The sequence below is a fragment of the Streptomyces sp. NPDC001717 genome (genome assembly GCF_042892775.1).
Lineage (GTDB): Bacteria > Actinomycetota > Actinomycetes > Streptomycetales > Streptomycetaceae > Streptomyces.
The window spans coordinates 1-57671 of record NZ_JBIAUK010000013.1 but is presented as its reverse complement, the minus strand read 5'-3'; the positions used below and the strand labels follow the sequence as shown (position 1 = coordinate 57671).

The window sequence follows — 57671 nt, the reverse complement described above, 5'->3', positions numbered from 1 at the left end:
GGTCAGGAACGTGGCGATGCTCGGCACCCCCTGCGCGTCCAGGGCGAACAGCATGTAGTTCCCCGGCAGCACCACGCCGGTGTCGGAGGGAACGGACACCGAGTACGTGCCGGATCCGGTGGCCGTGGACTGGAGCGGGACCCGGCGCTGGTCGTTGTCGGTGGAGTGGGTCGCCGCGGCGGCCCGCATCAGCACGAAGGACGCCACCGGGCCCGACGTCCCGACCGTGAGCGTCGATCCGGGCGCGACGCGCGGGGGCACGCCGCCGGTGATGACGGGACGCGGCTTGGGCGAACCGTCCGCGTTCAGCAGGTACGGCGGGGTGAACACGGCTCCGTCGGCGTGGTTGGTCGCGCAGTCACCGCACAGGCCGCCGCCGCCCGAGAAGATCCGTCCGTCCGGCAGCAGGTTCGCCACGCTGTGGTAGTTGCGCGGGATGGCCATGGTGGCCAGCGGGGTGAAGACGCCCGTCGCCGGGTCCCACAGTTCGGGGGTCAGCACGGACGTCGCGTCGCTGAAGGGCACCGGGTAGGCCTGGCCGCCGAAGACGGCCACCTTGCCGTCCGGGAGGACGACGCTGTTGCTGAAGGCGCGGGCGTTCTCCATGTCGCCCGTACGGGCGGCCCGGACCTGGCTCCCGGAGATGTTCACGGTGTAGGCGCGGCGGGTGGCGGGGGTGTCCTGGTAGGCGGGCGAGCCGCCCAGCGTGAGCAGCTTGCCGATGTCGTAGGCGACGGCGTTGCCGGTCATCGCGTCCTGGCTGTCGGCGCGCGGGCCGGCGGCCGTGATGCTGCCGTTGCCGGTCGTCGAGATCCAGTTCATCTGCTTGCTCGGCCCGAGCTGCAGCACCTTGCCGCCCGAGGTGGCGTGCAGCCACATGTGGTTGTCGGCGCGGTAGGGACCGGCCGGGTCGGCCGTCAGCGCCGGGGAGGCGGGTACGCCCGAGAGCTTGCGCCAGGTGCCGGTGGCGGGCGACCAGATCTCGCCGGCCTTGTCGGTGTCGGCGTTTCCGCTCCAGGAACCGCCGAGGACGAAGGCCTCACCCGTGGAGATCAGCGTCATGGCCTGGTAGCCGCGGGCGATGTTCATGTTCGTGGTGGCGGACCAGGCGTCGGTCGCCGGGTCGTAGATGCTCGCCCGATCCGCGTTGCTGCCCCCGGTGACGAGGACCCGGCCGTCGGCGAGCATGGCTATGCCCGGGCAGAACATGTCGTGCCCGGTGTTGTCGATCCGGCGCTGGGTGACCTTGCCGGTCTTCAGGTCGAGGATCGCCGTCTGGGTGTAGCCGTTGCTGCCGCCGAACCGGTCCGTCGCGTACGCCGACCAGGCCAGCAGCTTGTCACCCGGCAGCACGGCGGTGGCCACCGGAACCAGGGGGAAGCCGGTGATGCGGTCCCAGGAGCCGTGGACGGCGGCGCTCGCCGGTCCGCTCAGGCGGATTTCGGCGGCCGAGGTCCACGGTCCGCGGGCGCCGGCCTCGCCGGTCACCGTCAGGCGTACGAAGCGGGCGTTCACCGCGCGGGTGAAGGTGGCGGTCTTGACGGTGTCGTCGTCCCGCCAGGTGCCCGCGGCCACCGGTGCGCCGTAGGAGGTTCCGTCGGTGCTGGTGGCGATGGAATACGCGCCCGCCCTGCCGTTGGGCCCGTCGCGGCGCGGCTGGTAGGTGAGGGCCGCGACCGTCTGCGTGCGGTGCATGTCGATGGTGAGGGTGTGCGGCAGCGGGGCCGGTGTGCCGCTCCACTTGCTGTGCCACAGGGTCGCGGCGTCGCCGTCGAGCACGTTCGCCGCGCGGCCGTTCTCGCTCGCGGTCTCCTCGTCGCTCGCGGTGGCCGTCCAGCCGGTGCGGGGCAGGTCGACGGTGGCGGCGGGGGTTCCCGGGTCGCCCAGCAGGTTGAGCTCGGCGGCGGAGGTCCAGGGGCCGCGGCCGCCGGCCTCGGTGAGCGCGGTGAGCCGTACGAACCGGGCTCCTTGGGGAGCGAACCCGAGGGTCTTGGTGCCGGCGTCGTCCGCGAGGGTGCCGGTGGCGACCGGGCTCGCCCAGTTCTGGCCGTCCGTGCTGAGACTGATGGCGTACTCGCCGATCCGCCCGTTGGGCCCGTCGGCGCGGGGGCGGTAGACGAGCGAGGACACCACCGCGGTGCGGTGCATGTCGATGGTGAGGGTGTGCGGGAGCGGGGTCGGGGTGCCGGTCCACTTGCTGTGCCAGAGGGTCGCGGGGTCGCCGTCGAGCACGTTCGCCGCGCGGCCGTTCTCGCCGGTGGTCTCCTCGTCGCTCGCGGTGGCCGTCCATCCGGTCCGGTCGAGGACGGGAGCCGAGGGTTCCATCGCGTTCGCCGGGACGATGCCGTGGTGCGGAGACTGCTTCGCCACCTGCTGGTCGAAGGCGGTGGCCCCCGGGGGCGGCGTACGGGCGGCCGGCGCCTGGCTCGCGACCCCGAGCCAGGGCGTCATCCCGATCAGGAGCGACCCGAGGCCCGCGGCCACCAGCAGGTGGGAGCGGCGTATGAGAGGGGGACGGGTCGGGCGTCGTCGGAACTGCAATCTGACCTCCTGGGGCGATTCGGATCGGCGCCCTCGAACATAGGTCAGACACAGGTGAACTTGCCCGGGAATCAGGGGAGTTGGCTGAGCCGGGACGGTGCGGTCCCATACGGAGCCGCACCGTCCCGCCGGGCCCCGGATCAGCCGGAGACGGAGTCCTCGCCCGGGAACACCGTGAGGCCGATGCTCTCGGCCGCCACGGCGACGGCGTAGTCGAAGAAGGCGGCCTCGTCCCGGACGCTGTCGTGGGTACGGCTGAACACCTGGAAGACCAGGAGCCCGATGAGGTTGCTCCACAGGACGATGCCGCGCTCGATGATGTCCGAGAACGGAGCCTCGGGCGCGCCGCCGAACAGCTCCACGGCCGCCGGCAGGAGCAGCGGCGGACCGGGCACCGCCCGCCGGGGCGGGGCCAGTTCACCGCCTTCGAGTGCCGACCGTACGATCCCGGCCAGCACCGCGGGCGTGCGCGACGCGGACGGGACCGTGTCCTGCGGGGCGTGGTAGTCCGGCACCGGCGAGCCGTATATCAACGTGAACTCGCCGGAGTTGTCGAAGGACCACTGCCGCAGGGCGCGCGTGACCGCGAGGAGTCGCGCGCCCGCCGGGGCGCCGGCCTTCGTCGCGGCGAGGTCGGCCTGCTCCATCGCGGAGGCCGAGGCGTCGTAGGCGTCGATGACCAGGGCGGTCAGCAGGTCGTCCCGGTGCGGGAAGACGGCTTCCACCTCGGCCGTGCCGAGCCCCAGGTCCTGGGCCACGCCCTCCAGGGACAGCCCCGCGGCCCCCACCTTCACCAGCTGCCGGCGCGCACCGGCCTTGACGGCCTCCCGCGGAGTCGGATTCTCGTCGGTCGGAATTGCTGAGGAAAGATCCATAACGGCACCGTACCGGCCGACCGGGCCTACGCTGCCTGCCGGCGTCGCACGATGACGCGCACCAGCGCCCACAGGAGGCCGGCATTGACCAGGGCGCCGAACAGGAGCACCCCGTAGAACCCGAACCCCGCCCACGGATCGAGCCCCACGGGCTGATCCGCCTGCCAGTCGGTCGGAGGCAGGGGCGGGGCCGCCGGGTCCACGGGCAGCGGCTCGGGCGGCCGAGAGCCCATGGGGACGGGCACGGGGGTCTGCTCCAAGGGATCTCCCGCGCCCGGCATCGAGACGAACAGGGGCAGGAGGCTGAACGGGGCGGTCGCCAGGAGCGGCCACATCCCGGCGAACCCCGCGTCCCCGGTCCGGCTCAGCACCTCCACCCACACCTGGAGCCCGAGCACCACGGCCAAGTAGCCCCCGGGCACCCACAGTTCGAGCTTCGACCTGCGTCGTTCCACGTTCTCCCCCTGATCGTCCGGCAGCCAGTATCCGGACGGGCGGAGCCCCCACGCCTGAGTACGCCTACTCAGTGCGGGCCGCGTTTTTACCCGGTGTCTTCGGGTGTGTCAAGTCCCGACTTTCCGGAACATGACCCGGATGTGCCGATCGCGGCTTACTTGTGGTGCGGGCCTCACCGGAACGGAAATCCGGAAACGAAATGAGTCACCGCACCGAACAAGTAGGAGAAAGTCATGAACCGCAAGATTCAGACCAACAACGTTGTCCGCCCCCACCGCAAGGGATTCCGGCTCGCGACGCTGATCGCCTCGGCCACGATGGCCACGGGAGCGATCCTGGTCCCGGCCTCCATGGCCAGTGCGGCTCCCCTGCCGACCCATACGGTCACTGCCCTCCCGAACGGCGGAGGCGCCGGAGGGGACGGCGGCGCCGGCGGCGGCGGCCTGGTCGGCGGCGGTGGTGGCTCCGGTGGCTCCGGTGGCGGCAGCGTCTTCGGCGTCGGCGGCGCCGGCGGCAACGGTGGCAAGGGCGGCGACGGCATCCTCTCCGGTGGCGGCGGCGGTGGCGGCGGTGGCGGCGGCGACGGCGTGATCGGCGGCAAGGGCGGCAACGGCGGTGACGGTGGTACCGGCATCTTCGGCGGCAACGCCGGCAACGGCGGTGGCGGTGGCAGCGGCCTCCTCAAGGGCGGCGACGGCGGCAACGGCGGCAAGGGTGGCTTCGGCATCCTCCAGGGCGGCAACGGCGGCAAGGGCGGCAAGGGCGGCTTCGGCGGCATCTTCGGTGGCCTCGGCGGAGCCGGTGGGGCCGGCGGCGGCAGCCTCTTCTGACCCCGGTGCACGACCTGATCACCTGAGCACCTGATTCACGGGGTGGAGGCCCTCGGGCCTCCACCCCCTCACCCCCCCCACAGACAGACACGCAGCGAAATCCGTGTTCACGGAAGAGGAGAACCCTCATGTTCACGAGTCCCTGGCAGCGCCCGCTCATCCTGGCGGCGGCCTCTCTGGCTCTGGTCACCGGTACGGCGTGCGCCGCGCAAGCGTCGCAGTCCCACACCACCGCAGGCATCAGCTCCTCGCCCTCCCACTGCGTTCTGGGCGGAGCGGGCGGAGAAGGCGGCAAGGGCGGAGAAGGCGGCAGCGGCGGTCAGCCCGGTCAGCCGGGTGAGCCCGGCAAGCCCGGTGGCGTGGGTTGCTTCCGGTTCGAGGACCTTCCCGACAAGTCGAAGTCGGAGCTGAACGCGGTCGACAAGGTGCGCATCGTGATGCTCATGGTCGCCGACGACTCGGACGGGATGAAGGAGAAGATCGCCAAGAAGTACAAGATCTCCGAGCAGCAGCTCGACGACTGGAAGAAGGACTACCTCGCCGGTGACTGGTGCTCCCTGATGGCAGGCGGACTCCCCTTCTGCCTGTGACCCGGCCCCATTCGTCAATCGGCGCGGAAAGCGAACCAGCGGAACCGCGTCACGGAATTCGATCTCTGGCCTAGGAGAATGTCATGCGTGTGCGCACTTCCAAGTTCCGTATCGGTCTCGTCGTCTCTGCGGCTCTCGTCGGAGCCGGTGCGATGGTTCCCGCGGCCACGGCGGCGCCGGTCCCCACGGCCGTGGTCCAGCACCACGGCACCTCGTCCGGCAGCGGAGACGGCCGGATCGGCGGGAACCGGCTCGGCAGCGGCGCGGCAGCGCTCGGCGGGGTCAAGGTGGGCAACGGCAGCGTCCGCGTCGGTGACAAGGTGTGCGCCGGCAGCTGCAACGGAACGGTCAACGGCACCAGCGGCCACAGCGGCGGCGTCTGCGCCGGGCTCTGCAACGGCAGCGCCAACGGAGGCAACGGCACCACCGGCGGAATCGGCTCCGACGGCACGAACGGCGGCAAGGGCGGCGTCTGCGTCGGACTGTGCAGCGGCAGCGTCAACGGGGGCAACGGCGGCAACGGCGGGGCCGCGCCCGCCGGGGGCGACGGCGGCAAGGGCGGCTGGGGCGGCGACGGCGGCCTCTGCGTCGGCGTCGGCTGCGAGACCAGCGGCTTCGGCGGCCGCGGCGGCGACGGGGGCGAAGGCTGACACCGCCCGTACCTCCACCATCAGGCCGGCGCGACCGGCGGCACACGGCTCCAGGGGTCCCGACCTCCTCCACATCGGGACCCCTGGAGCCCTCTCGTAAAGGCACTCGCATGCATCGCTCGATAGAATTCACGGTATGGCAGTGCGGCCCGCGGCGTCCGTCGTCGGGCCGGCCCGGTGAAGGGGGCGGCCCCCGATGGGCACGGCAGCGAACCTGAGCGCGTACTCGGGCCGGGCCTCCGGCCTGATCGGCCGGCAGATCGCGGGCTACCGGATCGAGCGCATGATCGGCCGCGGCGGCATGGCCGTCGTCTACCGCGCCAAGGACCTGCGCCTGGACCGGATGGTCGCGCTCAAGCTGATCGCCCCGGAGCGGGCCCGCGACGAAACCTTCCGACGCCGCTTCACCCACGAATCACGGGTGGCAGCGAAGATCGACCACCCGCACATCGTGCCGATCTTCGAGGCCGGTGAGACCGAAGGCGTCCTGTACATCGCCATGCGGTACGTCTCCGGGCTGGACCTGCGGGGCCTGCTGGACCGGGAGGGCCCGCTCCCCGTGACGACCGCCCTGCGCATCGCCGCCCAGGTGGCGTCCGCCCTGGACGCGGCCCACGAACACGACCTGGTCCACCGGGACGTCAAGCCCGCGAACATCCTGGTCGCCGCGGGGACCGACAGCGACCACCCCGAGCACATCTACCTCACGGACTTCGGGCTGACGAAGAAGGCGCTCTCGCTCACGGGGTTCACCACCGCCGGCGAGTTCGTCGGGACCCTCGACTACATGGCCCCGGAACAGATCACCGGCCGTCCCGTGGACGGCCGGTGCGATCTGTACAGCCTCGCCTGCGTGGTCTACGAATCCCTCGCCGGAGGGCCCCCCTTCGAGCGCGACGAGGACGTCGCCCTGCTCTGGGCGCACCAATACGACCAGCCGCCTCCCGTGACCGAGAGGCGGCCGGACATCGCTCCCGCTGCCGACGCAGTGCTGGGGAAGGCCCTCGCGAAGATCCCCGAGGACCGGTACGGCTCCTGCCTGGAATTCGTGGCGGCCCTGCGCGCGGCCACCGGGACCGCGAACGGGGCCGTCAAGCGCACCGTCGCGGCGAGTTCGGCGCCGCCTCCGGAGCCTCCCGCCTGGGCCCGGCCGGTCTTCCCCGACCCGTACGCCCGGCGCTGGTAGGCCCTGCCGCCCTTCCCGCCCTTTCCCCCGGTCCCGCGCCCTTTCCCCCGGTTCCGCCCTTCCCCCTGTTCCCACCCCGCCCCCCCTTCCCGCCGTACTGCGGGGATGCGTGTCGCCCGGGAGTCACAGCCCCAGTGCGATGGCCAGACGGGTCATCTCCGCCGTGGTGTTGATGCCCAGCTTGGCCCGGATGCGGCGCAGGTAGGCGTCGACCGTGTGCTTGGAGAGTCCCATGAGGCGGGCCGTCTGCAGGTAGGTGCACCCGGCGGCGATGTGACGCAGTGCCTCCTGCTCACGCGGGGCCAGCGCGGTGGCGGTGGCTTCGACCTGGGGAGCGGCGAGTGTGAGGCTCATGGGATTTCCTCCGACGAATCGGTTCGGTCATCACTGCTCACACCCTTGTCAGCAGGGGACATATCCCGAATGTCGTTGTATGTCCCTGTTAAAGAGCTTGTTCGTCGGAGTTCATGGCGGTGTCCGCCGACTGTCACAGCGGTGTCACAGGGACCCGAAGTCGACGAGGGACTGCTCCGCCCAGATGGTCTTGCCGACGGGCGTGTGCCGCGTCCCCCAGCGCTGGGCGAGCTGCGCGACCAGCAGCAGGCCCCGGCCGCCCTCGTCGAAGATCCGCGCCCGCCGCATGTGCGGGGCGGTACTGCTCGTGTCGGAGACTTCGCAGATCAGCGTGGACTTGTCGTGGATCAACCGCAGCTGGACCGGCGGCGCGCCGTACCGGATGGCATTGGTGACCAGTTCGCTCACCACGAGCTCGGTGACGAACGAGGCCTCCTCCAGCCCCCAGGCCGTCAACTGCTCCGTGGTCTTGCGACGGGCCTCGGCGACGACGGACGGGTCGGAGGACAGGTCCCACACGACGACCTGGTCGGCGTGCAGGGCCCGGGTCCGGGCGACGAGCAGGGCCACGTCGTCATCGGGCCGGTGGGTCAGCAGAGCCGTCAGCACCCGGTCGCACACCGTGTCCAGGGTGGACGCCGGTCGGACGAGCGCCGCCAGCATGGTGTTCAGGGCCTCGTCGATGTCGTGGTCGCGGGCCTGGAGCAGGCCGTCGGTGTACAGGGCGAGCACACTGCCCTCGGGCAGCTCGACCTCGACGGTCTCGAAGGGCAGGCCGCCCAGACCCAGCGGCGGCCCCGCCGGTACGTCGAGCAGGTGCGCGGAGCCGTCCGGGTAGACCACGGCGGGCGGCGGGTGACCGGCCCGGGCGACGGTGCAGCCGCGGGTGACCGGGTCGTAGACCACGTACAGGCAGGTGGTGCCGATGCCCCCCGCGGCCTCCCCGTCGCCCTCCTGGTCGGCCTCGTCGGCGGACAGGTGGATGATCAGGTCGTCGAGGTGCGTGAGCAGCTCGTCGGGCGGCAGGTCGACATCGGCCAGCGTGCGCACCGCCGTACGCACCCGGCCCATCGTGGCGGAGGCGCGGATGCCGTGGCCGACGACGTCGCCGACCACCAGGGCCACCCGCGCGCCGGACAGCGGGATCACGTCGAACCAGTCGCCGCCCACCCCCGCCTCGGCGCCCGCGGGCAGATAGCGGGAGGCGATCTCCAGCGCCGCCTGATCGGGCAGCGTGTGCGGCAGCAGACTGCGCTGGAGGGTCATGGTGCTGGTGTGCTCACGGGTGTACCGGCGGGCCTTGTGGATGCTGATCGCCGCCTTGGCCGTGAGCTCCTCGGCCAGCAGCAGGTCCGCCGGCTGGAACGGCTCCTGACGCTCGTGACGGCTGAAGACGGCCAGACCGATCGTGACGCCGTCGGCCCGCAGCGGCACCAGCATCAGCGCGTGGGCACCGTACTCGCCGATCCAGGAGGCCGAAGAGTCCTGGGCCAGCCACCGGGCCACGGCCGGGTCCGTGCCCGCGTACACGGCGCCGCGACCCGCGGCCAGACACTCGGCGGGCGGCGACAGCGGCGGATAGACGGCCTGCGCCCCGACCCCGATCCGAGCCTCCGGGCTCCCCGCGAGCACCGACCGTACGGCGGTGCGCGACACGGTGACGGGACCCGTCGAACGGCCCCGGGACGCGTCGTCGCCGCGCGGCGGCGGCTCCAGCAGGTCGACGACGGCCAGGTCCGCGAGCCTGGGCACCGCCACGTCCGCCAGTTCCTGAGCGGTACGGGTGCTGTCCAGGGTCGTGCCGATGGGGGCGCCGGCCACGTCGGGCATCAGCAGGTGCTGCCGGTGATCGTCCTCCATGGAGGTCTTGTCGTGCGCGGACAGGCCCACGGCGCGCACCCGGCCGTCAGGGTCCCGCACCGGGGACAGAGAGGTCGTCCAGCCGTGCTCCGGGCTCGCCCCCGGAGGACGGACGAAGGCGTCCAGGTGCTGCGGCTCACCCGTCTCCAGCACCAGGCGCATCCTCCGCTCGGTCTCGTCGCTCACCGGGTCCGGCGCGATCTCCGGCAGCCTCCGCCCGCGCATCTCGGCCTCCGTGAGCGACAGGGTGCGCTCCATCCCGCGGTTCGCGCGCAGCAGCCTCAGATCGGCATCGAAGATCGCGAGGAAGCAGGGGGACTGGTCGAAGGCCCATGCGTCCAGCGCGACCTGCGGCCGCTCACCGGGGGAGGTGGGAGTTTGCTCCATCGCCGCTCATCTCGCCCTCGCTAGTTCCCTTGCCGATGTCCGACGGCACCCCGCACGGCGAGGGGCTCCACTGACAAGCATGATCCAGCCGGGCAGGGAGCACCAACGCAGTGCCGGCACGGTCGCGCGAGGACGAGGGCGAGCAGCGCGCCGCCCGCCCGCCACACCATCGCGCGGCGCCGTCCGCCCAGCCGGGGCGGCGCCAGGCCGAGGAGCGCGACCGCGCGCGGAGCCGAGCCGAAGACGCCGCTCCGGTCGGCCTTGACCGCGGCCTCCTTCAGCGCCCAGGCGCCTGCCAGGGCCTCGGCCCGGTCCGCACCGATGAGGGTGAGCTCCCCGGGTGAGAACGCGTGGTCCGCGACACGGCGTACGGCCGCGGCCGAGCCCGTCTCGCACAGGTCCACCCCGACCGGCTCCGGAGCGAGCGCGGCGGCCACGTGACGGCCGGTGTGGCTGATGGAGACGTTCAGCGCGGGCACCGGGGCGCCGCCGACGACCGCGTACGGGCTGCCGTCGTCCCGCGGGAGGATCTCCACCTCGTGCTCCGGCGCGGCGAGGGCCTCGCCGACCAGGCGCTTGGCGAGCACCCGACCGGCCAGCCATTCGGCCCGCCGCCAGGCCGGGAGCGCTCCGACCACCCGCCGTTCGGCCGGTGAGAGGCCGGGTGAGAGGCCGGGGGAGGGCGCCGGGGTCTCGTGCGGGCCGGTGCGCCGGGCCACGATCAGGGCGGCTCCGCCCCATCGGTGGACGCTGCCCGGCACGATCGGCGGGAAGGCTCCCGCTGCCCCGTCGACGGGGCTCATGCCGCTGCCGCCGCCGCAGCCGTGTCCAGGTGCCGCAGCTCCCGCGCCAGCGCGGTGACCGTACGGCGGATCTGGTCGGGCGTGTGCTCACAGGTGACGAAGAAGCGCAGCCGGGCCTTCTCCTCCGGTACGGCCGGATACAGGATCGGGTTGACGCTGACACCCTGCCGGAACATGGCGTCCGCGAGCCGCAGGGTCTTCACCGAGTCACCGACGATGCACGGGACGATCGCCGTGCCGTGGCTCTCCCCGGTGTCGACGCCCTCGGCGCGTGCCAGGCCGACGAACAGCGCGGCGTTCTCCGCCAGCCGCGCCACCCGCTCCGGCTCGGCCCGCAGCACCCGCAGGGCGGTCAGCGAGGCGGCGGTGTCGGCCGGGGTCGTCCCCGCGCTGAAGACGAATCCCGGAACGGTGTAGCGCAGGTACTCGACGACCGCCCTGCTCCCGGCGACGTAGCCGCCGCAGCTCGCGAAGGCCTTCGAGAGGGTGCCCGACCAGAGTTCCACGGCCCCGCGGTCGATGCCGAAGTGCTCGCCGACGCCGCGCCCGGTCGCACCGGTCGTTCCGATGCTGTGCGCCTCGTCGATCATCAGCAGCGCCCCGTGCCGGCGCTTGACCTCGACGATCGCGGGCAGGTCGGCGATGTCGCCGTCCATGCTGTACACGCCCTCGACGACGACGAGGACCCGCCGGTACTGGTCGCGGACCTGCGTGAGGATGGCGTCGAGGGCCGCCGCGTCGTTGTGCGGGAACGGCCGCCGGGTCGCACCGGAGAGCCGGCAGCCCTGAAGGATGCTGTCGTGGGCGAGGGAGTCGTGGACGACCAGGTCGCCCGGTCCGACGAGATGCCCGATCACGGTGACGTTGGTGGCGTGCCCGTTGGCCAGCGAGAGCGCGTCCTCGCATCCGAGCAGGTCGGCGAGTTCCGCGTCGAGTTCGAGGTGGAGGGGACGGGTGCCGGACAGCAGCCGGCTGGCCGACGCCGAGGTGCCGTAGCGCTCGATCGCCTCCTTGGCGGCCTCCGTCACCCGGGGGTGCGTGGCCATGCCGAGGTAGTTGTAGCCGGCGAAGGAGAGGAGCTCGCGGCCGTCGACGACGGTGGTGTCGGTCAGGCCTCCCTCGTGGACGAGGAAGTACGGATTGGCCGGCCCGAGCCCGCCGAGCGCGGCGACCCGCAGGCCGTGTTCGGTGACCTCCGGGAAGCACTCGATCCGGGTGTGCTCCTCGGGCAGTGGGGGTGGGGCCTCGCCCGCGCCCTCGTACTCGGCACGCTGTCCCGGCACGGGGACGGGGGCGGGCGCGGGGACCGGTTCGGCGGCCGGTGCGGTGTCGGCGGAGCCGGTGGCGATCAGTGCGGAGATCCGGCCGGCGGTCGGCCGGTCGGCCACCCGCTCGTCGAACCGCCAGCGGGGCCACTGCCGTTTGAGGGAGGTGAACAGGTCGGTCAGCATCAGCGAGTCGAAGCCGAGGTCGTCGATCAGCAGCTGGTCGGCGCGCAGACGGCTCACCGGGTACGCGCTGATCCGGGCCACGTGACCAAGCACGGTCTCGGTGACCTCGTCGAGCCCCCCGACCGGCGGTTCGGCCTGCGGCCACGCCGGTTCCGGTGCCGGGGGAGAAGCGGGAGCCAGAGCCGGGTCCGGAGCCGGAGCCGCGGCCGGAGCCGGGGGCTGGACCTGCGCCTCGGCGCGGGCTTGGGCCGCAGCCTGGGCAGGGGCAGGGGCAGGGGCAGGGGCCTGGGGCTGGGCCTCGGCCTGGGCGTGGGCATGGGACGGAGCCTGGGCTTCGGGAGGCTGTTGCAGGTGGCGCGGGGTCGTGGTCGGTTCCTCGGGGGTGGTCGGTTCCGCCGGGCGGCGGTCCGTCACCCAGTACGACCGTGCGTCGAGCTTCGCCACCGGCAGGTCCAGCAGACGGCGGTCCTCCCGCGGAACCAGCGCGCGCGGGTCGACCGGGGCGCCCAGGACCGCGAGCCGGGCCAGGGCCAGGACGAAGGCGCGGCCGGCGTCCGGCTCCGCCGCCGTGACGGGCACGAGGTGGACGTCCCCGTGGCCGGCGAGGTTGCGGCGGACCGAGGTGAGCAGCGAGCCGCCGCCGGTCACCTGGACGAAGACCCGGGCCCCCTGCTCGTACGCCGTGCCCACCGCGTCGGAGAAGTGCACCGGCGTGGACGCGTGTCGGACCCACAGCTCGCGCAGCCGGCCGGGGTCGGTGCAGACCGCGGCGTTCACCGACGAGACGAACGGCAGCACGGGGCTGTTGACGCGGCGGCCGGCGAGGTCCGCGCGCATGCTCTCCTCGGCGGACGCCAGCCGCGGCGAGTGGAAGGCGTTGGACACTTCGAGCATCGCCGTGACGACCCCGGCGGCCGCGCAGGCCTCCCGCAGCGCGGCGAGCCCCCGGGGCGTGCCGCTGACCACGACCTGCCGGGGCTGGTTGAAGCAGGCGAGCCACACGTCGTCGATGCCGTCGATCAATCGACGGCAGGTCTCCTTGTCGCTCTGCACGGCGAGCATCCCGCCCCGTAGACCCGTCTCGACCGGCCGCAGAGCGGCCCCGCGGTGCACCAGCAGCCGTACGGCGTCCTCGTCGGTGAGCGCTCCGGCGGCCGCGGCCGCGGCGAACTCCCCGACGCTGTGCCCCAGGGTGAGGTCCGGAGCGACCCCGCAGTCGGCGAGCAGCCGGGTGGTGGCGATCTGGACGGTGCCGAGCAGTGGCTGGCACACCTCGGTGGCGGTGATCCGCCGCCGGAGCTCCTCGGGGTCGCGGCCGGCCGCGGCACCGCCGTACAGCAGATCCGCGATGTCGACGCCGGTGTCCCGGCGCGCCACGGCGCTCAGGACGCCGACGGTCGTCCGGAAGCCGGCGAACCGCTCGTGGAGGTCCGCCATCATCCCCGGCTCCTGGCTGCCCTGCCCGGGGAAGAGGAAGGCGATCCGGCGCTGCTCGGCCGGCAGCGGGGCGTCGGCGGCGAAGGCGCCGTCCCCGAGGTCGCCCCTCACGCCTTCGACGAGCTGTTCGCGTGCCTCGCGCAGCCGCTCGGTGAACCCCTCCGTGTCGGCGGCCACGATCGCGAGCCGTGACTTCAGCGGCCGGCGCGAGCCCAGCGTGTACGCCAGTGCCGCGAGCGGTGGGCGGTCCGCCGGGTCGAGCGCGTCCAGGTGGTCCAGCACCTCGCCGATGTGCCGGTCCAGCTGCCGGGGACTGCCGGCCGAGAGCAGTACGAGTCGGGGTGCGGGGCCCTCGCTCCGTACCGGGGGAGCGGCCGGGGCCGACGGAGCCTCCTCCAACACCACGTGGACGTTGGTGCCGCCGAAGCCGAAGGAGCTGACGGCGGCCCGCCGCGGGGCGAGCCGGTCCGGCCAGGGCCGGGCGGTGTCGGCGATGCGCAGGCCCGCGGCGGAGACGGCCAGGTCCGGGTGGGGCTCGGTGTGCGGCTGGGGCACGATCGTGCGGTGGTGGACGACCAGGGCCGTCTTGATCAGCCCGGCGACGCCCGCGGCGGACAGGGAGTGCCCGATGAGGGCCTTGCCCGCGCCGAGGTAGCACAGCGAGGGGTCGTCGTCCGGCCACTCGGTGCGGAGCCGGCGCAGCGCCTCCGTCTCGGCGCGGTCGCCCGCGGCGGTGCCGGTGCCGTGGGCCTCCAGGAAGCCCACGGAGGAGGGGGCGACACCGGCGTCGTCGTAGGCACGGCGCATGGCGCGCAGCTGGCCCTCGGCGGTGGGAACCAGAGGCCCGGGGGAGGCGCCGTCGTTGGCCGAGCCGATGCCCTTGATCACCGCGTACACGCGGTCGCCGTCGGCGAGCGCGTCGGCCAGCGGCCGGATGACGACGACCCCGGCCCCCTCGCCGAGGACGAAGCCGTCGGCGCCCTCGTCGAACGGGCGGCACACCCCGGCCGCGGACAGGGCGCGGAGCTTGGAGAAGCCGATCAGACCGTCGGGGGTCAGGTTGAGGTACACCCCGCCGACGACGGCGATCGTGCAGGTGCCCTGCCGCAGGTGGGCGATGGCCTGGTCGAGGGCGACCAGCGAGCCGGAACAGGCGGCGTCGACCGCGAAGCTGGGGCCGCCCAGGTCGAAGTGGCGGCTGACGGCGCCGGACGCCATGTTGAGGAGGCTGCCGGGGAGGGTGAAGCTCTGGACGGAGCCGAGCCGTGCGGCCCGCTCCTTGACGGCGTCGATGCCGTCCGGGTCGTCCGGGTCGTCCGCGCGGCGGGATTCCTCGGCCAGGGCGATGGCCCGTACCGGTGCCGTCATCAGGTCCTTGTAGTCGGACACCGACAGCCCGAAGAAGACCCCGGTGTTCTCCCGGTCGAAGTCCCCGCGGCCCAGCCCCGCGTCGTCGAGGGCCTCGCGGGTGACGTCGAGCATCAGCCGGTGCTGCGGGTCCATGGCCCGGGCGCGCGCGGGAGGCACTCCGTAGTGCTCGGCGTCGAAGCGGTCCACGCCGTCCAGGAAGGCGACCCGGTCGGTGTAGGCGGCGTTGGGCGCCGAAGGGTTGCCGGGTTCGTGGAAGGTCCCGTGGTTCCAGCGGTCCGCCGGGACCGCGGAGAACTGCCGCTCCCCGCTCATCAGGAGCTTCCAGTAGCCGTTGACGTCGGGGGCTCCGGGGAAGCGGCAGCCGAGTCCGGTGATGGCGATCTCGTTCATGACGGTTCTTCCTTCGCTGTGCGGGGTGCCTTCGGGGACGGGGTGGGGACTTCTTCGCGGGTGCGGGCCGGCGGTCAGCGGCGCGCGGGGGTCCGGGTGCAGAGCGGGGTGCGGACCGGGGCCCGGTTCCGGGCCGGCGGGCACCTCCCGGAGGTGCCGGGGGGAGGTCGTGGGGCGGGCTTGGGGAGGCTCCGCCGCAGCGGCCTCGGCGCCCACCAGTTCAGGCCGCCCGCCAGGCGCATCAGCGCCGGTACGAGGACGCCCCGTACGAGCGTGGCGTCGAGCAGGACGCCCAGGGCCGCACCGATCCCGAAGAACTGGAGGAGGGAGACCCGGGAGGTGCCGAAGCCCAGCAGGGTGAAGGCGAGCAGGGCGCCGGCGGTGGTGACGATGCCGCCCGTGCGGGCGATGCCCGTGACGATCGCGTGGGTGTCGTCCTGACCGGCGTCGTGGGCCTCCTTGATGCGGGCGAGGACGAAGACCTCGTAGTCCACCGACAGTCCGAAGACGATGCAGAACAGCAGCACCGGCATGGTCGTGCTGAGGGGGCCGGGCGTGAATCCGAGCAGCCCGCTCAGATGGCCCGTCTGGAAGACCCACACCATGGCGCCGAGGACGGCCGTGAGGCTCAGGGCGTTCAACGCGATCGCCTTCAGGGGCAGCAGCAGACTGCGGGTGAATCCGAGCAGCAGTGCGAAGGTGGTCAACGTGATCACGGAGAGCGCCAGCGGCAGCCGGTGCCCCACCGTGGCCTTGGCGTCGACCAGTACGGCACTCGGTCCGCCGACCAGCACCTCGGTGCCCGCCGGGACCGCGGTCCCCCGGACCTCGCGCACGAGCCGCTGGGCGGCGTGCGACTGCGGATCGACCCGCGGTACCACGGAGAAGCGGGCCGGGCCCTCGCCGACGGGCCCCGTGACCTGCGCGACCTGCGGGAGGGCGGCCAGCCGGTGGGCGTACTCCGCCCGCGCCCGCGGGGACGCCGTGCCCGTCATGACGATGGTCAGCGCGCCGGGACCCTTCAGGTCGAACTCCTCCCGCACCAGGTCCCCCGTCCGACGGCCCGCCGCGCTCGGCGGCAGCGCCCGGTCGTCCGGGGTGGCGAAACCGGCGTGCGCGAACGGGCCGGCCAGCAGCGCGAGCAGTCCGATCACCGGCAGCGCCGCGGCCATCGGGCGACGTACGACGATCCGTGCCAGTCCCTCCCAGAAGCGGGAGCGGGAACCCGTGTGCGTCCGGCGGCGCCACGGCACGGGCCAGGCGTTCACCCGCTTCCCGAGCAGCGTGAGCAGAGCGGGCAGGACGGTCACGGCGCTCACGGCCGCGATCGCCACCACGGCGATGCCCGCGTACGCGAAGGAGCGCAGGAAGTAGGGAGGGAACACCAGAAGGGTCGCGAGCGCCGCCGAGACGGTCGCCGCGCTGAAGAGGATCGTGTGGCCCGCGGTGCGCACGGTGCGTACGGCGGCATTGCGCGGGCGGTATCCGGCTGCGAGCTCCTCTCGGAACCGCGAGACGATCAGCAGTCCGTAGTCGATGCCGAGCCCCAGACCGAGCGCGGTCGTGAGGTTCAGCGCGAACACCGAGACGTCGGTGACGGCGGCGAGGGCGCTCAGCACGAGCAGCGTCCCGGCGATGGCCAGGAGACCGATCAGCAGCGGCAGCGCCGCGGCCACGACACTGCCGAACACCAGGACCAGCAGGACCAGGGTGCCCGGCAGGACCACGGACTCGGCCCGCTTCAGGTCGGACTCCGCGATGTCCTGGAGTTCGGCGTCGACCAGCGCGGAACCGCCCACGTGCACCGCCAGACCCGTCGCGGACCCCTCCGGGGCGCCGGCCGGGGCGTCCGCGGGGGTGCTCAGCTCCTCGCTCAGGTTCCGGGCCCGCTCCGCGAGCCGCTGCCCGTCGCCGTCCACGTGCGCGACGATCATGGCCGAGTGGCCGTCCCGGCCGCGCAGCGTCGCCGCGTCGCCGTTCGTCCAGTACGAGCTCACCGCGCTCACGTGCGGCAGGCCGGCCAGGCGCCGGGTCAGGGCCTCGCCCGCGCGCCGCGTCGCCGGATCGTCCACGTAGCCGCCGCGCGTCCGCGCGACGACGACCAGGTTGGGCGAGGCTCCCGGGTGCTCGGCCGCCACCCGGGCGGCCCGGCTGGACTCGGAGCGCGGATCGTCGTACCCCTGCGTCTTCAGCCGGCCCGCCGACGAGGCGCCGAACACGACGGACAGCACAAGGAAGACGAGCGCGGCGAGGAGGACGAGCCGGGGGCGGCGGGTCACGAAGACCCCTGCACGGGGGTACATGCTGCCTCCGATCCGGTCCCGGTCTCGTTGCCGATCGCTCCTCCCGCGGTGCGCGGAAGGCCGGTTTCCACCGTGCCCGGGGGAGGGGCCGAGTCGTAGCCCCGGCAATTCGTCACTTGACAGGCACCGAAGGCCGGTGTCCGCGTCGTCCACAGGACGAGGCGGACGGGACGGGTGTGTCGGCCGGTGCCGCTAGGCTTCTCGAATGGCCCTTCCGGACGCGTCCCCCGAGATCTCCGATGCTCTGCGTGTGCTCCACCGCGTCTTCGGATACGACTCCTTCCGCGGCGAGCAGCAGGAGATCATCGAGCAGGTGATCGGTGGCGGCGACGCCCTCGTGCTCATGCCGACCGGCGGTGGCAAGTCGCTGTGCTACCAGATCCCGGCGCTCGTCAGAGAGGGCACGGGCGTCGTGGTCTCGCCGCTCATCGCGCTGATGCAGGACCAGGTGGACGCGCTCACCGCCCTCGGCGTGCGGGCCGGATTCCTCAACTCGACGCAGGACCAGTACGAGCGGCAGGCCGTCGAGCAGGCCTTCCTCGCCGACGAACTGGACCTGCTCTACCTGGCGCCCGAGCGGCTGCGCATGGAGGGCACCCAGCGGCTGCTCGACCGCGGCAAGGTGGCGCTCTTCGCCATCGACGAGGCGCACTGCGTCGCCCAGTGGGGCCACGACTTCCGGCCCGACTACCTCGCGCTGTCCATGCTGCACGAGCGTTGGCCGAAGGTGCCGAGGATCGCGCTGACCGCGACGGCCACCGAGGCCACGCACGCGGAGATCGCGTCGCGGCTCGGCCTGGAGGACGCCCGGCACTTCGTCGCCAGCTTCGACCGGCCGAACATCCAGTACCGCATCGTCGCCAAGAACAACCCGCTCAAGCAGTTGCTGGAGCTGATCCGGACCGAGCACGACGGGGACGCCGGAGTCGTCTACTGCCTCTCGCGGGCCTCGGTGGAGAAGACGGCGGCCTTCCTGGCCGAGCAGGGCATCGACGCCGTGCCGTACCACGCCGGGATGGACGGCCGGGCCCGCGCCGCGAACCAGTCGCGCTTCCTGCGCGAGGACGGGGTCGTGGTCGTGGCCACGATCGCCTTCGGCATGGGCATCGACAAGCCGGACGTGCGCTTCGTGGCCCACCTGGACCTGCCGAAGTCGGTCGAGGGCTACTACCAGGAGACCGGCCGCGCGGGCCGCGACGGCGAGCCGGCCACGGCATGGCTGGCGTACGGCCTCCAGGACGTGGTCCAGCAGCGCAAGATGATCGACGGCTCCGAGGGCAACGAGGCGCACCGCCGGTCGCTGGCCATGCACCTGGACGCCATGCTCGCGCTGTGCGAGACGGTCGACTGCCGTCGGGAACGACTCCTGGAGTACTTCGGGCAGCTGGGCGGCCCCTGCGGGAACTGCGACACCTGCCTGACGCCGGCCGAGTCCTGGGACGGCACGGTCGCCGCGCAGAAGCTGCTGTCGACGGTGTGGCGGCTGGCGAAGGAGCGGCGCCAGAAGTTCGGCGCGGGCCAGATCATCGACATCCTCCAGGGCAAGAAGACGGCCAAGGTCATCCAGTTCGACCACGACGCGCTGTCCGTGTTCGGAGTCGGGGCGGACCTCGGCACCGCGGAGTGGCGCGGGGTCGTGCGGCAGTTGCTGGCGCTGCGGCTGCTGGCGGTGGAGGGCGACTACGGCACGCTCGTCCTCACGGACGACAGCGGCGAAGTGCTGGGCGGGCGGCGCAAGGTCACCATGCGCAAGGAGACGGCGGCGGCCGCCGCTTCCTCCCGGAAGGAAGCCGGGTCGCGCAAGGCGAAGGGCTCCCGCGTACCGGTCGACCTGCCGACCGCGGCGGTCCCGGTCTTCGAGGCGCTGCGCGCCTGGCGGGCCGCGACGGCGAAGGAACAGGGCGTGCCGGCGTACGTCGTCTTCCACGACGCGACGCTGCGGGAGATCGCGACGCGGGTGCCCGGCACGGTGGAGGAGCTGGGCACGATCGGCGGGGTCGGCGAGGCGAAGCTCGCGAAGTACGCCGAGGGCGTGCTGGACACTCTGGCCGGGGCGAACGCCGCGGTCCCGGCGCCGGGCGGGCCGCCGGAGGCGGAGTCCGTGGCGCGCTCTCGGCCTGCGGCCCCGCACGATGAGGAGGAGGAGCCGCCGCCGTTCGACGACGAGATGGACCCCCCGTGGGACGACTGGGAGTAGCCGCTGCGCGGGGCCGTTCCCGCCCCGCCCTTCCACCGTTCCCCCGGGGCTCCGCCCCGGACCCCGCGCCTCAAACGCCGGCGGGGTTGGAGGCCCGGGGACGTTCACCCGTCTCCTACCGCTACGACAAGCCGTCCACCCCGCCCGGCACCCCGGGCAACGCCCTCGACATCGGCCTGTTCGACCGGCGCGGCACCGCCCTCGGAGGCCGCGGTTTCCGGGGCTGGTCCGGGGGCGCCCGCAGCGAGTTCTTCCTCCGCGCCGACGAAGCGACCCCCGGCTACCTGCCCGGCCCGCTGGAGCCCGGCCGCTGGTACGTCGCGCTCGGCCCCTACACCGTGGCCCCGCAGGGCCTGTCGTACGAGATCACCGCCGAGTTCGTCCACGGTGAGCCGGCCGTCCCGCGTCGACTGGCGCCACCGCTCCCGCGACGGCCGCTTCGAGCGGTTCGCCCGTGCCGTCCGGCAGGCCGGCGGACTCGTCGTCCCCGCCCACCCGCACGCCACCTGCATCGGTTGCGCCTGGAAGTTCGGCTTCGGTGAGGCGGACGCCGTGGAGGTGTGGAACGGCGCCTGGACCCCCGACGACGAGGTGTCCCTGGCCTCCTGGGACGCCACCTTGCGCGGAGCACGCGGGGAGCGCCGGCTCCCGGCCCTCGCGCACAGCGACTACCACCGCGACCCGGACCGCGTCGGCGGACCGCAGACGGTCGTCCTGGCCGACGACCTGTCGCGCACGGCGATCCTGGCGGGCCTGCGGGCCGGTCGCGCCTACGCCGCGGAGTCCTCGGCCGTCTCCGTCGACTTCACCGCCGTCACCGCGCGCGGTGCCCATGCGGGCATCGGAGAGCGGCTGCGGCCGTCCGATCCGGCCGCGGAGGTCCTCGTACGGCTGTCCGTGACCGGGGCCGAGGGGTGTGACCTGCGGCTGGTCACCGACCAGGGCCCGGCCTTCACGGCGCCCGGCGCCACCTCCCTGGAGTGGCGTACGACGCCCGCCCGGGCCGCGTACGTCCTAGCGGAGGTACGCCACCCGGCGCAGGCGCCCCCGCTGCCGGGGCCGCCGGCCGCCTTCACCAACCCGATCTGGCTCGATGCCTGACCGGAAGGATCCGAAAGGGACGGCTTAGGCCAGCAGCCGGGTGCGGACGAGGTCGAGCACCTGGTCCAGCGCCTCCCGGGTCGGTTCCCCGGGGGCGTCGATCAGGTGCTCGGTCAGCACCGAGTGCGGGGGCAGCAGGGCCTCCGGGTTGGCCGCCCCGTCCTCCAGTTCCACCGCTACGAAGGCCTCGCCGAGCTCGCGCCGCAGGAACGCGAACCGGTCCCCGGGGACGAACCTGTCGCTCTTGAACCGCAGCCCCATCACCTGCAACCCCTCGCGCTCGCACCGACCCCGTACGACGGCCAGGTCCGCCGGGCTGATGTCGATCGTCCGCGACCGGCCCGCCGAGACGGCCAGCGGCAGCGACGGCTGCGACAGCACCGGGGCGACCAGCCGGGGATCGGTGGCCATGGCCAGGGCGAAGCCCCCGGTCAGGCACATGCCCACGGCTCCGACGCCCGGGCCGCCGCACCGCTCGTGCTCGTGCGCGGCCAGGGCCCGCAGCCAGTCCACGACCCGGGAGCCACGCCCCGTGGCCAGCAGGGTGAACTCCCGACTGACGCACACCTTGAGCATCGACGAGACCCCGTACCGGGCGGCGGCCGTCCGGCCGTGCGCATCGGGGTGGGGATCGCGGCCGGGCTCGCCGAACAGCACCGGGAGCACGACCGTGCAGCCGATCGCGGCGACCCGGTCCGCGAACTCCAGCACCTTCGGCGTGATGCCCGGTATCTCGGCCATCACGATCACGGCGGGCCCGGTGCCGCGCCGCAGGATCCGACGTTCGGTGCCCCCGTGGGTGAACGTGCCCTTCTCGTAGCCGGACAGATCGTGGTCCGTCATGAATCCCCTCGTCCCCTGCGCGCTCCGGATCGTGCCGGGAGATCTTCGCCGGCCCCGGGGGAGTCTGGCACGCGCGGGGGCGTGCCCGGGGGCGCGGGCGGAGACTGGGGGTATGCGGGTGGATTCGCGTGCCATCGAGCTCGGCGGTCTGACCAAGACGTACGGGCCGGTCGTCGGGATCGAGGCGCTGAGCCTGACCGTGGACGAGGGCGAGGTGTTCGGGTTCCTCGGCCCCAACGGAGCGGGCAAGACGACCACCCTGCGCTGCCTGACGGGGCTGCTGCGGCCCACGGCCGGGCAGGCACGGGTGCTCGGCCTCGACCCCGTACGCGACCACCGCCGGCTCGCCGGGGCGCTCGGCTACCTCCCGGGCGAGCTGCGGTTCTACCCGGAACTCACGGGCGCGCAGACCCTGGACCTGCTGTGCGCCCTCCAGGGCGTGCCCGCCCCGAGCCGCGGCGAGCTGTGCGAGCGGCTGGGGCTGACCGAACCGGTGCTGCGGCGCACGGTGGGCGGGTACTCGCGCGGCATGAAGCAGAAGCTGGGGCTCGTACAGGCGCTCCAGCACGATCCCCGGCTGGTCGTGCTCGACGAGCCGACGGAAGGGCTGGACCCGCTGGTCCAGGAGACGTTCTTCGAGCTGATGGCGGAGGCGGCGGCCGGCGGGCGGACGGTGCTCCTGTCGAGCCACGTGCTGCCCGAGGTCCAGCGGGCCTGTGGGCGGGTGGCCATCGTCAGGGAGGGGCGGCTGGTGACGGTGGAGAGCGTCGCGGCCCTCCGGGAGGCGCGGGCCAGGCGGATCCGCCTGGACTTCGGCGACGCGAAGGGACCGCGGCCCCTGGGGCGGGCGGACCGGTGGGAGCCGCGGTGGGAGGGGGACCGGGTGGAGCTGCTCGTACCGCCGGTCGAGGTGGTGAGGGCCCTGCGGAGCCTGCTCGCCATGGGCGTGGCCGACGTGACGGTCGAGGAGGCGGGGCTGGACGAGGCCTTCCTGGACCTCTACCGGGGCGGCGCCGGCACCGTGCGGGAGGAGCCGTGAGCACGCGGTGGCCGCTGCTGTGGCTCGCGCTGCACCGGCGGCGGAGGATGCTGATCGCCCTCGTGGTCGGCATGGTCGTCTTCGAGACGCTCATCGTCGTGGTGGCCGACACCATCGCACCGGGGCAGCTGTTCGCCGCGGGCGGCAGGCGACCTCCGTCGGCGTTCCGGGCGTTCAGCGGATCCGGCGGGGACGTGTCGATCGCGAGCTACCCCGGACTGCTCGGGGCGGGGCTGATACACCCGTTCTGGATCGCCATGCAGCTGACCGCGATCGGCTCGCTGGCCGCGGCCGCGGTGGCCGCGGACGTGGAGTCCGGGACCGTCGAACTGGTCATGGTGCGCCCGGTGAGCCGCAACCGGCTGCTGACCGAACGGGCGGCGGCGCTCGGCGTCGCCGTCCTCGCCCTGAACGCGGCGGCCACGGCCGCGGTGGCGGTCGGAGTCGCGCTGTCGCCCGGAATCCACCGGGCCGTGCCGCTGAGCGGTGTGATCGCCGCCGGGGTGATGGGGTGCGGTTTCGCGTTCAGCGTGGCGGGTCCGGCGCTGGCCGTCTCGGCCGCGAGCAGCCGGCGGGCCCAGGTGGTCGGCGTGACGATCGCGATCGGAGCCGTCGGCTTCGCCGTGAACTTCATCGCCCTGGCCTGGTCGAGGGCGGCGCCGCTGAGGTACGTCAGCCCGTTCCACTACTACACGCCGGGCGACGCACTGGCCCGGGGCCAGGTGCTCTGGCCGCAGTTGGGCGTCCTCGTCGGCGTCGGAGCGCTCGGGCTCGCGTGCGCGTACGCGCTGCTCGGCAGGCGGGACCTCGCGCCCTAGTGCCATGAGCAGTCGACGCGGCCCGGGCGGACACCGGGGTGCACGGCGTCCGCCCGGCGGCCCGCGTCAGCCCTGCCGTCAGCCCTCGTCGCCCGGCGCGTACGAGTCGAACGGGGCCCAGCCCTTGATGGCGAAGCGGTTGCCGTCCCGGGCCACCTCGGCGGCGCCGTGACCGCCGAAGTGCGCCGGGATCAACAGCCCTCCCCGGTCGGCTGCCCAGCCGAGCAGCCGGCGCCGGGAGGCCCGCGCCCGCCCGGCGTCCTCGCAGAAGCAGCTGTTCGCGTCCGGTTCGAGGATCTGCACCGGGCTGTGCAGCAGGTCCCCGACGAACACCGCCCGGTCCGTGCCGGAGGCGAGGGTGACCACGGACGAACCGGGGGTGTGGCCGGCAGCCAGGTCCAGCCGCAGGTTCGCGTCGATCCGGTGGCTGTCGCCCTCCCACAGCAGGGTCCGGCCCGCCGCGTGGACGGGGGCGACGCTGTCCTCGAACGCTTCGACGTTGCCGTCGCCGAGGACGGACGTGTGGCCGTTGGCAGGGTTCCAGAAGTCGAAGTCGTCGCGGTGGATCAGATAGGTGGCGTTCGGGAAGGTCGGCACCCATGCGTCGCCGTCGAGGCGGGTGTTCCACCCCACGTGGTCCGCGTGCAGATGGGTGTTGACGACGAGGTCGACGTCCTCGGGCCGTACCCCGGCCCGGGCGAGGTTGCCCAGGAAGTCGGTCTCCTGCCGGTCCCAGGGCATGCCGGGGCGCGGCTTGTGGTTGCCGCCTCCGGTGTCGACCAGGATGGTGCGGCCCTCGCTGCGCAGCACCCAGGTCTGCAGCGCCGCGTTCGCGACGGGCGGGTCGCCGTCGACGAACTCCGGTTCCAGCCAGGCGGATTCCGCCTTCCAGACGTCCGTGCTGCTGTCGGGGATGAAGCCGTGGGGGGTGAGGCCGAGGGGTCCGTGGTACTCGCGGACCCGGCTGACGGTGACGTCGCCCAGTTCGATGGTGTCCATGGCCACCACACTCGGCGGCCCCGCCGGAAGCAGCCACACCCTCCGCTGCCTATCCCCGGCAGGGAGAGGCCGGCGGGCGGTCGCCCCCGGATACTGGGCGCATGGACGGACAGAGCTCTCTCGGCGCGTTCCTGCAGGCCCGCCGCGCCCGGCTGCGACCGCAGGACATCGGCCTCGACACGTACGGGGAAAGGCGCCGCGTACAGGGCCTGCGCCGGGAGGAACTGGCCCTGCTCGCCGGGGTCAGCGCCTCGTACTACGCACGCCTGGAGCAGGGCCACGCGCACAACGCCTCCCCCGAGGTACTGGACGCGCTCGCCCGCGCGCTGAGGCTGGAGGACGTCGAGCGCCGGCACCTGCACGACCTGGCGGGCGCCGCCGTCCGCCGCCGTCCGCCCCGCCGGCCCCCGGTGGAGCGGATCGCCCCGGCGACGCGCGCCCTGCTGGACTCCATGCCCGACGTGCCGGCCGTCGTCACGGGCCGGCGGACCGACATCCTGGCCTGGAACCCCCTGGGCCACGCCCTGTTCGCCGGCCACCTGGACCCCCTCGCACCGGACCGGCCCGCGGACCGCCCCAACAACGCCTCGCTCATGTTCCTCGACGCCCACACCCGGGAGCTGTACGCCACCTGGGAGGACAAGGCCCGGGCCGTCGTGGCCGGTTTGCGCTACGCGGCGGGCCGGCACCCCGACGACGCGGCCCTCGTCGCCCTCGTCGGGGAACTCAGCATGCGCAGCCCCGAGTTCGCGACGATGTGGGCCGACCACCGGGTGCGTCCCTGCACCATCGCCGAACACCGGCTGCGGCACCCGCTGGTGGGCGCGCTCACGGTCACCCAGCAGGCGCTGACGATCTCCGAGGACCAGATCCTGGTCGTGGCGACCGCCCCGGCCGGCTCGCCGTCACACACGGCCCTGCGCCTGCTGGCGCAGGCCACGAGGACCGGGCCGACGGCGGCCCCGGCGCCCATGGAGGAGCGCGTCGGCGGCACTTGACCCCCACCGCCCCCGGGGGAGGATGGGGCACGTCACGCCCTGCCGGGCGCCCGGCTTTTCGAGCACGGTCCCGTCTCACCGAGGAAACGCCCATGAACCACTCGCCCGAGCCCGAACCCTTCCGACTGCTCGCCGGCGCCGACACCTCGCCGGTGATCCTGCACGTGCCGCACTCCTCACGCGTCATACCGCAGGTCGTACGTACCGACATCGTGTTGGACGACCGGGCGCTCGATCTGGAGCTCGACCACATCACGGACTCCCACACCGCCGACATCGCCGCCGAGGCCGCCACCCGTGCGTCGGTCGCGCCGTGGCGGTTCGTCAACGGGCTGTCCCGGCTGGTCGTCGACCCCGAGCGGTTCCCCGACGAGCGCGAGGAGATGCTGGCCGCGGGCATGGGGGCGGTGTACACGCGCACCACCCACCGGGAGCGCCTGCGCCCGGACGACTTCGACGGCCGGCCGCTGATCGAGCGCTGGTTCCACCCGTACGCGGACGCCATGACGCGGGCCGTGCAGGAGCGGCTGGAAGCCGCCGGGCGGGCCGTGATCATCGACGTGCACTCCTACCCCACGCGGGCGCTCCCGTACGAACTCCACGGCGACGGCAGCCGCCCGCCGATCTGCCTGGGCACGGACCCCTTCCACACCCCGGCCGGGCTCCTCGCGGCGGCGGAGAAGGCGTTCGCGGGCTTCGGCGGCACGGGGCTCGACAGCCCCTTCGCCGGCACCTACGTGCCGCTGGAACACTACGGCCGGGACGCCCGGGTCGGTGCGCTGATGATCGAGATCCGCCGCGACGTCTACATGACCGAACCGGGCGGCCCCGCCGGCCCCGGCCTGGGCGCACTGGCGGCCGCGCTGGCGGAACTCGTCGACGCAGTCGGCCGGGAGGGCTGAGGGCGCCGCCGGGACGACCCGGCCGGCCGGTGGGGACCGGCCGGCCGGGCCCGCGGGCTCAGGCGAGGTCGAACCGGTCCAGGTTCATGACCTTGACCCACGCCGCCACGAAGTCACGCACGAACCTCGCTCCGGCGTCGGCGGACGCGTACACCTCCGCCAGCGCCCGGAGCTCGGAGTGCGCACCGAAGACGAGGTCGACCGCGGTGGCGGTCCACTTGACCTTGCCCGTGGAGCGGTCCCGGCCCTCGAAGACGTTCTCGTCCGCGGCCGACGCCTTCCACTCCGTACCCATGTCCAACAGGTTGACGAAGAAGTCGTTGGTCAGCGTCTCCGGCCGGTCGGTGAACACTCCGTGCGGGGACTTCCCGAAGCCGGCGTTCAGGGCCCGCATGCCGCCGATGAGGACCGTCATCTCGGGCGCCGTCAGCGTCAACAGATTCGCCCGGTCCAGCAGGAGCGTCTCCGGCGACAGCTTCTCGCCCGCCGGGAGGTAGTTGCGGAACCCGTCCGCACGGGGCTCCAGAACGGCGAACGACTCCACGTCGGTCTGCTCCTGCGAGGCGTCCGTGCGCCCCGGGGCGAACGGGACCGTCAGCTCGTGCCCGGCGTTCTTCGCCGCCTGCTCGACGGCCACGGACCCGGCCAGGACGATCAGGTCGGCGAGCGAGACCCTCGCCCCGCCGTTCTGCGCGGCGGCGAAGTCCTGCCGGATCCCGTCGAGGACCCGCACCGTCTCGGCCACCTCGGGCCGGGCGTTGACCTCCCAGTCCTTCTGCGGCGCGAGCCGGAGCCGCGCCCCGTTCGCCCCGCCCCGGTTGTCGGTGCCGCGGAAGCTCGCCGCCGACGCCCAGGCGGTCGCGACCAGTTGGGAGACGGACAGCCCCGAGTCCAGGATCCGGGCCTTGAGGTCGGCGACCTCCCGCTCCCCTACCAGCGGGTGATCGACCGCGGGGACCGGGTCCTGCCACAGCTGGGCTTCGGGGATCCACGGGCCGAGGTAGCGCGAGAGCGGGCCCATGTCGCGGTGCAGCAGCTTGTACCAGGCCTTGGCGAACGCGTCCGCGAGCCGGTCGGGGTTCTCGTGGAAGCCCTTCGCGATCGGCCCGTAGACCGGATCCAGCTTCAGCGAGAGGTCCGTCGTCAGCATCATGGGAGCGTGCCGCTTCGACGCGTCGTGGGCGTCGGGCACCGTGCCCTGGGCCGAGGCGTCGGTGGGGGTCCACTGGTGCGCACCGGCCGGGCTCCTCGTCAGCTCCCAGTCGTACCTGAACAGGTTGTCCAGGTAGCCGTTGTCCCACTTGGTCGGCTCGGTGGTCCAGGCGCCCTCCAGCCCGCTGGTGATCGTGTCGACGCCCACGCCGCTGCCCTGGCTGTTCCTCCAACCGAGGCCCTGCTGCTCGACGGGGCAGGCCTCGGGCTCCGGACCGACGTACTCGGGGGAGACCGCTCCGTGGCACTTGCCGAAGGTGTGGCCCCCGACGATGAGCGCCACCGTCTCCTCGTCGTTCATCGCCATGCGCCCGAACGTCTCCCGGATGTCCCGGGCGGCCGCGATCGGATCCGGGTTCCCGTTGGGGCCTTCCGGGTTGACGTAGATCAGGCCCATCTGCACGGCGCCGAACGGGCCGGTGAGCTCCCGGTCGCCGGTGTAGCGCTCGTCTCCGAGCCAGGTGTCCTCCGGCCCCCAGAAGATCTCCTCGGCCTCCCAGATGTCCGGGCGTCCGAAGCCGAACCCGAAGGTCTTGAACCCCATCGACTCCATGGCGCAGTTGCCCGCGAAGACCAGAAGATCCGCCCATGAGATCTTCTGCCCGTACTTCTGCTTGACGGGCCACAGCAGACGGCGCGCCTTGTCGAGGCTCGCATTGTCCGGCCAGCTGTTCAGGGGTGCGAAACGCTGCGCGCCCGAGCCGCCACCGCCCCGGCCGTCGGCGATCCGGTACGTTCCCGCGGCGTGCCAGCTCATCCGGATGAAGAGCGGCCCGTAGTGACCGTAATCGGCGGGCCACCAATCCTGTGAATCCGTCATCACCGCGATGACGTCCCGCTTCAGGGAATCGACGTCCAGGGTCGCGAATTCCTTGGCGTAGTCGAAGTCCTCGCCCAACGGATTGGACTGGGGTGACTGCTGGTGGAGGACCTGGAGGTCCAGCTGGTTCGGCCACCAGTCCCGGTTCGTCCTCGGGGGAGTCGGGGTGGGGGTCGGGGAGGAAATTGCGGGGTTCTCGCTTTCGCTGCCGGACACGTCCGTCCTTCTTCCTGTCGCGCTGTTCCATCTGTCGGTTCGGCGTCCGTATGGTCGCGCACCGCAGACCTCACCGCCACGAGAACACGCAGGGCGTCGCGTCCGGCAATCAGCCGAAGTCCGTTCGGGTGATGCGGGGAAAATCGGATGGTCTGTTCATCGGAATGCGGGCCGCTTTCCGTGAGCCCGAAAAGGTGAAAAGGAACGGGGAATCCGGCCCGGACGGCTCAGAGCCCGGCGACCTTCGAGCTCGCCGACAGCTCGTACACGAGGGTGACCGTGCGACGTCCGCCGGGAGGCAGGGAGACGTCCCAGCGGGCGATGCCCTCGGCGTCCACCGCCTCGGGCGCCGGGGAACAGGCGTCCTTCCTCAGGCGCACCTCCACCGCCGAGACCTCGGACACCGGGATCCGCTCCCGGAGCACGACGACCCGGTTCCCGCGCTCCCCGGGGGCGGAGAACCGGGACAGGTGCAGCCGCACCGTGCGGGTGACCACGGTCCGCTGCATGATCCCCGCGGTGTCGCGGGACTCCTCGGTCTGCCGGACCACGCCGTGGTCGTCGCAGCTGCCGAACGCGAGCTCCACGGGCGCGCCCGGCGCGGTGAAGTCCAGCGTGCCCCGGCCGCTGAACCCGCTGCCGCGGACCAGGTCCACGGGCCCGGCGAGCAGCGCGTGCCCGGACAGGTTGTCGAACCGCACCACCTGCGTGACCAGCGGCGACAGCTCGGGTGAGCAGGCGTACTCGCTGCTCGCGGGCGCGGTGAAGACGGAGAGCGGCACCCGGTGGGCGCGGCCGTCCCCCGGCACGGAGACCGGGACGGGAGAGCTCAGCACCCGCGCCTCGCCGCCGTCGTCCACGCCGGGCAGACCGAGCACGGCGGCCGGGCCGAGGTCCCCGATCTCCTCCTCGCGCAGCTCGACGTCGACCGTACGGCGCTCCGCCGCGGAGCGGTCCTTGAGCGTCAGGACGTCCTCGCCCAGCCGCGGCGGGTCGCCGGCCAGAGCCGAGCGGGCGGTCGACAGCGTCAGCCGTACGTCCGACCAGTCCTCGCCGGTGCGCTGCCAGACCACCGCGTCGGTCTCCAGCGTCAGCGCGTCCCCCTCCAGCACGGCCCGGTAGGAGGGTCGCCACAGCGCGCACGGGGTCAGGTGGCCCAGGCGCAGACCGACCGGCCCGGCCGCCGCGGCCTCCACGGTCAGCTCGACGTGGCCGACCAGCTCGGTGGGCTCCTCCTCGGAGAGCTGCACGGCCCGCCGGATCTCGCCGAGCTCGACGGCCAGTGCCGCCAGCCGGGTCTCCACGGCGCGCAGCCGCTCCCCGTGGGTGTCGCGTTCCTCGTCCACCCGGTCCAGTTCGCCGGACCAGCGGGAGAGTTCGGACTCCCCGGAGCCGGCCCCCTCGCCGATCTCGCGCAGCAGGTCGGCGGCGAGGCGGTCCAGCAGGCCCTGGCGGGTGAGCAGCCGGTCGCGCCGGCGCTCCAGGGCCGTGCGCTCCTCCTGGAGGGCGTGCACGCGATGGCGCAGGACGGAGTCGTCCTCGGCGGACGGCAGCGGCCCGCGCGGCGTCCAGCTGCGGACGATCCGTACGTCGAGGACGGTCGCCGGGTGTTCGCCGGTCAGCTCGGCGTGCAGCGTCCGGTCGACGGCCAGCGCACTGACCGGCCCCAGACGCAGTCGCTGGACGCCCGCCTCCAGATCGAGCACGGTGCTGCGCTCGACATGGGCACGGTCCTCCAGGCACGTGACGGCGGTGACCGGAAGGGGGATCGGCTTCGGGACCCGGGACATGATGGTTGTCAGCTCCTGCGGTTGCCGCCGACCAGGGCCTTGCCGGTCGGGATGCGGATCTCGTAGCCGCCGTCGAGGGCGGCGGTGGCGCCGGCGGGGAGGTCGAGGCGCCAGATGCGGGTGCCCGGGGCATGGTGTTCGGGCCCCTCGCCCTCCAGGGGTGTCGTCCAGTCGGACCGTTCCTCGATCCGGACGTCCGGTTCGGAGGTGACCGGCACCCGCTCGCGGACCTCGACGGTGACGGGCCCCGCGAGCCGGTTGGACAGCTCCACGTGGACACGGTGGTCGAGCACGGTGGTGTTGCCCCGAAGACCCGAGGTCGACTCGTTCAGGTTCGTGCGGCGGGTGACCCGGACGCCCTCGGCGGGCCCGAGCCCCACCCGGCGGACGCCGCCGGGCGCGAGCGTGGGCAGCGCGGCGGTCAGCAGGAAGTCGTCGTCGACGACGACCTCCACCGGACCGGCCAGCAGCGCCTGGTCGGTGGCGTTGGAGAGCACCAGCGTCGCGTACACCGTCTCCTCCACGGACGGCACGCAGAGGTACTCGGTGCGCAGACCGACCGCGATCTCGCCGACGGTGACGGTGTGCCAGGTGCCGTCCGACGGGATGTCGGCGCGGGCGGCGGCGTCGAAGCGGTGGTCGAAGGACCCGGCCGACTCGCGGGGCCGCACCGCCCGCCCGGGCAGCGGCAGCGAGGCCACCGCCTCGGCCCGGCGGCGGCACTCGTCCGTCACCGGGTCGGAGACCGGGCCGGGGAACAGCCGGCCCCGGCGGGAGCCCGGCTCCTCGGGGCCGCACAGGACGAGGGAGGCGTAGTCGAGCTCGGCGCCGCTCGGCCGCGGCGGACCGGACACCGGCTCCGGAGCCGGTGCGGGCGGCGGCGCGGCCATGCCGGGCGCCACGGGCGCGGCAGACGCCGCGGGAGCAGCGGGAGCGGGGGGCGCCGGGCGCCCGGCGAACCCCATGCCGCCGCCACGCGGCCTGCCGGCCGAGCGCGGGGCGGACGCGGCGGCGAAGTCCGGCATCGCACCGCCGGCGGCACCGGGCACGAGGGTGGCAGGGCCGGCGCCGTAGGCCTGCGGGACCGGCGCCGAAGCAGGTGCGGGCACGGGCAGCGGCGGGGGAGGCGGCGGCGGAACGGGCACGGCCGCCGTGCGCGGGCGGGGGCCGGCCGCCTCGTACGCGGTAAACAGGTCCGCGAGCCCCGCGGGCGGCTCGCGCCAGCCGGAAGGCGCCGGAGCGGGCTGACGGCGCCCGATCCGGATCGACCGGAGCCTCGGCAGATCGGTGCGACGCCGCAGGTCGGCGGTGGCCAGGGCGACGCGGACGCCGGTCCAGTCCTCGCCGGTCCGCTGGGCGACCGAGGCGCGGAGCACCAGGCGGCCCGTACCGTCGCCCTGACGGTGGGTGAGACGGTAGGCCGGCACCCAGACGGCGCCCGGCACCCCGTACTCGACCTCCACCTCCACCTCGGAAGCGGAGGCGCCGTCGAAGGTCAGGACCGCGCAGACCGTGGTCTCGACGTGCGCCGCCGGTGCGTCGGTGGAGGCGCGGGAGAGCCGGTCGGTGGCGACGGCGAGCTCGTGCCCGAGGTCGCGCAGCGCCTCCTCCAGCTCGACGAGACGGGCGTGCAGTCCCTCCAGCCGTTCGTCGACGAAGTCCGCGAACTCCAGCCAGGTGTCCACCGGGGTACGCCGGTGCGGGGCCTCGGGCTCGCGGACGGGCGGGACCGGGTGGAGGTTCGTGACCTCCTCGATGCGGCTCAACTGCCGGTCCCTGCGGCCCTGCGCCGCCGCGTGCTCGTCGCGCAGCCGCTCGACCTCGCGCCGCAGCACGTCCGGCGTGTCCGTACCGAGCGGCTCGGCCTCCACCTCCACCCGGGCCTCGGTGACCCGCACCCCCGGGGAGCCCAGGACACGGGCCCGCAGCGAGCCCGGGTCCAACGAGCGGGGCAGTCCCGTCACCCGCACCCGGCCGTCGGGGGGCACGGTGCCCCGGGCCAGGCGGCGGCAGAGCGCGCCCTGCGCGTACACCACGACCGAATCGAGGGTCGCCCCCCACCTCTGATCTGCATCTGCAGCCATGTGCTCCGCCCCCACCGCGTCCGTGCCGACCGAAGCCTACGCCCGATCGGGTGGGGGCAGGGCACTAACTCCCGGCAGAGGCGGCGGGGGTGAGCAGGAGGAAGTCGGCGTTCGACGGGTCGAGGCAGACGGCCATCCGGCCGATGCCCTCGGCATCCGTCGGCCCCATCTGCACGCTGCCGCCGTTGGCGGTGACCGCGGCGACCGCGGCGTCGCAGTCGGTGACGTTGAAGACCGGGTGCCAGTACGGCCGTCCGTTCGCCAGGGAGAGGTGCTCCGCGGGCAGTTCCAGCAGACCGCCCTGCATGCGCTCCTGGGGGAGTCCGGCCGGGGTGATGAGGGTGTACGTGCCTTCGCCGCCCGGCATCGGAATGTCGCCGAACTGCCAGCCGAGGACACCGCCGTAGAACTCCCGCGCGCCCGCGGCGTCGCTCGTGTACAGCTCCGTCCAGGACAGCGAGCCGGGCTCGTCGACGAGTTCGACGCCGCTGTCCTTCCCGGGCTGCCACACGGCGAACTGGCCCCCCGCCGGGTCGTCGTACTGCGCCATCCGGCCCCATTCGCCGAGGTCCCTCGGCGCCACCCGGACCTTGCCGCCCGCGCGCTCGACGAGCCGGGTCGTGGCGTCCGCGTCGCTGACGCTGTAGTAGATCATCCAGGCCGAGCGCGCGCCTTCCTCGGTGAGCTTGCCGAGCCCGGCGACCAGCTTGCCGTCCTTGCGGAACATCCCGCCTTCCATGCCGCCGCCGTCCGCGTCCCCTCCCTCGCCCGTCCCGCCCATGGGCTCGTACTCCCATCCGAGTACGGCGCCGTAGAAGGCTGCGGTGGCACGGACGTCGGGGGTCCCCAGGTCGAGCCAGCAGGGGGATCCGGGGACGAAGTCGGTGGTGATCATCGCGCTTGCCTTTCGGGATCGAGTACGACCCCAGCCTGGCACCGGACCCCGCCGCCCGCCCGTCGACCCGGCCGCCCGTCGACCCGGCCGTCAGTCGGCCGGCTTGCCGGGCTGCTCGTGGGTGGAGCAGTGGATGCCGCCGCCGCCCGAGGCGATGGTGTCGATCTTCACCGGCACGATGTCCCGCTTGGGGAAGTGCTCCTGGAGGATCCCCCGCGCCCGGTCGTCGGCCTTCGCGTCGCCGAAGCGGGGCATGAACACCGAGCCGTTGGCGACGTAGAAGTTGGCGTAGGTCGACACGAAGTCGTCGCCGTGGCCCGTGATCCTGTCCAGGTCGGGCTGCGGCAGGTCGACGATCTGCAGGCGGCGCCCGCGGGCGTCGGTCGCCTTGGACAGGACGGACCTCGCCTGGTCGGAGGAGCGGGACCAGGAATCGGGGGGCGAGCCCGGGAAGGCCTTGTCCAGGAGGACGACGCCCGGGGCCGCGAACCGTACGAGGCTGTCGACGTGCGCGTCGGTGATGTCCTCGCCGCGCACGCCGGCCAGCCAGATCACCTTCTGGACGCCGAGGGTCTGCTTGAGCTCGGCCTCGATCCGGTCCCGGCTCTTGCCGGGGTTGCGGTTGTCGTTGACGATCGAGCTCTCCGTGATCAGGAGGGTGCCCTCGCCGTCCGTCTCGAAGGAGCCGCCCTCGGCGACCAGCGGCGCCTGGATGCGCGGGATCTTGTACTTCTCCAGCAGCTTGCGGCCGACCTGGGCGTCGTTCGTGTGCTCCTGCTTGTTGCCCCAGCCGTTGAAGTTGAAGTCGACGCCGGCGAGCTTGCCGCCGTCCTCGATGAACACGGGGACGGTGTCACGGGCCCACAGGTCGTCGACCTCCATGGGGATGACCTCGACGCCGGAGCCGCACGCCTTCTGGGCCGCGGCCTGCTGGTCGGGCCTGGCCATCATCACGACGTACTCGTACTGCGCGATGGCGCGCGCCACGCGGGCGATGTCCTCCCGTACGTAGGGGAGGTCCTGCTCCCACACGGAGGCCAGCGCGGGCCAGGACATGAAGGTGCGCGTGTGGCTCTCCCACTCGGCGCCCAGATGCCGGGGCCCGGTCGGCGCGGGCGCCTGGCCGGAAGGGGTGGCCTTGGTGCCGGGTTGTCCGGTTTCACCGGGGCCGCACGCCGCGGCGCCGAGGGCGAACACGCCGACGCCGGCGAAGGTGCGGAGGACCGCACGGCGGGATGCAGAGAACGCGGACACGGTTGACTCCGATCGTGAACTGGCGGGATGAAGTTAGCCGTGGATGCCGGGCATCGCGGGGACGCGTGGCGCAGGGACGACGATCGGGGCCTGCTTGGAGCACAGCGCGTCAGCTTCACCGTACGTGGGGTCGGTCCGCCAGGGCGGGGTGAGCCGCCATGCCGCCACTCTGGCATTGACTGAACTTTCAGTCAATTTCATGGGCGCGTGATGCGCGGAGAGGGGGCGGGGAGAGGTGGGCGGCGGTCAGTTCCCGCCCAGTCGGCGCAGGTGTCCCAGTTCCACTTCGACGGCGTCGAGCATCAGCTCGCGGGCGTGCGCCACCTGCAGTACGCCGCTGAGCCAGCGCATGCTGAGCCCTTCCAGCAGCGCCGTCAGCCGTTCCGCGGAGGCCGTGAGCGCGGGGGCGGGCGTCAGCGGCTGCGCGCACGCGAGCAGGTAGGCGACTTCCTGGACCCAGCTCAGGCCGGCCTTGGCCAGGTCCTCCCGCAGCTCGGGCTCGAAGATCGCGCTGGCGCGCAGTTCGCCCCAGGCCGTGCTGTTCTCGCGCACCGCGGGGGCGTCCTGGAACTCCAGCAGGAGGGACTGCTCCAGGGTCTCGCGCGGGTCCTCCGGGAAGGCGTCCGTGTCGTCGGGGCTGCCGGTGTATCGTTCCGCGCGGTCGTTGATGAACTCCAGGGTGCGGCGCAGGATGCCGGCCCGGTCCTTGAAGTGGTAGTAGACGAGCGCCGTGGACACCCCGGCTTCGGCCGCGAGTTCCTCCACCCGCAGTCCGCGGACCCCCCGCCGGGCTATGAGCCGGGCGGCCGCTTCCAAGATTGCCGTTCTGCGGTCCGTCACTGCCTGATCCCCTCCTCACGTGTCTCGGCCATCATCGTCTCACATTGACTGAATCTTTAGTTAGCGGCACGATGCGGGGGCAGTCGGCTTCGCCCTGCTCGGTGCCGGTCGGGGCCGTGGAGGCACCGGGGCGGGCCGCGTCCTGCGCTTCGTACATATCGCCGAAAGAGCCTCCGCATGTCCGCTCAGCTTCCCGGTGTGCAACACGCCCACAAGGCACTGTCCGCCGACGACCCCCATGAGATCGGCGGCTACCGCCTCCACGCCCGGCTGGGCTCCGGCGGCATGGGGGTGGTCTACCTGGCCTACACCCCGGGAGGCCGCCCGATCGCCCTGAAGGCGGTGCGCGCGGACTTCGCCGGAGACCCGGAATTCCGCCAGCGCTTCGCGCAGGAGGTCGCGAGCGCGCAGCGCATCCACGGCCTGTTCACCGCCCAGGTGGTCGATTCGGGGGTGGACGCCCCCACGCCTTGGCTGGCCACCGCCTACGTGCCGGGCCCGACGCTGCACGAGGTGGTGCAGCGGTACGGTCCGCTGCCGGTCCGCACGGTGCTGCTGCTCGTGGCGGGGATCGCCGAGGCGCTCCAGGCGATCCACCGGGCCGGGGTGGTCCACCGGGACCTCAAGCCCGCCAACGTCCTGATCGCCGAGGACGGTCCGCGCGTGATCGACTTCGGCATCGCGCGGGCCGCCGACGCCACCGCGTTGACCGGCGTCGGACTGCGGATCGGCACCGCCGCGTTCATGGCACCGGAGCAGGCGATGGGGCTGCCGGTCACCCCGGCGAGCGACATCTTCGCCCTCGGGTCGCTGGCGGCGTTCGTGGCCGGGGGAGTGCCCCCGTTCGGAGCCGGGGCGGAGTCGGCCGCCCTGTACAAGGTGGTCCACGAGCAGCCCGACCTCGGCAGGGTGCCGCACGAACTGCGCGAGCTCGTGTCGTGGTGTCTGGCCAAGCGACCCGAGGGCCGCCCCACGCCGGATGAGCTGATCGCCGCCGTACAGGCCCACCCCTCCGTGGGCCACCGCCTGGAGTTCACCGACGGATGGCTCCCGCACCACGTCAGCAGCGAGATATGGGGGAGCGCCCAACAGCCCGCCGCCGGCCCCGCCGCCACCCCCAGTCCCGGCCCGGTCCCCACCCCCACCCACCACCAGCGGACGATCGCCGCCCCCGCGGCCCCGTCCGCGCACCCCGAGACCGGCGCCCGGCCGGATCAGCCCGCTCCCCGCCGGGGCCGGCGGCGCGGACGCCGGCTGCCGGTCACCGCTCTGGCCGCGGCCTCCGTACTGGTACTGGGCGGCGCCGCGGTCTACTACCTGGACACCCCGGAAGAGCCGGAGGTCGAGGCCCCGGCCGCCTCCGCCGGCCACACCTCGCCGCCCATCTCCACGCCGGTCACCCCTTCGCCCTCTCCCTCGGCCCCGTCCTCGTCGGCCGGATTCAAGGCCGGCTACGCCAACACCGAACTGACGTCGCCGGACGCGGCCTACGAATTCGACCTCAAAACGGGAAAGGTGGTCCCGGCGGAGAGCGCCGCCTGGTACCTGGCCCGCACCCAGACCGAGTTCGTCGCGCCCGAGGACAGCGACGCCTTCATCGCGGCCGGGAACGACCTGGGCCCCGCCGACTGCGCCCGGGGGGTCGAGACCCAGCCGGTGACCACGATCGCGTTCAGCGCCCTGAGCGGCGGGCGGCCCTTCTGCATCCGCAGCGCCGACCAGAAGGAGATCGCCATCGTGCGACTCGTCGCGGCCGCGCCGGGCGGCGGACCCGTCACGGTGGTGGTCAGTCACCACAGGCGAACGGGGTGACGAACGGGGTGACCGACCAGGGCACCCGTTGCCCGTGGCCCCGAACAGCCGGGTAAGGTTCGGCGCATGGCCCGACGCACATCCATTCTCGAAGCGGCCGCCCGGGTGATTGCCAGGAGCGGTGTCCGTGGCCTGCGCGTGGAGGAGGTGGCCGCGGAAGCGGGCGTGTCCACCTCGCTGCTCTACTACCACTTCAAGGACCGCACCGGGCTCCTGCGTTCGACGCTGGAGTTCATCAACGACCGGGCCGAGCGCTACACCGCCGAACGCGACGAGGACGCGGAACCGCTCGGCCCCCGCGAGGAACTCGTCGAGACCCTCCTCCTGGAGCTCCAGGACAGCGCGGAGGTCAGGGAGAACAGCACCGCCTGGGGCGAGCTGCGGGCGAGCGCCGTCTTCGACGAGGTGCTGCGCGAGGACCTGGCCAGGGCGACCCTGGTCTGGGTCCAGGAAGTCGCGGCCCTGCTGGGCCAGGTCGAGCCGATGGCCCCGGCGGCGGCACTGGCCGCGGCCGGTGAGCGGCTCACCGCCCTCCTGGAAGGTCTGAGCATGCGCTGGCTCAGCGGCGGGCTCCAGATCACTCATGCGCGTGCGCTGATGGAAGGCGCCATCGACGTCGAGCTGGCGCGGCTGCGCGGGAAGTAGTCCCACGCGCCCCCGTCCCGCCCTCGAGGGGACGGGGCCCTCGCCCCGTGCGTCCGTACGCGCCTGCGCCCCTGCACCCTCCTGTGCTTCGTGATCCGACCGTGTTGCCTTCCGTTCACCTCGTGTATTGACTGATTTTTCAGTCAGTGACAGCATCGCACCTGATGTGAGCCGCGGCCGTGGAGCCGCCGGGCCGCAGTGAACCCCTCGTCGCCCTGCCCCGTGAGGCCGGGTCCCCTGAGTCGCCTGTACTTCCTGTGACCGGCCGGGCTTTCCGGATCATGTCCTGGACAAAGATCTGACAGGAATTTCAGAATCCTGTTGGTTGTGACGTCCAGGCTCTTGACTGAATTTTCAGTCGAGAGGAAGATTTCAACCACCGCGTACCAGCCTCTGGCTCGAATTGGCCCAGCGCCACACCGACTGCCGCTGACAGGTACTTCTGGCGAGAAAGAAGAGAGACACGAGATGACCGCCTTCCGTATGCCCGCCGAGTGGTCCTCCCACGACGGGTGCCTGATGGCATGGCCCACCCGCACGGACCTCTGGGGCAGCGTGCTGGACGACGTCAAGGAGGAGTACGCGAACGTCGCCCGCGCCATCTCCGAGTTCGAGCCGGTGACGATGGTCGCCCCGCCCGGCTTCGGCGACGACGCCCGTACCCTCTGCGGCCCGGACGTCACCGTCATCGAGATGCCGCTGGACGACTCCTGGTTCCGCGACTCCGCCCCGCTGTTCGTGCTCGACGGCGACGGCCGGCGCGCGGGCGTGGACTTCCGGTTCAACGCCTGGGGCGGCAAGCACCACCCGTTCGACTCCGACGACCGGATCAGCGGCCTGCTCCTGGAGCACCTCGGGGTCGAGCGCATCCACTCCGACATGATCCTGGAGGGCGGCGCGATCACGGTCGACGGCGAGGGCACGCTGATCACCACCGAGCAGTGCCTGCTCCACCCGAACCGCAACCCGGGCATGAACCGGGATGAGATCGAAGCCGAACTGAAATCCCGCCTGGGCGTCGTCAAGGTTATCTGGCTTCCGTACGGCGGCCTCCTGGACGAGGAGACCAACGGCCACGTCGACGGCGTCTGCGCCTACGCGGCCCCCGGCAAGGTGGTCATCTCCCTGCCCGACGATCCCGCGCACCCCGACTACGCCCGGATGCGCGCGAACCGCGCGGTGCTGGAAGCCAGCACCGACGCGCAGGGACGCAGCCTGGAGATCGTCGAGGTCACCCAGTCGGCGTTCGCCGATCTCGCGGGCGGCGAGATCGAGGTGTCGTACCTGAACTACTACGTGGCCAACGACGGCATCGTCGTCCCGGTGGCGGGCCTGCCCCAGGACGAGGAGGCCATGGCCGTGATCGCGTCGGCGTACCCGGGCCGCAAGGTCGTCGGGGTACGGGCGCTCGCGATCGCCTTCGGCGGCGGCGGGGTCCACTGCATCACGCAGCAGGTCCCCTCGGTGCGCGCCGACGGCTGACCACCGCGGACCGACCGCTCCTGACGGGCCGGCCCCGCGGCCCGTCAGCCACCCGCATCACGTACGGAAAGAGAGCGCGACGATGACCACACCCCCGCCCCGCACCGCCAGACGCACCGGCCGCCCGCTCGGCAGGCTCGCCGCCGCGACCGCGGTCATGGCGTCCTTCGCCCTGGTCGCGGCCTGCTCCGGCCCGCCCAAGAGCGGAGGGGCCCCCGTCACCGAGGTCACCCTGTCGAAGACCACGCCGACGGCGAAGGGCGAGATCGACTCCTTCACCTGGGCCGTCTACGCCGAGCCCCCCACGCTCGACTACACGGTGGCGTTCGACTACCCGCAGAACACGATCCTCTCGAACGTCTGCGAGAGCCTCATGCGGTGGACGCCGGGACTGACCCTGGAGCCCGGGCTCGCCCAGAAGGCGACGAACCCCGACCCCACCACCTGGGTCTACGACCTCCGCCCGAACGTGCGCTTCCACGACGGCGGTGTGATGAGCGCGGACGACGTGGTCTACAGCCTCGGCCGGCAGACGGATCCGAACAACGCGGCGGCCTGGGCCCAGAACTTCCAGAACGTCGACTCCGTGACCAAGACCGGTCCGCTCCAGGTCACCGTCAAGCTGAAGAAGCCCGACTCGCAGTTCCCCCAGTACATGGCCACCGCCGCCGGCGTGGTCGCCTCCAAGGCCGGGATCGAGGCGGCGGGCAAGGACTACGGCACCACCGGCAGCCTCGCCTGCACCGGCCCCTTCAAGCTCGGCACCTGGAACAAGGGCCAGTCGATCGAGCTGGAACGCTTCGACGGCTACTGGGGTACCAAGGCCAAGGCCAAGAAGGCCGTCTTCCGGGTCCTGACCGATCCCTCCGCCCGTACCAACGCCATGCTCAGCGGCGAGGCGGACGGCGGATACCTGATCCCCACCGAGAGCTACGCCCGGCTGCGCGACAGCGGCGTCGGCAGGCTGTACTTCGGCGAGGGCCTGAGCACGGTCAACGTCAACATCACCAACATGCAGGGTCCGCTCGGCGACGTCCGCGTGCGCCGCGCCCTGTCCCTCGCCCTGGACCGGGCCGGGTTCGTCAAGGCCGGTCTCGGTGGCGCCGGAACCGTCACCCACTCCCTGACCACCCGCGCCGCCTGGGCCGCGGCCCCCGAGAGCACCCTGAAGAACGCCCTCGACACCCTGCCGCGCCCCGACCGGAACATCGAGCAGGCCAAGGCGCTGATCAAGGAAGCCGGAGCCACCGGCAAGACCCTGACCGTGGCCACCAGCTCCATCGGCCAGGACGTCTCCCTCCTGGCGACCGCCGTCCAGGCGGCCGGCACCCAGATCGGCCTGGACATCCAGCTCAAGACGATCGCCCCGAACGCGTTCACCGCGCTGTTCACCGATCCCGCGGCGCGCGAGGGCATAGACATGTTCCCGCTCACCTACTACGACTCGATCACCGACCCGCTCGACCTGCTGACGAACTTCAAGACCGGCGCCTACCTGAACTTCGCCGGCTACAGCGACAAGCAGTACGACGCGCTCGTCGACCAGGCCGTCGGCACCTACGAGCCGGGACAGCGCCTGGAGATCGAGGCCAAGCTCCAGAAGCAGGCCGCCGAGCAGCTCCTGTGGATCCCGGTCGCCGAGTGGCCCACCGCGGTCTTCCTCAACAAGAAGATCACCGGCGCGCCGACGACGATCTCCTACATGTACTACCCGTGGGCCGCCGACGTGGGTGCCGCCCAGTGAACTTCCTGAGATTCGCGGCGCGACGGCTGGGGGAGATGGCGGCCACGCTGCTCGCCGCCTCGTTCATCGTCTTCGGCGCCATGTACCTCGCCCCGGGCAGCCCGGCGAGCTTCCTGCTCGCGGGCCGCTCGGCCTCCCCGGAGGCCCTGGAGGCGATCAACGCCCAGTACCACCTGAACGACCCGTTCCTCGTACGGTACGCACGCTGGCTCGGCGACATCGTCCAGGGCGACTTCGGGCGGTCCATCACCTACCGCACCGACGTCTCCCGGCTCCTGTCCGACCGGCTGCCCAGCACCCTGATGCTGGTCGCGATGTCCCTGGTGGTCGTCGTGGTCATCGGCCTGCTGCTCGGCTGGATCGGTTCGGTGAAGGGCGGCGCGACCGACTCCGCCATCCTCGTCACCACCACGTTCGCCGTGGGCACGCCCTCGTTCGTCGCGGCCGTGCTGCTCCAGGGCCTGTTCGCCGTCAACCTCGGCTGGTTCCCCAGCAGCGGCGCGGGCGACGGCTTCGGCGACATGCTCTGGCACCTGACCCTCCCGGCCCTCGCGCTCGCGCTGTACCTGATCGGCATGCTCGCCCGGGTCACGCGCTCGGCCATGCTCGAAGCCCTCGACAGCGAACACGTCACCGTGGCGCGCAGCCGGGGCGTCCCCGAGCACCAGGTCATCCGCCGCCACGTGTTCCGCAACGCGCTGGGCACCGTCCTCACCACCGGTGGCCTCATCGTCTCCACCCTGCTGGTCTGCACGATCCTCGTGGAGACCGCGTTCAGCATCGGCGGGATCGGTCAGCTCCTCGAACTGTCCACCACCACCAAGGACTTCCCGACCGTCCAGGCCATCTCCCTGATCATCGTCGCCCTGTTCATGATCGTGAACCTCATCGTCGACCTGATACTGCCGCTGGTCGACCCGCGGATCACCCTCGGATCGAGGAGGTCCTCCGCATGACCGCCGTCCTGACCCGCCGGCCGGGCCTTTCCCGGATCCGGGTGACCGGGTCACCGCTGTACCTGGTCTGCCTGGCGTTCGTCGCCCTCGTCGTGGTGGCGGCCGTGCTCGCCTCCTGGCTGGTGCCGTACGACCCCAACGTCATCGACCTGGGCAACGCGCTCGCCGCCCCCTCCGCCGAGCACCCGCTCGGAGTCGACGCCGCCGGCCGCGACACCCTCTCCCGCCTGCTGCTGGGAGCCCGTACGTCCCTGCTGGGACCGCTCGGCGTGGTCGCGTTCTCCACCGTCGCGGGCGTCGCCGTCGGCATGGCCGCGGCCTGGAAGGGCGGCTGGCTCGACTCCCTGCTCTCCCGCAGCACGGAACTGGTCTTCGCCTTCCCCGGCATGCTGCTGGCCATCCTGATCATCTCGGTCTACGGCGAAGGGCTGACCGCACCGGTCATCGCGCTCGCCGTCGCCTACCTCCCCTACGTCAGCCGCCTCACCCGTTCCCTGGTCCTGGCGGAACGCGAACGCCCCTACGTCAGCGCCTACCAGGTGCAGGGGCACTCCTCGCTGCAGATCTGTCTGCGCCACGTCCTGCCCAACATCGCCCCCGTCGTGCTCGCCCAGTCCACGATCAACTTCGGGTACGCCCTCATGGACCTCGCGGCGCTGTCCTTCCTCGGGCTCGGCGTGCCCGCCCTCACCCCCGACTGGGGCCGCATGGTCTTCGACGGCCAGACCGCGATCCAGCTCGGCTACCCGCTTTCGGCGATCCTGCCCTGTGCCGTCATCGTGCTGACGGTGGTCGCCTTCAACGTGGTCGGAGAACGCTGGGCCGACCGCGTCGCCAGGAGAGACCGATGAACCCGATGAAGCCGATCGACCCGATCGACCCGCAGTACACCCTCGACATCCGGGGGCTCCGGCTCAGCCTGCCCGGCACCGCCCGCCCCGTCCTCGACGGCGTCGACCTCACCGTCGCCGCCGGCGAGACCGTCGCCCTCGTCGGCGAATCCGGCTCCGGCAAGAGCCTGACCTCCCGCAGCGCACTGAGCCTGCTGCCGCCGGGCGCCACGGTCGAGGGCTCCGTCCTCGTGGCCGGCCAGGACGTGCTCACCATGGACGAAGGCCGGCTGCGGGACCTGCGCACCGGCACCGTGGCCATGATCTTCCAGGACCCCCGTGCCGCCATCAACCCGCTCCGCCGCATCGGGGACTTCCTCACCGAGAGCGTGCGGCTGACCAAGGCCATGAGCCAGGCCGACGCGGAATCCCGCGCCGCCGAACTCATCGAGGCGGTCGGCCTGAACCGCTCGGCCCTGAAGAAGTATCCGAGCCAGGTCTCCGGCGGCATGCTGCAACGCGTCATGATCGCGGCCGCCCTGATGGGCGATCCCGTGCTCCTGCTCGCCGACGAGCCCACCACCGCCCTCGACGTCACCACCCAGGCCGAGGTCATCGCCCTCCTGGCCACACTGCGCGAGCGCTTCGGCACCGGCCTGCTCTTCGTCACCCACGACCTGGACCTCGCCGCGGCCATCAGCGACCGCGTCTGTGTGATGTACGCCGGCCGCATCGTCGAGAGCGGTCCCGCGGAGGTCCTCTTCGCGCGGCCCCGCCACCCCTACACGGCGGCCCTGCTCGCCTCCACGCCCCGCCTGGAGGCCCCGCGCGGCAGGCTCACCGCCATCGACGGCCAGCCCCCGGACCTCCGCCAGGAACTGCACGGCTGCCCCTTCGCCGCCCGGTGCCCCCTCGCCACCGAGGTGTGCGACACGCAGGCCCCCCAGCCGCTGCCCGCACCCGGGACCCCCGGACACCAGGCGGCGTGCCACCACAGCGACCGGCTCGAAGGGAGCGCCGTCGATGCCTGACAACGTGCTGGAAGTCTCGGGTCTGCACCGCGCATACGGAGACGTACGAGCCGTGGACGACGTGTCGTTCACCCTCCCCGCGGGCGGCTCCCTCGGCATCGTGGGCGAATCCGGATCCGGCAAGACCACCACCGCCCGGATCGTCGTGGGTCTGGAGCGGGCCGATGCCGGCGAGGTCCTCGTCCACGGCCGCGACCGCACCGGACGCGGCCGCGGCCGGGCACAGCGCCTCGCCCGCGCCCGTGAGGTGCAGATGGTCTTCCAGGACCCGTACCTGTCCCTGGACCCGCGCACCAGCGTCGAGGCGGTGCTGCGCGAAACCCTGCGCCTGCACTTCCCCGGCAGGGACCACGCCGCGCGCATCCGTGAGCTGCTGGACCAGGTCGGACTGGGCACCCGCGCCGCCGACGCACTGCCCCGGCAGCTCTCGGGTGGCCAGCGCCAGCGCGTCGCCATCGCCCGGGCTCTGGCCGTGGAACCGGCCGTACTCGTCCTCGACGAGGCCGTCGCGGCCCTCGACGTGTCGGTACAGGCGCAGATCCTCAACCTGCTGGCCGACATCCGGGAGCAGACCCCGGTCGGCTACCTGTTCATCACGCACGACCTGGGCGTGGTCCGCTGCGTCACGGACGACGTGATCGTCATGCGGCACGGCGCGATCGTCGAGTCGGGCCGCACCGCCGAGGTGCTCGCGGCACCGCGGCACCCCTACACCCGGCTGCTCCTGGAGTCGGTTCCCCGCCCCGGCTGGGACCCGGGCGGGATCGCGGCGGCCCGTCGGGCCCTGCGGTGACCGGCGGCCGCGGCCGCCTCAGGCTCCCGCGGCGAGCGTGAAGATCAACGTACGGAAGACGGACTCGGCGTCGACCTCGGCGTCGAGCGACTGGATGGCGGCCAGTCCGTCCACGGCGGCGGCCACCGCCTCGCCGAGGGGGCGCGGGTCGACGCCGTCGCGTTCGTCCGCCAGCACCTGGAAGAGGCGGCCGAAACACGCACGCCACCTGCGGTACTCCGCCTCCAGGCTCACCCGGACGCGTTCGTCGTTCAGCGCGTGCCAGTGCAGCGCGGAATGGAGGTGGGACAGGTCGGGGCTCTCGCCCCGGGTCAGCAGCAGGACCACCCGTTCCGCGCGCTCGGCGAAGGTTCCCGGGGCGTCGACGGTCTCCTCCATCGGGGAGATCCACTCCGGACGGATGTCGTCGATCACCGCCAGGATGAGGTCCGTGCGGTCCGCGAAGTGGTAGTGGCACATGCCGTGCGACACCCCGCACAGGGCAGCCACGTTGCGTGTCGTGAACCGCTCGCTCATCTCGCCGCCCAGGAGCGTCCGCGCGGCCGCGATCAACCGTGCGCGCGTCTGTTCCCCCTTGGCCGAGACGCGGGTCCGTCCTGCTCGGACGGGGACGGACACGGGAGTCCGCGGTTCCTTCGGAGGGGCTGCCATGGCGCAACTCTAACCAGTGACGGAGCGCCACCTGGGCGTTTCCCCGCACCCCGCAAGATCGCCCTCGTCAACGGGCCGGCCGGTTGCGAGAAATACTGCCAAGAATATTGACCGAGCGCTCGGTCAGGAATAGCTTTCCGGCCAACCACGGGGATCCCGTGGGCAGTTGACACAGGAGGCGGACATGAACGATCACGCAGCAGGGAGGCCGCCGGCCGGCGGAGCCCTCGGTCGGCGCGGGTTCCTGACGGCGGCGGCCCTCGCCGCGGCCGGTGCCGCACTGGCGACGTCCGAGGGGGCGGCCCGGGCGGCGTCCCGCTTCGGAGCGGCCCCCGCGGCGGCGGGCGCCTTCGCGGTGCCCGCGGAGGACGTGCGCCACACGCGGACCTGGATGGCCTGGCCGGACAGCACCTCGATCTGGCGGAGCAAGCTCGGCGGTGTCCAGGGCAACATCGCGCTGATCGCCAAGACGATCGCGAAGTACGAGCCGGTCATCATGTGCGCCAACCCCGCGAGCGCTGCCACGGCGCGCTCGATGTGCGGGTCGACCGTCACGGTGATCACGTCCATCCCGGTCGACGACTGCTGGATGCGCGACACCGGGCCCGTCTTCCGGACGAACGGCGCCGGCGGCCTCGACGCGGTCGGCCTGAACTTCAACGGCTGGGGCAACCGGCAGACGCACGCCAAGGACGCGCTGGTGGCCGGGAAGATCGCGGCCTACGCGGGCGTCCCGATCACCTACGCCAACCTGGTGGGTGAGGGCGGTGCCATCGAACAGGACGGCGCCGGCACCCTCATGGCGACCCGGAGCAGCATCATCAACCGCAACCGGAACCCCGGGATGTCGCAGGCGCAGATCGAGGCCGCGATGTGTTCCGCGTACGGTGCGTCCAAGGTCATCTGGTTCGACGGAGTGGTCGGCCAGGACATCACCGACGACCACGTCGACGCCACGTCCCGGTTCCTCGCGCCGGGCAGCGGGGTGGTCCAGATGCCGCTGGCGACGGACACCGACGCCTACGCCATGGACGCGCGCCGGCAGTACCAGATCCTGTCCACGTCCACGACGGCGACCGGCACCCCCATGGCGGTCACCAAGCTCCAGGGACCCGACTACTACAAGATCCGCTCGGCCGACCCGAACTTCGTCGCGGCCTACGCCAACTACTACGTGTGCAACGGGGCGGTGATCTCCTCCCAGTTCGGCGACACCTCCGCCGACGCCGCGGCGAAGGCCGCCCTCGGCCGGCTCTTCCCGGGCCGGACCGTCGTCCAGCTGAACACCGACTACCTGGGCGCCGGCGGCGGCGGCATCCACTGCGTCACCCAGCAGCAGCCGGTCCCGTAACGGCCGTCGCACGCTCCAGGCACCTTTCGGTGGGCAGAAGCGGCCGGTCGCACCCCGGTCCGTCCCGCCTCTGCCCACCGTCACTCCGGACTCCGAAATCCGGAGCACATTGCTCCACTTTCTATTGACTGAATTTTCAGTTCAGGTCAGGATGCGTAGTGCATCCCCTGCCGATGTCTCTTTTTTTCGAGGGAGTCCCATGGACACGCAAGGCACGTCCCGACGCAGGTTGCTCCAGTACGGCGCGGCCGCCCTGCCGCTCGCGGCCCTCGGTTCCGCCCTCCCGTCGGTCGCCCGGGCGGCCACGGCCCCCGGCGGCTCCGCCACGCTGCGGATGCCCGACGAGGCCGGTCGCCACGTCCGCACCTTCATGGCCTGGCCGGCGCTCTCCTCGGTCTGGTCGACCCGGCTCGGAGGGGTGCGCCGGCACATCGCGACCGTCGCCGACGCGATCTCGCGGTACGAGCCCGTCGTGATGCTGGCCAGGCCCGGACAGGCCGCCGACGCCCGGTACGAGTGCGGGGCCGGCGCCTACTACGGCATCACGGTCGTCGAGATACCCAACGACGACCTGTGGATCCGCGACTTCGGCCCCACCTTCGTCGTGGCGCCCGGTGCGATCGCGGGCGTGGACACCAACTTCAACGGCTGGGGGAAGACCGGTACGAAGTACGCCCAGCCCTTCGCCAACGACGCCGCGGCGGCCGCGACGCTGCTGTACGACTACGGCGTCAACCGCATCCGGGCGCCGTTCGTGGGCGAGGGCGGTTCGCTGGAGACCGACGGCGAGGGAACCCTGCTGGCCACGGTCAGCTCGCTGGTCAACGCCAACCGCAACCCCGGCAAGAGCCAGGACCAGGTCGAGCAGGACCTGAAGTCCTCGCTGGGCATCGACAAGGTGATCTGGGTGCCGGGCATCGCCGGGCAGGACATCACCGACTGCCACATCGACTGCCTCGCCCGCTTCATCGAGCCCGGCAAGGTCATGCTCGACAAGCCCGGCCCGCAGACCGACCCCAAGTGGGTCGCGGTCTACGAGGAGACCAAGCGGGCCCTGCAGAGCGCCACCGACGCCAAGGGGCGCCCGCTGGCCATCACCGAACTCCCCGGCCCGGACCGCAAGAACATCCGCGTGAAGGACGAGCCGGAGTTCCTGTCCAGCTACACCAACTACTACACCGTCAACGGCGCGGTCATCGCCCCGCAGTTCGGCGACGGCTACGCGGACGGCGTGGCCTACGCCATCCTGCAGGCCTCCTACCCCGGCCGGAACGTCGTCCAGCTGAACATCGACGAGATCGCGCGCGGCGGTGGCGGCATCCACTGCGGCACCCAGTCGCAGCCGGTCGTGCCGCCGGCCGTCTGATGCCACCGGCGGTCTGATGCCACCGGCGGTCTGATCAGCCGCCGGTAGGGGGAACGGTTCACCGGACCGGGCGCGTGCGGGCGCCCTGTCCGGTGTTGCCGTTCCTACCGCTTGCCCTCGGTGTCGAAGGTGTAGAACTTCCGGTGGTCGAGCATGTCGGCCGGCGTCACGTCGGTCCACGGGCTCATGACGGAGTGCAGGTCGACGACGTTGGCCGTCGGGACGGCCGGCACATAGGTCGACTTCGGGTTCCGGACCTGCCACTCCGCCCACAGCATGTCGATGAAGGCGTGGTGCAGCCAGAACACCGGGTCGTTGGGGGAGGCGGCGCTGGTCATCTGGCCACCCACCCACACGTGGACCCGGTTGTGGATGTTGATCCCGCGCCAGCCCTCCAGGTTGTTGCGGAAGCCGTTCGAGGCGCTGTTGAAGGGCGCCACGTCGTACTCCGGCATGGCGAGGATGGATTTGACCTCGTCCTTGGTCGGCAGCTGGGGCGTGCCCGAACCGAGGTTGCGCCGCAGGTACTGGCGGGAGTCCACCCCCACGGTGATGGGCCACTTGCCCCCCGAGGCGGCGAAGGGCCCGTCGAGGACCTGCCCGTCACGGGCCCGGGTGATGCCGCCCATGAAGTCCGCGGCCCACAGCGGGGACGTGGGGGAGCGGTCCACGGTCCAGTCCCAGTACGGGAGGGAGACCTTCGGGTCCACCCGCTGCAGGTGCAGTTCGAAGTCGAGCAGGAAGCGGCGGTGCCAGGGCAGGAAGGAAGGACCCCGGTGGGCGATCCGGTCGCCGAAGTCGTTGTCCTCCGTGAGGAACCAGTTGTGGACGTCGACGAACTGGTCGTAGATGCCGTTGCGCTTCAGTTCCAGCACCGCGTTGGTGAAGGCGCGCTTCTCGTCGGCGGTCAGCGTGGAGGCGCTCTTGCGGACGGTCACTTGATCGGGCCTGCCTTCTTGGGATTGAAGGCGACCAGACCGGCACCTTGGAGTTCGCGGACGGCGGCTCGCGCGGCCGAAATGGGATCGGGGAACGTCTCGTAGTGGTTGACGAGGGTGACCCAGGTGTTGTCTGCATTGCGCATCAGGTGCAGCTCTTTGCCGTCGATCTTGATCGTGGGCATGCCGGGGGAGTGGTGGCCGCCGCCCCCGTCGAAGCTGATCTGGATGCGACGGCCCTCGAAGGTCTCGTCGATGGTGCCGGTGGGCAGGGCGAGGGGCTTGCCGGACGCCCCCGCGGCGCCGGAAGCGCCGGAAGCCGGCTTGTCCCCCTTGGCGGAGGAGTCGCACGCGGTGGTCAGGCCGGCAGCGGTGACAGTGCCGGCGGCGATGGCCAGGGCGTGCCGACGGGTGATCATGTTCATGTCTTGAAGAATTATCAGAAGGCCGCGATCGGCCGATCAGTGCCCCTTGCATTCGACGGCAACCGGCGCACAACGTCCTTGACCCCGGACCGGGTTACGGGTTACTGGAGCTGTGACAGGTCGACCGAGTCGGACGGTGCGGGAGCCTTGGCCGGTACGGTCTTGTCGAAATCGGAGAACGTCGCCTCGATCCGCTCGCCGGACGCCTCGGTGCCCTTGACCCGCAGCAGGTACGGCTCGTCCTCGGTGGAGACCTGGTAGGTGCCCGTCCTGCCGTTCTGCCTGCTCGTGACCGTGATGGCCGGCTGCCCGTCGACGGAGGTCCGCGGCCCCTTGGTCAGTTGCTCGTTCACCGGCTTCGAGGAGAGCTCGCTCTTGAAGAAGTCCAGGTCGCAGAAGTCGGCGAAGTCGCGCAGCAGGAGGCTGCCCGTGGTGCCGTGCAGATAGCGGCCGTTGATGAGCGCGATCGCGTCATTGGCCGCGGCGGCGGGTACCTGGGACCGCAGGAGGGCGTCGTCGAGCTTCAGCCACACGTCCTTGCCGCGCTTGATGATGGCGGCCGAGCCCACGTTGCCCGGAGGCGTGACCGTGCCGACGCAGTTGCCGCCCTCGTCGAACCGGAGGTCCAGTGAGGTCGTGCCGGACTTCTCCGTCACCTTGGCCGCCATGCGCATGGACGTGACCCCGGACATCGCCTTGCGCGTGGCGTCCGCGATGGCCTGGGCGCTCTGGTCGGCGATGCCGTTGTCATCGGCCCGGGCGACCCCCGCACCCACGGCCGGACCGGCGAGGACCAACAGGCAGACGCCGGCGGCGGCCCTGCGGCGGGATCGGGCCGCACGGGGTGCCGGGTCCGGGTGAGGTGCGGACATCGGGCGCCACCTCCCTCTCACCCGATCAGCCTAGTTCCGCGCGGCGGCGGGCGCAGTCCGGGCGCACGCCCCGCCGCGGCCGGGCCCCGGTCAGGAGGCGGCCCGGGACGCGTAGGCGCGTACGTCGGCGTCGGGGTCGGCGGTGGCCGTGGCCAGGGCGGTACGGGCCTCGGGGACGCCTCGGTGCGCGAGGAGCGAGAGCACCGCGGCCTTGCGGACGTCCGCGTTCGGGTCGGCCAGGGTTCCGGCCAGGGCGGGAACCGCCTCCGAGGGCGGCGCCGCCCGCAGGGCCGCCGCCGCACCCGCCCGGACCTGCCACGCGGGGTCGCGCAGGGCCTCGGCGGCCCGTGCGGCGTACGGGGGTGGGCAACCGGTCTCGGCCAGTGCGCGCAGGGCCGCGCCCCGCACCAGCGGGTCGGGGTCGCCCAGCAGCGGGTCGAGCGGCGCCGGGGCCGGGGCGTGCACCGCCGCGAGGCCGCGCGCCACCGCGACCCGGACCTCGCGGGCCCGGTCCCCGGCGGCCACCGCCAGTTCCGCCACCGCGTCGACCGACACCAGGGCGCGCACGGCGGTGGTGCGGACCTCGATGTCGGCGTCGGCGAGCGCGACGGCGTAGATCCCGGCGTCGCCCAGCCGCAGTGCGCGCAGCACGTCGAGCGAGGCCGCCCGGACGGCGGGGTCGGCTACGTCCAGCGCCGCCCGCAGCCCCGCCCCCAGCTCCGGCCCGGCCGGGAGCACCTCGACGAGCTCGCGCAGCGCGGCCGCGGCGGCCGACCGGACCCGGGACGCGTCGTCCCGCAGGCGTGCGGCCAGCGCGGGGCCCGCGCCGGCGGGCACGGTCTCGCCGAGGGCGGCCACGGCCGCCGCCCGCACCGCGGGATCGGCGTCCTCCAGGTAGGGACGGAACGCCTCCAGGTCGGGTGATTCCTCGGCGAGGGCGAGCAGGCGCAGCAGGGCGGGGCTCGGCGCGGAGGACCGCGCGGCCGCGGACTCCTCCTCAGGGAGCCCCGCGGGCAGGTCCCCGGCGGGCCGGGCCGCCGGGGCGGCGTCCCTCGGGCCGGCCGTGGCCACCGGAACCAGCGCGACCTCGCCCAGCGGCCGCTCCGGTCCCGGCGCCGGCGTGAACTCCGGCACCGGAACCGAGTACGGCTCCACCGGGCGCGCCGTGAACTCCATAGCCCCGGTGGCCGACTTGCGCAGGTCGAGGTGGTGCAGCCAGCCCGTGTCATCGCGCTCCGCGTGGTCGAGGCGCTCGTGGTACAGACCCCACCGGGACTCGGTGCGGGCCAGCGAGGCCCGGGCGGCCATCTCCGCGCAGTCCCGGATGAAGCCGACCTCGGCGCACCGCATCAGCTCGTGCGCGGTACGGGCACCCATCCCGGCGATCTCCCGCGACATGCGGGTGAACGCCTCCACCGCCAGGGACAGCTTCGCCCCCGACTTGGGCGGCGCCACGTAGTCGTTGACGAACCGCCGCAGCTTGTACTCCACCTGCGGCTGCGGCGGCCCGTCCGGATGGCGCAACGGCCGGTAGACGAGTTCGTGGGCCGCCGCCACCTGGTCGCCGGGCAGATCACCGTCGTACGCCCGGTACCGCGCCGCGTCCTCGCCGGCCAGATCGCCGTAGACGAACGCGCCGATCATGTAGTTGTGCGGTACGCAGGCCAGGTCACCGGCCGCGTAGAGGCGGGGCACGGTCGTGCGGGCGTGCGCGTCGACCCGTACGCCCGAGGCGGAGTGGCCGCCGCACAGCCCGATCTCCGAGATGTGCATCTCGATGTCATGGGTGCGGTAGTCGTGGCCGCGGCCCTCGTGGAAGGTGCCCCGGGTGGGCCGTTCCGTGGTGTGCAGGATCGACTCGACCGCGCTGACGGTCTCCTCCGGCAGATGACTGAGCTTGAGGTACACCGGGGCCCGGTCGGAGGCGAGTTCGGCGGCGAACTCGGCCATCATCTGCCCCGACCAGTAGTCCGACTCCACGAACCGCTCGCCGTGCCGGTTCACCTGGTAGCCGCCGAACGGATTGGCGACGTACGCGCAGGCCGGCCCGTTGTAGTCCTTGATCAGCGGATTGATCTGGAAGCACTCGATCCCGGTGAGCGCGGCCCCCGCGTGATAGGCCATCGAGTAGCCGTCGCCCGCGTTCGTCGGGTTCTCGTACGTCCCGTACAGGTAGCCGGAGGCCGGCAACCCCAGCCGGCCGCACGGCCCGGTGGCCAGGATCACCGCGCCCGCCCGGACGACGACGAACTCCCCGGTGCGGGTGTTGAAACCGGCGGCGCCGATGGCCCGTCCGTCCTCCGGATGCGTGAGGACCCGCACCGGCATGACCCGGTTCTCGATGCGGATCCGCTCCCGCATCTCGCGCCGCCGCAACTGCCGGTAGAGGACCTTCTTGACGTCCTTGCCCTCCGGCATCGGCAGCACGTACGAACCCGACCGGTGCACCTGGCGCACCGCGTACTCGCCGTGCTCGTCCTTCTCGAACTTCACCCCGTACGACTCCAGGCGCCGCACCATCGCGAAACCGCGGGTCGCCGTCTGCCGGACGGTGGACTGGTCGACGACGCCGTCGTTGGCGCGGGTGATCTCGGCGACGTAGTCGTCGGGCTCGGCCCGGCCCGGGATCACCGCGTTGTTGACCCCGTCCATGCCCATGGCGAGCGCGCCGGAGTGCCGTACGTGGGCCTTCTCCAACAGCAGCACCCGGGCGCCGCGTCCGGCCGCGGTCAGCGCGGCCATTGTGCCGGCCGTACCGCCGCCGATGACGAGGACGTCGCAGGAGAGTTCGGTCGCGTCGGCGAGAGCGGGAACGGTGAGGGGAGTGTCCACCAGGGTCTCCACGGGAGGTGCCTTTCAGAGGGTTTCGAGGATGCGCCGGCGCAGTTCGGCCGTGTCCGGGGCGTGCTGCGCGGCGCGGTCGCGCGGATGCGGTACGTCCAGCACCAGACCGGAGCCGAGCAGGGCGACCCGGTCGCCGAGGTGGAGCGCCTCGTCCACGTCGTGGGTGACGAAGACGACGGTCGCGCCCGTGCCCCGCAGGATGTCCACCAGCAGGTCCTGCATCCCCGCGCGGGTGTGCGCGTCCAGCGCGCCGAAGGGTTCGTCCATCAGGACGGCGCGGGGCCGGCCCGCCAGCGCCCGGGCCAGCTGGACGCGCTGCCGCTGCCCGCCCGACAGCCGGTGCGGCAGTTTGCCGGCGTGCCCGGCCAGGCCGACCCGCTCCAGCCACTCGTCCGCGCACCGCCGCCGTTCGGCCCGGGGGACCCCGCGGATCGCCAGGGGCAGTTCCACGTTCGCGCGGACGGTGCGCCACGGCAGCAGCGCGTCGTCCTGGAAGACCAGCGCCCGGTCGGCGGCGGGCCCGGTGATCGGATCGCCGTCCTGGGTGACCTGCCCGCCCAGCGGGGGCAGCAGGCCGGCGAGGGTGCGCAGCAGGGTGGATTTCCCGCAGCCGGAGGGCCCGACCACGGCCAGCAGCTCCCCCGGCGCGATCCTCAGCGTGACCTCGCCCGGCAGAGGCGCGCCGTCCGCGTGTCCGAGGAGTACGTCCTCCAGTGCCAGTGCCGCCCCGGTCTGCGGGGGAGCGGCGGGCAGGACGGTGGTGCTGCTCATGGGACCGGTTCCTTCCGGGGGACGGCGGTGACGGCCGGGTCGGGCGTGGCGGGCTCGGTGCCCGTGCTTACGGGAGCGCCGGCGCGGCCGGTTACGCGGAGCGCCAGGTGGTGCCTTGCCGGGACGGCTCCCCGTGCGGCCGGGCGGGGCAGCCAGGCGGTGGCGCGGCGGCCCAGCAGTTCCACCGCGGTCGAGGTGATCCACCCCAGGGCGCCGATGGTGGCCATGCCGACGAAGACCCCCGGGTAGTCGAGGACGGTGTACGACTGCCAGGTGCGGTAGCCCACCCCGTACTCGCCCGAGATCATCTCTGCGGAGATCACGCAGATCCACGCGACGCCGATGCCCACCGAGAGGCCACCGAAGACGCCCGGCAGGGCGCCGGGCAGCACCACCGAGAACAGCACCCGCAGCCGGCCGCCGCCCATGGTCAGCACGGCTTCCTCCCACACCGGGGTGAGGGCCCGGACCGCGTGCCGGGTCGACACCACCACCGGGAAGAAGGCGGCGGTGAAGGTGATGAACACGATGCCCTGCTCGTTCGTCGGCAGGAGCAGGATGGCGACCGGGACCAAGGCGATGGCCGGCACCGGCCGGGCCACCTCCACCAGCGGACCCAGCAGATCGGCCGCCCAACGGGACCGGGCGATCGCCGTGCCGACGGCCACACCCAGCACCGCGGCCAGCACGAAGCCCACCACGATCCGACGCAGGCTGTGGCCCAGGTCCTGCCAGTACGGGCCGGTGACGAGCCGGTCGGAGAAGGCGGAGGACACCTCGCCGACCGTCGGGAACTGCTCGAACCGCAGCCACAGGTTGACGTCCAGGGAGGTCAGCAGCTGCCACAGCCCGAGGGCCGCGGCCAGCGAGGCCACCCGGAGCAGCCAGCGGCTCCCGCTCATGAGGCGAGGCCCACGGCGTCCGCGTAACCGATGACGCGCGCCCCTGCGTGACCGTCGACGTACCGCTTCGCGTTGGCCGGGGTGACGAAGGCGAGCAGCTCGGTGCCGTCGGCCACCCACACCGCCTTGTCGGCGTACCAGAGGGTGCCGGTCAGGGCGTCCGGCACGTACGCGGCCCGCACGTCGGCGCCCTTGGCGGCCTTCAGCAGCTCCTTGGGGCTGTCGAAGGAGAGCGTGGAGTTCCGGCCCTTCAGCCACAGCTCCGCCTTGGCCGCGGCTGCCAACGGGTACGCCGGGGCCTGCGCGGCCCGCTTCAGCGGCGCCGGATCGACGAAGGCGTCCACGTCCACGTCGCCCACCAGACCGGCCGCCTTGAGCACGGGGACGTCCTCCTTCAGCGCCGCGATCAGCTCCGGGCGGAGCTCCGGGTCGAAGGTGGCGATGCCGTTCGCTCCGTTGTAGAGGTAGACCACCTCGGCCGGCAGCCCGGTCTCCTTCGCGACCGACTCGGCCGCCGCCACCGGGCTCGTCCGCAGGTAGTCGGTCGCCCGGCGCTGCGCCTTCAAGAAGTCGTCGAGCACGCCCGGCCTCTCGCCGGCGAACTTCTGCCGGACGGTGACCCCGTGGAAGGTCGGGAGGTTCAGCTCGGCCCCGTCGTACAGGGCCTTCGCCCGGCCCTCGAAGGCCAGCTGGCCGGGCCAGGCCACGAACTGCGACAGCGCGTCCGCACTGCCCGCCTGCAGGGCCGAAGCCCCCACACTGGGCTGCTGGTTGAGCTTCTGGATGCCCTTCTCCGGGTCGATCCCGGCGCGCTGCAGGGCCCGGATGAGGGTCCCGTCGGCGGCCGATCCCACGCTCGTGGACACCTTCTTGCCGCTCAGGTCGGCCAGCGACTCCAGCTTCGAGTCCGGCGCGGTCACCACCGTGTTCAGGCCACCGCGCAGGTTGTAACCGGTGACCGCGACCAGCGCGGTCGGCTGCTTCAGTTCCCTGCCCTTGGCGGCGTTGAGCAGCAGCGGGAAGTCACCCATCGAACCGATGTCGACCTTGCCCGCGGTCATCTGCGCGGTGATGGGCGCGCCGGTCGCGTAGTCCTGCCAGTCGACCTTGTACGTCACGCCCTCCTTCCTGCCGCGCGCCGCCAGCTCCTCCTCGAAGTAGCCGAGGGAGCGCAGCAGGGTGCCCGCGGTGACGGTGTTGATGGTCTTGGACTGGTAGCCGACGGTCACCGTGACCGTCTTCGGCGAGCCGCCCGCCTCCCCCTCGCCCCCGCCGCAGGCGGTGGCCAGGGGCAGGAGCAGGGCGATCGGTACGGCAGGGGAGAGGATTCTGCGACGCATGGGGAGGGGGCCTTTCACCGGAGCAGGTAGGGCATGTTGACGGTGACCGCGCCGGTGGGACAGCGCGCCGCGCACGGGCCGCAGTACCAGCACTCGTCCACGTGCATGTACGCCTTGCCGTTGTCCTCGCGGATCGCGAGCGAGTCGAGGGGACACATGTCGACGCAGAGCGTGCAGCCGTCGATGCACTTGGACTCGTCGATGGTCACGGGCACGTCGGCACGCTGGGGAACCAGGGGCATGGCTGTCTCCAAGGGCCCGGAAGGGCGGGGAACCGGAGGAAGGGGGAGTGTTCAGAGCGAGCGGCGCAGCAGGCCGCTCATGGTGATGCGGTCGCCGCGGAACCGGATGAACTCCAGGTCCACCGGCCGTCCGTCGGGCAGACGGGTCAGCCGTTCCAGCATCAGGACGGCGGCGCCGCGCGGGGCCTGGAGGACGGCGGCGGAGTGCGCGTCGGCGTTGACGGCCTCCAAGGTGATCTCGGCGTGGCCCAGCGGACTTCCGGTCAGCGACTCCAGCAGCCGGAACACGTCCGTGTTCTCCAGGTCGCAGCCGAGGAGTTCACCGCCCAGGTCCATGGGGAGGTACGACAGGTCGAGGGAGAGCGGCAGCCCGTTCAGGCGGCGCAGCCGCTCGATGCAGAGCACGTCGCTGTGCTCGGGCAGCCCCAACCGGTGCGCCACCGGACCCGGCGCGGTCACCGGCCCCACGGTGCGGACCTCGTTGGTGACCCGGCCGTGCTCGTGCAGGGTCTCGGCCAGGCCCTGGAGGCGGTCCAGGCCGTGCGGGTACTTCTCGCAGACCACCACCGTGCCGACCCCGGGCTGCCGGTCGACGAGCTGCTCACCGCGCAGCAGGTCCAGGGCCTGGCGGACGGTGTTGCGGCTGGCCCGGTAGTCGGCGGCGATGGCGTCCTCCAGGGGCAGGACACCGCCCGGGAAACCGCCCGCCAGGATCTGATGGCGCAGCAGGTCGGCGAGTTGCCGGGCCTGGTCCGCACGCAGCCGGCGACGGCGCGCGGCGGCCACCGGGCGGGCGGCGGGGGCGGGTTCGGCGGGCATGAAACGAACGTACCGGGCCGGTGCCACCCGTGGTGTTGCCGCAGTATTGCGCCACCTGATGACTCGTTCGTACGGCTCTGACCTGCGATTTCGCAGGCTTGAGGACAAGATCCGCCACCACGGTGACCACAACGTGGACCACGTGACGGCCACGATGCGAACACGGCCGCGCCGCAGCGGAAAACAGCACCGGCTCCGGCGGAGGCGATGCCTCCGCGGAGCCGGTGCTGTTGCCGGACGGGCCGGTGGGGAAGGGGAGTTCAGCCCTTGACCAGGAGGCCGCGGCTGCGCAGGACCCGGCGTTCGGCGGGGCTGAAGATGAGGAGGTCGATGGCGATGCCGACGACGAGGATGAGGATGATGGC

At 72.6% G+C, this 57671-nt stretch carries 45 protein-coding genes and 2 pseudogenes (1 of these 47 running past the window's edge); 20 read left to right on the top strand and 27 right to left on the bottom strand.

All coding sequences use genetic code 11. The features are described 5' to 3' along the window. The 3 genes from ACFYZL_RS21565 to ACFYZL_RS21555 all read right to left on the bottom strand — a co-directional run. Positions 1-2541: the 5' portion of a discoidin domain-containing protein gene (locus ACFYZL_RS21565; RefSeq protein WP_384743639.1), read on the bottom strand. 63 nt of this gene lie to the left of the window's left edge; 2541 of the gene's 2604 nt are visible here — the first part of the coding sequence; it begins with the start codon at positions 2539-2541; the stop codon falls past the left edge of the window. A 140-nt stretch (positions 2542-2681) separates the two neighbouring features. Further along, positions 2682-3416 (bottom strand): TetR-like C-terminal domain-containing protein, encoded by a 735-nt coding sequence (locus ACFYZL_RS21560; protein WP_388680948.1) that lies wholly within the window; start codon positions 3414-3416, stop codon positions 2682-2684. A 26-nt stretch (positions 3417-3442) separates the two neighbouring features. Next, entirely contained in the window at positions 3443-3871 is a 429-nt protein-coding gene (locus ACFYZL_RS21555; protein ID WP_388680945.1) for an SCO4225 family membrane protein, read from the bottom strand. 234 nt (positions 3872-4105) lie between these two features. Between ACFYZL_RS21555 and ACFYZL_RS21550 the strand changes: the two genes are divergently transcribed. From ACFYZL_RS21550 to ACFYZL_RS21535, 4 genes are all read left to right on the top strand, one after another. Continuing rightward, the gene (locus tag ACFYZL_RS21550; RefSeq protein WP_384743630.1) at positions 4106-4702 is read left to right on the top strand and encodes a hypothetical protein; all 597 of its coding nucleotides are present in this window, start codon (positions 4106-4108) and stop codon (positions 4700-4702) included. A gap of 128 nt (positions 4703-4830) precedes the next feature. Beyond that, complete coding sequence (locus ACFYZL_RS21545; protein WP_385130288.1) at positions 4831-5292, top strand: helix-turn-helix domain-containing protein; 462 nt, start codon at positions 4831-4833, stop codon at positions 5290-5292. Positions 5293-5375: 83 nt separating this feature from the next. Continuing rightward, positions 5376-5942 (top strand): hypothetical protein, encoded by a 567-nt coding sequence (locus ACFYZL_RS21540; RefSeq protein WP_384743625.1) that lies wholly within the window; start codon positions 5376-5378, stop codon positions 5940-5942. 196 nt (positions 5943-6138) lie between these two features. Beyond that, positions 6139-7128, top strand: a complete 990-nt coding sequence (locus tag ACFYZL_RS21535) for a serine/threonine-protein kinase (protein WP_384743623.1) — start codon at positions 6139-6141, stop codon at positions 7126-7128. Between the two features lie 123 nt (positions 7129-7251). Here ACFYZL_RS21535 and ACFYZL_RS21530 read toward each other — a convergent pair whose 3' ends face one another. The 5 genes from ACFYZL_RS21530 to ACFYZL_RS21510 all read right to left on the bottom strand — a co-directional run bounded on the left by ACFYZL_RS21530 (position 7252) and on the right by ACFYZL_RS21510 (position 17484). Continuing rightward, positions 7252-7482 carry a response regulator transcription factor gene (locus ACFYZL_RS21530; protein ID WP_384743621.1) on the bottom strand — a complete coding sequence of 77 codons (231 nt, stop codon included), beginning with the start codon at positions 7480-7482 and terminating at the stop codon, positions 7252-7254. Between the two features lie 144 nt (positions 7483-7626). Further along, positions 7627-9729 (bottom strand): SpoIIE family protein phosphatase, encoded by a 2103-nt coding sequence (locus ACFYZL_RS21525; RefSeq protein ID WP_384743618.1) that lies wholly within the window; start codon positions 9727-9729, stop codon positions 7627-7629. A gap of 20 nt (positions 9730-9749) precedes the next feature. Further along, positions 9750-10532 carry a 4'-phosphopantetheinyl transferase family protein gene (locus tag ACFYZL_RS21520; protein WP_384743615.1) on the bottom strand — a complete coding sequence of 261 codons (783 nt, stop codon included), beginning with the start codon at positions 10530-10532 and terminating at the stop codon, positions 9750-9752. Then, positions 10529-15181, bottom strand: coding sequence for a type I polyketide synthase (locus ACFYZL_RS21515; RefSeq protein ID WP_388680939.1), 4653 nt, complete (start codon positions 15179-15181; stop codon positions 10529-10531). Before ACFYZL_RS21515 ends, ACFYZL_RS21520 begins: the two co-directional genes overlap by 4 nt. A gap of 74 nt (positions 15182-15255) precedes the next feature. Continuing rightward, positions 15256-17484, bottom strand: coding sequence for an MMPL family transporter (locus ACFYZL_RS21510; RefSeq protein ID WP_388680935.1), 2229 nt, complete (start codon positions 17482-17484; stop codon positions 15256-15258). Between the two features lie 205 nt (positions 17485-17689). On the opposite strand from ACFYZL_RS21510, the gene recQ reads away from it, so the two are divergent. Together recQ and ACFYZL_RS21500 are read left to right on the top strand one after the other, a co-directional pair. Beyond that, complete coding sequence (gene recQ, locus ACFYZL_RS21505) at positions 17690-19681, top strand: DNA helicase RecQ (protein ID WP_384743606.1); 1992 nt, start codon at positions 17690-17692, stop codon at positions 19679-19681. Next, positions 19672-20782 (top strand): annotated as a pseudogene (locus ACFYZL_RS21500) (CehA/McbA family metallohydrolase). Before recQ ends, ACFYZL_RS21500 begins: the two are co-directional and overlap by 10 nt. 24 nt (positions 20783-20806) lie before the next feature. Here the strand turns inward: ACFYZL_RS21500 and ACFYZL_RS21495 are convergent. Further along, entirely contained in the window at positions 20807-21625 is an 819-nt protein-coding gene (locus ACFYZL_RS21495; protein ID WP_388680932.1) for a dienelactone hydrolase family protein, read from the bottom strand. A 112-nt stretch (positions 21626-21737) separates the two neighbouring features. Between ACFYZL_RS21495 and ACFYZL_RS21490 the strand changes: the two genes are divergently transcribed. Both ACFYZL_RS21490 and ACFYZL_RS21485 read left to right on the top strand, forming a co-directional pair. Then, positions 21738-22664 carry an ABC transporter ATP-binding protein gene (locus tag ACFYZL_RS21490; RefSeq protein ID WP_384743601.1) on the top strand — a complete coding sequence of 309 codons (927 nt, stop codon included), beginning with the start codon at positions 21738-21740 and terminating at the stop codon, positions 22662-22664. Then, positions 22661-23482, top strand: coding sequence for an ABC transporter permease subunit (locus ACFYZL_RS21485; protein ID WP_384743598.1), 822 nt, complete (start codon positions 22661-22663; stop codon positions 23480-23482). Before ACFYZL_RS21490 ends, ACFYZL_RS21485 begins: the two co-directional genes overlap by 4 nt. A 78-nt stretch (positions 23483-23560) precedes the next feature. Here the strand turns inward: ACFYZL_RS21485 and ACFYZL_RS21480 are convergent, their stop codons facing one another. Further along, positions 23561-24481, bottom strand: a complete 921-nt coding sequence (locus tag ACFYZL_RS21480; protein ID WP_384743596.1) for an MBL fold metallo-hydrolase — start codon at positions 24479-24481, stop codon at positions 23561-23563. Between the two features lie 101 nt (positions 24482-24582). Between ACFYZL_RS21480 and ACFYZL_RS21475 the strand changes: the two genes are divergently transcribed. After that, positions 24583-25479, top strand: coding sequence for a helix-turn-helix domain-containing protein (locus tag ACFYZL_RS21475; protein ID WP_384743593.1), 897 nt, complete (start codon positions 24583-24585; stop codon positions 25477-25479). A 92-nt stretch (positions 25480-25571) separates the two neighbouring features. Continuing rightward, positions 25572-26381 carry an N-formylglutamate amidohydrolase gene (locus ACFYZL_RS21470; protein WP_388680927.1) on the top strand — a complete coding sequence of 270 codons (810 nt, stop codon included), beginning with the start codon at positions 25572-25574 and terminating at the stop codon, positions 26379-26381. Positions 26382-26439: 58 nt separating this feature from the next. Here the strand turns inward: ACFYZL_RS21470 and katG are convergent, their stop codons facing one another. From katG to ACFYZL_RS21440, 6 genes are all read right to left on the bottom strand, one after another. Further along, entirely contained in the window at positions 26440-28629 is a 2190-nt protein-coding gene (gene katG / locus ACFYZL_RS21465; RefSeq protein ID WP_384743588.1) for a catalase/peroxidase HPI, read from the bottom strand. A 227-nt stretch (positions 28630-28856) separates the two neighbouring features. Beyond that, positions 28857-30419, bottom strand: a complete 1563-nt coding sequence (locus tag ACFYZL_RS21460) for a mucoidy inhibitor MuiA family protein (RefSeq protein ID WP_384743585.1) — start codon at positions 30417-30419, stop codon at positions 28857-28859. Between the two features lie 8 nt (positions 30420-30427). Beyond that, complete coding sequence (locus ACFYZL_RS21455; protein WP_388680924.1) at positions 30428-32503, bottom strand: DUF4139 domain-containing protein; 2076 nt, start codon at positions 32501-32503, stop codon at positions 30428-30430. Positions 32504-32567: 64 nt separating this feature from the next. Next, positions 32568-33398, bottom strand: coding sequence for a VOC family protein (locus ACFYZL_RS21450; RefSeq protein ID WP_388680921.1), 831 nt, complete (start codon positions 33396-33398; stop codon positions 32568-32570). Between the two features lie 90 nt (positions 33399-33488). Next, positions 33489-34652, bottom strand: a complete 1164-nt coding sequence (locus tag ACFYZL_RS21445) for an agmatine deiminase family protein (RefSeq protein ID WP_384743577.1) — start codon at positions 34650-34652, stop codon at positions 33489-33491. Between the two features lie 246 nt (positions 34653-34898). Next, on the bottom strand, positions 34899-35492 hold the full coding sequence (locus ACFYZL_RS21440) for a TetR/AcrR family transcriptional regulator (RefSeq protein WP_384743575.1): 594 nt from the start codon (positions 35490-35492) through the stop codon (positions 34899-34901). Positions 35493-35669: 177 nt separating this feature from the next. On the opposite strand from ACFYZL_RS21440, the gene ACFYZL_RS21435 reads away from it, so the two are divergent. The 8 genes from ACFYZL_RS21435 (at position 35670) to ACFYZL_RS21400 (ending at position 44785) form a co-directional block, all read left to right on the top strand. Beyond that, on the top strand, positions 35670-37304 hold the full coding sequence (locus ACFYZL_RS21435; RefSeq protein WP_388680917.1) for a serine/threonine-protein kinase: 1635 nt from the start codon (positions 35670-35672) through the stop codon (positions 37302-37304). Positions 37305-37370: 66 nt separating this feature from the next. Continuing rightward, positions 37371-37949, top strand: a complete 579-nt coding sequence (locus tag ACFYZL_RS21430) for a TetR/AcrR family transcriptional regulator (protein WP_384743570.1) — start codon at positions 37371-37373, stop codon at positions 37947-37949. A gap of 468 nt (positions 37950-38417) precedes the next feature. Beyond that, positions 38418-39431 carry an agmatine/peptidylarginine deiminase gene (locus ACFYZL_RS21425; protein ID WP_384743568.1) on the top strand — a complete coding sequence of 338 codons (1014 nt, stop codon included), beginning with the start codon at positions 38418-38420 and terminating at the stop codon, positions 39429-39431. 82 nt (positions 39432-39513) lie between these two features. Continuing rightward, on the top strand, positions 39514-41175 hold the full coding sequence (locus tag ACFYZL_RS21420) for an ABC transporter substrate-binding protein (protein ID WP_384743566.1): 1662 nt from the start codon (positions 39514-39516) through the stop codon (positions 41173-41175). Continuing rightward, positions 41172-42131: an ABC transporter permease gene (locus ACFYZL_RS21415; RefSeq protein WP_384743564.1), complete on the top strand. Its 960-nt coding sequence runs from the start codon at positions 41172-41174 to the stop codon at positions 42129-42131. The genes ACFYZL_RS21420 and ACFYZL_RS21415 overlap by 4 nt, the downstream gene beginning before the upstream one ends. Beyond that, positions 42128-42982, top strand: coding sequence for an ABC transporter permease (locus ACFYZL_RS21410; RefSeq protein WP_384582860.1), 855 nt, complete (start codon positions 42128-42130; stop codon positions 42980-42982). The genes ACFYZL_RS21415 and ACFYZL_RS21410 overlap by 4 nt, the downstream gene beginning before the upstream one ends. Further along, complete coding sequence (locus ACFYZL_RS21405) at positions 42979-43992, top strand: ABC transporter ATP-binding protein (RefSeq protein ID WP_384743562.1); 1014 nt, start codon at positions 42979-42981, stop codon at positions 43990-43992. Before ACFYZL_RS21410 ends, ACFYZL_RS21405 begins: the two co-directional genes overlap by 4 nt. Then, complete coding sequence (locus ACFYZL_RS21400; protein ID WP_388680911.1) at positions 43985-44785, top strand: ABC transporter ATP-binding protein; 801 nt, start codon at positions 43985-43987, stop codon at positions 44783-44785. Before ACFYZL_RS21405 ends, ACFYZL_RS21400 begins: the two co-directional genes overlap by 8 nt. Positions 44786-44803: 18 nt before the next feature. On the opposite strand, the gene ACFYZL_RS21395 is transcribed toward ACFYZL_RS21400, so the two are convergent. Continuing rightward, a complete protein-coding gene (locus ACFYZL_RS21395) occupies positions 44804-45436 on the bottom strand; it encodes a TetR/AcrR family transcriptional regulator (protein WP_384743556.1) in 633 nt (210 codons plus the stop codon). A gap of 184 nt (positions 45437-45620) precedes the next feature. Here ACFYZL_RS21395 and ACFYZL_RS21390 point away from each other — a divergent pair, with 184 nt between their 5' ends. Both ACFYZL_RS21390 and ACFYZL_RS21385 read left to right on the top strand, forming a co-directional pair. Beyond that, positions 45621-46787, top strand: coding sequence for an agmatine/peptidylarginine deiminase (locus tag ACFYZL_RS21390; protein ID WP_384743553.1), 1167 nt, complete (start codon positions 45621-45623; stop codon positions 46785-46787). 199 nt (positions 46788-46986) lie between these two features. Further along, entirely contained in the window at positions 46987-48153 is a 1167-nt protein-coding gene (locus ACFYZL_RS21385; protein WP_384743550.1) for an agmatine deiminase family protein, read from the top strand. A gap of 104 nt (positions 48154-48257) precedes the next feature. Here ACFYZL_RS21385 and ACFYZL_RS21380 read toward each other — a convergent pair whose 3' ends face one another. The 10 genes and pseudogenes from ACFYZL_RS21380 to ACFYZL_RS21335 all read right to left on the bottom strand — a co-directional run. After that, positions 48258-49091 (bottom strand): tyrosinase family protein, encoded by an 834-nt coding sequence (locus ACFYZL_RS21380; protein WP_388680906.1) that lies wholly within the window; start codon positions 49089-49091, stop codon positions 48258-48260. Continuing rightward, positions 49088-49516 (bottom strand): tyrosinase family oxidase copper chaperone, encoded by a 429-nt coding sequence (locus ACFYZL_RS21375; protein ID WP_384743545.1) that lies wholly within the window; start codon positions 49514-49516, stop codon positions 49088-49090. The genes ACFYZL_RS21380 and ACFYZL_RS21375 overlap by 4 nt, the downstream gene beginning before the upstream one ends. Positions 49517-49617: 101 nt before the next feature. Further along, entirely contained in the window at positions 49618-50388 is a 771-nt protein-coding gene (locus ACFYZL_RS21370; RefSeq protein WP_388680902.1) for a hypothetical protein, read from the bottom strand. 90 nt (positions 50389-50478) lie between these two features. Continuing rightward, positions 50479-53220: a fumarate reductase/succinate dehydrogenase flavoprotein subunit gene (locus tag ACFYZL_RS21365; protein ID WP_388680899.1), complete on the bottom strand. Its 2742-nt coding sequence runs from the start codon at positions 53218-53220 to the stop codon at positions 50479-50481. Between the two features lie 24 nt (positions 53221-53244). Continuing rightward, complete coding sequence (locus ACFYZL_RS21360) at positions 53245-54003, bottom strand: ABC transporter ATP-binding protein (RefSeq protein ID WP_388680896.1); 759 nt, start codon at positions 54001-54003, stop codon at positions 53245-53247. Then, positions 54000-54905, bottom strand: a complete 906-nt coding sequence (locus ACFYZL_RS21355; protein ID WP_384743535.1) for an ABC transporter permease — start codon at positions 54903-54905, stop codon at positions 54000-54002. Before ACFYZL_RS21355 ends, ACFYZL_RS21360 begins: the two co-directional genes overlap by 4 nt. Then, a complete protein-coding gene (locus ACFYZL_RS21350; RefSeq protein ID WP_384743533.1) occupies positions 54902-56245 on the bottom strand; it encodes an ABC transporter substrate-binding protein in 1344 nt (447 codons plus the stop codon). Before ACFYZL_RS21350 ends, ACFYZL_RS21355 begins: the two co-directional genes overlap by 4 nt. Before the next feature lie 14 nt (positions 56246-56259). After that, a complete protein-coding gene (locus tag ACFYZL_RS21345; protein WP_125741086.1) occupies positions 56260-56487 on the bottom strand; it encodes a ferredoxin family protein in 228 nt (75 codons plus the stop codon). 51 nt (positions 56488-56538) lie between these two features. Continuing rightward, the gene (locus ACFYZL_RS21340) at positions 56539-57306 is read right to left on the bottom strand and encodes a GntR family transcriptional regulator (protein ID WP_384743530.1); all 768 of its coding nucleotides are present in this window, start codon (positions 57304-57306) and stop codon (positions 56539-56541) included. A gap of 260 nt (positions 57307-57566) precedes the next feature. Next, positions 57567-57671: pseudogene (locus tag ACFYZL_RS21335) on the bottom strand (ABC transporter permease); the annotation flags it as partial.

Bases quoted from the DNA above. Each gene is read 5' to 3' on its own strand.
- ACFYZL_RS21560 (WP_388680948.1), bottom strand. From the start codon at position 3,416: ATGGATCTTTCCTCAGCAATTCCGACCGACGAGAATCCGACTCCGCGG.
- ACFYZL_RS21550 (WP_384743630.1), top strand. From the start codon at position 4,106: ATGAACCGCAAGATTCAGACCAACAACGTTGTCCGCCCCCACCGCAAG.
- ACFYZL_RS21545 (WP_385130288.1), top strand. From the start codon at position 4,831: ATGTTCACGAGTCCCTGGCAGCGCCCGCTCATCCTGGCGGCGGCCTCT.
- ACFYZL_RS21540 (WP_384743625.1), top strand. From the start codon at position 5,376: ATGCGTGTGCGCACTTCCAAGTTCCGTATCGGTCTCGTCGTCTCTGCG.
- ACFYZL_RS21535 (WP_384743623.1), top strand. From the start codon at position 6,139: ATGGGCACGGCAGCGAACCTGAGCGCGTACTCGGGCCGGGCCTCCGGC.
- ACFYZL_RS21530 (WP_384743621.1), bottom strand. From the start codon at position 7,482: ATGAGCCTCACACTCGCCGCTCCCCAGGTCGAAGCCACCGCCACCGCG.
- ACFYZL_RS21525 (WP_384743618.1), bottom strand. From the start codon at position 9,729: ATGGAGCAAACTCCCACCTCCCCCGGTGAGCGGCCGCAGGTCGCGCTG.
- ACFYZL_RS21520 (WP_384743615.1), bottom strand. From the start codon at position 10,532: ATGAGCCCCGTCGACGGGGCAGCGGGAGCCTTCCCGCCGATCGTGCCG.
- ACFYZL_RS21515 (WP_388680939.1), bottom strand. From the start codon at position 15,181: ATGAACGAGATCGCCATCACCGGACTCGGCTGCCGCTTCCCCGGAGCC.
- ACFYZL_RS21510 (WP_388680935.1), bottom strand. From the start codon at position 17,484: ATGTACCCCCGTGCAGGGGTCTTCGTGACCCGCCGCCCCCGGCTCGTC.
- recQ (WP_384743606.1), top strand. From the start codon at position 17,690: ATGGCCCTTCCGGACGCGTCCCCCGAGATCTCCGATGCTCTGCGTGTG.
- ACFYZL_RS21495 (WP_388680932.1), bottom strand. From the start codon at position 21,625: ATGACGGACCACGATCTGTCCGGCTACGAGAAGGGCACGTTCACCCAC.
- ACFYZL_RS21490 (WP_384743601.1), top strand. From the start codon at position 21,738: ATGCGGGTGGATTCGCGTGCCATCGAGCTCGGCGGTCTGACCAAGACG.
- ACFYZL_RS21480 (WP_384743596.1), bottom strand. From the start codon at position 24,481: ATGGACACCATCGAACTGGGCGACGTCACCGTCAGCCGGGTCCGCGAG.
- ACFYZL_RS21475 (WP_384743593.1), top strand. From the start codon at position 24,583: ATGGACGGACAGAGCTCTCTCGGCGCGTTCCTGCAGGCCCGCCGCGCC.
- ACFYZL_RS21470 (WP_388680927.1), top strand. From the start codon at position 25,572: ATGAACCACTCGCCCGAGCCCGAACCCTTCCGACTGCTCGCCGGCGCC.
- ACFYZL_RS21460 (WP_384743585.1), bottom strand. From the start codon at position 30,419: ATGTCCCGGGTCCCGAAGCCGATCCCCCTTCCGGTCACCGCCGTCACG.
- ACFYZL_RS21455 (WP_388680924.1), bottom strand. From the start codon at position 32,503: ATGGCTGCAGATGCAGATCAGAGGTGGGGGGCGACCCTCGATTCGGTC.
- ACFYZL_RS21450 (WP_388680921.1), bottom strand. From the start codon at position 33,398: ATGATCACCACCGACTTCGTCCCCGGATCCCCCTGCTGGCTCGACCTG.
- ACFYZL_RS21435 (WP_388680917.1), top strand. From the start codon at position 35,670: ATGTCCGCTCAGCTTCCCGGTGTGCAACACGCCCACAAGGCACTGTCC.
- ACFYZL_RS21430 (WP_384743570.1), top strand. From the start codon at position 37,371: ATGGCCCGACGCACATCCATTCTCGAAGCGGCCGCCCGGGTGATTGCC.
- ACFYZL_RS21425 (WP_384743568.1), top strand. From the start codon at position 38,418: ATGACCGCCTTCCGTATGCCCGCCGAGTGGTCCTCCCACGACGGGTGC.
- ACFYZL_RS21420 (WP_384743566.1), top strand. From the start codon at position 39,514: ATGACCACACCCCCGCCCCGCACCGCCAGACGCACCGGCCGCCCGCTC.
- ACFYZL_RS21410 (WP_384582860.1), top strand. From the start codon at position 42,128: ATGACCGCCGTCCTGACCCGCCGGCCGGGCCTTTCCCGGATCCGGGTG.
- ACFYZL_RS21405 (WP_384743562.1), top strand. From the start codon at position 42,979: ATGAACCCGATGAAGCCGATCGACCCGATCGACCCGCAGTACACCCTC.
- ACFYZL_RS21400 (WP_388680911.1), top strand. From the start codon at position 43,985: ATGCCTGACAACGTGCTGGAAGTCTCGGGTCTGCACCGCGCATACGGA.
- ACFYZL_RS21395 (WP_384743556.1), bottom strand. From the start codon at position 45,436: ATGGCAGCCCCTCCGAAGGAACCGCGGACTCCCGTGTCCGTCCCCGTC.
- ACFYZL_RS21390 (WP_384743553.1), top strand. From the start codon at position 45,621: ATGAACGATCACGCAGCAGGGAGGCCGCCGGCCGGCGGAGCCCTCGGT.
- ACFYZL_RS21385 (WP_384743550.1), top strand. From the start codon at position 46,987: ATGGACACGCAAGGCACGTCCCGACGCAGGTTGCTCCAGTACGGCGCG.
- ACFYZL_RS21375 (WP_384743545.1), bottom strand. From the start codon at position 49,516: ATGAACATGATCACCCGTCGGCACGCCCTGGCCATCGCCGCCGGCACT.
- ACFYZL_RS21370 (WP_388680902.1), bottom strand. From the start codon at position 50,388: ATGTCCGCACCTCACCCGGACCCGGCACCCCGTGCGGCCCGATCCCGC.
- ACFYZL_RS21360 (WP_388680896.1), bottom strand. From the start codon at position 54,003: ATGAGCAGCACCACCGTCCTGCCCGCCGCTCCCCCGCAGACCGGGGCG.
- ACFYZL_RS21355 (WP_384743535.1), bottom strand. From the start codon at position 54,905: ATGAGCGGGAGCCGCTGGCTGCTCCGGGTGGCCTCGCTGGCCGCGGCC.
- ACFYZL_RS21350 (WP_384743533.1), bottom strand. From the start codon at position 56,245: ATGCGTCGCAGAATCCTCTCCCCTGCCGTACCGATCGCCCTGCTCCTG.
- ACFYZL_RS21345 (WP_125741086.1), bottom strand. From the start codon at position 56,487: ATGCCCCTGGTTCCCCAGCGTGCCGACGTGCCCGTGACCATCGACGAG.
- ACFYZL_RS21340 (WP_384743530.1), bottom strand. From the start codon at position 57,306: ATGCCCGCCGAACCCGCCCCCGCCGCCCGCCCGGTGGCCGCCGCGCGC.